The sequence below is a fragment of the Streptomyces sp. NPDC059443 genome (assembly GCF_042750105.1).
In the GTDB taxonomy this organism is placed as follows: domain Bacteria; phylum Actinomycetota; class Actinomycetes; order Streptomycetales; family Streptomycetaceae; genus Streptomyces.
This window is the reverse complement of the sequence record NZ_JBHYVM010000017.1, coordinates 1-54,692: the sequence shown is the minus strand read 5'-3', so window position 1 is coordinate 54,692 and position 54,692 is coordinate 1. Positions and strand designations below refer to the sequence as shown.

General features: G+C 71.4%; 52 protein-coding genes and 1 riboswitch. Of the genes, 27 read left to right on the top strand and 25 right to left on the bottom strand.

Annotated elements, in window-relative coordinates:
• Positions 1 to 115: 115 nt before the first annotated feature.
• A complete protein-coding gene (locus ACFXDJ_RS18360) occupies positions 116 to 790 on the bottom strand; it encodes an HAD-IA family hydrolase (RefSeq protein WP_384660183.1) in 675 nt (224 codons plus the stop codon).
• A 133-nt stretch (positions 791 to 923) separates the two neighbouring features.
• Positions 924 to 1,757 (bottom strand): peptidoglycan-binding protein, encoded by an 834-nt coding sequence (locus tag ACFXDJ_RS18355; RefSeq protein WP_384849601.1) that lies wholly within the window; start codon positions 1,755 to 1,757, stop codon positions 924 to 926.
• A gap of 186 nt (positions 1,758 to 1,943) precedes the next feature.
• Here ACFXDJ_RS18355 and ACFXDJ_RS18350 point away from each other — a divergent pair, with 186 nt between their 5' ends.
• Positions 1,944 to 4,001, top strand: a complete 2,058-nt coding sequence (locus ACFXDJ_RS18350) for a DHA2 family efflux MFS transporter permease subunit (protein ID WP_384660188.1) — start codon at positions 1,944 to 1,946, stop codon at positions 3,999 to 4,001.
• Between the two features lie 67 nt (positions 4,002 to 4,068).
• Here ACFXDJ_RS18350 and ACFXDJ_RS18345 read toward each other — a convergent pair whose 3' ends face one another.
• The gene (locus tag ACFXDJ_RS18345; RefSeq protein ID WP_384660191.1) at positions 4,069 to 4,614 is read right to left on the bottom strand and encodes a GNAT family N-acetyltransferase; all 546 of its coding nucleotides are present in this window, start codon (positions 4,612 to 4,614) and stop codon (positions 4,069 to 4,071) included.
• Between the two features lie 106 nt (positions 4,615 to 4,720).
• Here ACFXDJ_RS18345 and ACFXDJ_RS18340 point away from each other — a divergent pair, with 106 nt between their 5' ends.
• Positions 4,721 to 5,116: a nuclear transport factor 2 family protein gene (locus ACFXDJ_RS18340; RefSeq protein ID WP_384660193.1), complete on the top strand. Its 396-nt coding sequence runs from the start codon at positions 4,721 to 4,723 to the stop codon at positions 5,114 to 5,116.
• Positions 5,117 to 5,233: 117 nt separating this feature from the next.
• Here the strand turns inward: ACFXDJ_RS18340 and ACFXDJ_RS18335 are convergent, their stop codons facing one another.
• On the bottom strand, positions 5,234 to 5,587 hold the full coding sequence (locus ACFXDJ_RS18335) for an antibiotic biosynthesis monooxygenase family protein (RefSeq protein WP_384660195.1): 354 nt from the start codon (positions 5,585 to 5,587) through the stop codon (positions 5,234 to 5,236).
• A 221-nt stretch (positions 5,588 to 5,808) separates the two neighbouring features.
• Between ACFXDJ_RS18335 and ACFXDJ_RS18330 the strand changes: the two genes are divergently transcribed.
• Positions 5,809 to 7,752 (top strand): bifunctional glycosyltransferase 87/phosphatase PAP2 family protein, encoded by a 1,944-nt coding sequence (locus ACFXDJ_RS18330; RefSeq protein WP_384849679.1) that lies wholly within the window; start codon positions 5,809 to 5,811, stop codon positions 7,750 to 7,752.
• Between the two features lie 268 nt (positions 7,753 to 8,020).
• On the opposite strand, the gene ACFXDJ_RS18325 is transcribed toward ACFXDJ_RS18330, so the two are convergent.
• The gene (locus tag ACFXDJ_RS18325) at positions 8,021 to 8,368 is read right to left on the bottom strand and encodes a DUF6193 family natural product biosynthesis protein (RefSeq protein ID WP_384658055.1); all 348 of its coding nucleotides are present in this window, start codon (positions 8,366 to 8,368) and stop codon (positions 8,021 to 8,023) included.
• Between the two features lie 147 nt (positions 8,369 to 8,515).
• Positions 8,516 to 9,760 (bottom strand): cytochrome P450, encoded by a 1,245-nt coding sequence (locus tag ACFXDJ_RS18320; RefSeq protein WP_384849598.1) that lies wholly within the window; start codon positions 9,758 to 9,760, stop codon positions 8,516 to 8,518.
• A 274-nt stretch (positions 9,761 to 10,034) separates the two neighbouring features.
• Here ACFXDJ_RS18320 and ACFXDJ_RS18315 point away from each other — a divergent pair, with 274 nt between their 5' ends.
• Positions 10,035 to 11,204 (top strand): steroid 3-ketoacyl-CoA thiolase, encoded by a 1,170-nt coding sequence (locus ACFXDJ_RS18315; RefSeq protein ID WP_384658060.1) that lies wholly within the window; start codon positions 10,035 to 10,037, stop codon positions 11,202 to 11,204.
• Between the two features lie 186 nt (positions 11,205 to 11,390).
• On the opposite strand, the gene ACFXDJ_RS18310 is transcribed toward ACFXDJ_RS18315, so the two are convergent.
• The 7 genes from ACFXDJ_RS18310 to ACFXDJ_RS18280 all read right to left on the bottom strand — a co-directional run bounded on the left by ACFXDJ_RS18310 (position 11,391) and on the right by ACFXDJ_RS18280 (position 19,505).
• On the bottom strand, positions 11,391 to 11,846 hold the full coding sequence (locus tag ACFXDJ_RS18310; protein WP_384849595.1) for a transglycosylase SLT domain-containing protein: 456 nt from the start codon (positions 11,844 to 11,846) through the stop codon (positions 11,391 to 11,393).
• A gap of 306 nt (positions 11,847 to 12,152) precedes the next feature.
• Positions 12,153 to 13,016 (bottom strand): ECF transporter S component, encoded by an 864-nt coding sequence (locus ACFXDJ_RS18305; protein ID WP_384664124.1) that lies wholly within the window; start codon positions 13,014 to 13,016, stop codon positions 12,153 to 12,155.
• The gene (locus ACFXDJ_RS18300) at positions 13,013 to 14,881 is read right to left on the bottom strand and encodes an ABC transporter ATP-binding protein (RefSeq protein WP_384849592.1); all 1,869 of its coding nucleotides are present in this window, start codon (positions 14,879 to 14,881) and stop codon (positions 13,013 to 13,015) included. The genes ACFXDJ_RS18305 and ACFXDJ_RS18300 overlap by 4 nt, the downstream gene beginning before the upstream one ends.
• Positions 14,878 to 15,993, bottom strand: coding sequence for an energy-coupling factor transporter transmembrane protein EcfT (locus ACFXDJ_RS18295; RefSeq protein WP_384664093.1), 1,116 nt, complete (start codon positions 15,991 to 15,993; stop codon positions 14,878 to 14,880). The genes ACFXDJ_RS18300 and ACFXDJ_RS18295 overlap by 4 nt, the downstream gene beginning before the upstream one ends.
• A 155-nt stretch (positions 15,994 to 16,148) precedes the next feature.
• On the bottom strand, positions 16,149 to 16,805 hold the full coding sequence (locus ACFXDJ_RS18290) for an SCO2322 family protein (RefSeq protein WP_384849589.1): 657 nt from the start codon (positions 16,803 to 16,805) through the stop codon (positions 16,149 to 16,151).
• Positions 16,805 to 18,070 (bottom strand): prenyltransferase/squalene oxidase repeat-containing protein, encoded by a 1,266-nt coding sequence (locus tag ACFXDJ_RS18285; RefSeq protein WP_384849586.1) that lies wholly within the window; start codon positions 18,068 to 18,070, stop codon positions 16,805 to 16,807. Before ACFXDJ_RS18285 ends, ACFXDJ_RS18290 begins: the two co-directional genes overlap by 1 nt.
• Before the next feature lie 139 nt (positions 18,071 to 18,209).
• Positions 18,210 to 18,290, bottom strand: a riboswitch (cobalamin riboswitch).
• Positions 18,291 to 18,440: 150 nt separating this feature from the next.
• Positions 18,441 to 19,505: an MBL fold metallo-hydrolase gene (locus ACFXDJ_RS18280; protein WP_384663729.1), complete on the bottom strand. Its 1,065-nt coding sequence runs from the start codon at positions 19,503 to 19,505 to the stop codon at positions 18,441 to 18,443.
• Positions 19,506 to 19,743: 238 nt separating this feature from the next.
• Here ACFXDJ_RS18280 and ACFXDJ_RS18275 point away from each other — a divergent pair, with 238 nt between their 5' ends.
• From ACFXDJ_RS18275 to ACFXDJ_RS18265, 3 genes are all read left to right on the top strand, one after another.
• Entirely contained in the window at positions 19,744 to 21,216 is a 1,473-nt protein-coding gene (locus tag ACFXDJ_RS18275) for an aldehyde dehydrogenase (RefSeq protein ID WP_384849583.1), read from the top strand.
• The gene (locus ACFXDJ_RS18270; RefSeq protein WP_371619638.1) at positions 21,216 to 21,449 is read left to right on the top strand and encodes a ferredoxin; all 234 of its coding nucleotides are present in this window, start codon (positions 21,216 to 21,218) and stop codon (positions 21,447 to 21,449) included. Before ACFXDJ_RS18275 ends, ACFXDJ_RS18270 begins: the two co-directional genes overlap by 1 nt.
• Positions 21,450 to 21,556: 107 nt before the next feature.
• Positions 21,557 to 22,198 (top strand): hypothetical protein, encoded by a 642-nt coding sequence (locus tag ACFXDJ_RS18265; protein WP_384849579.1) that lies wholly within the window; start codon positions 21,557 to 21,559, stop codon positions 22,196 to 22,198.
• Between the two features lie 937 nt (positions 22,199 to 23,135).
• On the opposite strand, the gene ACFXDJ_RS18260 is transcribed toward ACFXDJ_RS18265, so the two are convergent.
• Positions 23,136 to 23,603 carry a hypothetical protein gene (locus ACFXDJ_RS18260; protein WP_384849576.1) on the bottom strand — a complete coding sequence of 156 codons (468 nt, stop codon included), beginning with the start codon at positions 23,601 to 23,603 and terminating at the stop codon, positions 23,136 to 23,138.
• A gap of 734 nt (positions 23,604 to 24,337) precedes the next feature.
• Positions 24,338 to 25,009, bottom strand: coding sequence for a TetR family transcriptional regulator (locus ACFXDJ_RS18255; RefSeq protein WP_384849573.1), 672 nt, complete (start codon positions 25,007 to 25,009; stop codon positions 24,338 to 24,340).
• 229 nt (positions 25,010 to 25,238) lie between these two features.
• On the opposite strand from ACFXDJ_RS18255, the gene ACFXDJ_RS18250 reads away from it, so the two are divergent.
• The 5 genes from ACFXDJ_RS18250 to ACFXDJ_RS18230 all read left to right on the top strand — a co-directional run bounded on the left by ACFXDJ_RS18250 (position 25,239) and on the right by ACFXDJ_RS18230 (position 29,837).
• Positions 25,239 to 26,603: a glycosyltransferase family 4 protein gene (locus ACFXDJ_RS18250; RefSeq protein WP_384663482.1), complete on the top strand. Its 1,365-nt coding sequence runs from the start codon at positions 25,239 to 25,241 to the stop codon at positions 26,601 to 26,603.
• A 91-nt stretch (positions 26,604 to 26,694) separates the two neighbouring features.
• The gene (locus tag ACFXDJ_RS18245) at positions 26,695 to 27,453 is read left to right on the top strand and encodes a class I SAM-dependent methyltransferase (protein ID WP_384663484.1); all 759 of its coding nucleotides are present in this window, start codon (positions 26,695 to 26,697) and stop codon (positions 27,451 to 27,453) included.
• Positions 27,450 to 28,538 carry a prenyltransferase gene (locus ACFXDJ_RS18240; protein ID WP_384849570.1) on the top strand — a complete coding sequence of 363 codons (1,089 nt, stop codon included), beginning with the start codon at positions 27,450 to 27,452 and terminating at the stop codon, positions 28,536 to 28,538. The genes ACFXDJ_RS18245 and ACFXDJ_RS18240 overlap by 4 nt, the downstream gene beginning before the upstream one ends.
• Before the next feature lie 151 nt (positions 28,539 to 28,689).
• A complete protein-coding gene (locus tag ACFXDJ_RS18235; protein ID WP_384663488.1) occupies positions 28,690 to 29,349 on the top strand; it encodes a hypothetical protein in 660 nt (219 codons plus the stop codon).
• Between the two features lie 71 nt (positions 29,350 to 29,420).
• On the top strand, positions 29,421 to 29,837 hold the full coding sequence (locus ACFXDJ_RS18230; RefSeq protein ID WP_384849567.1) for a hypothetical protein: 417 nt from the start codon (positions 29,421 to 29,423) through the stop codon (positions 29,835 to 29,837).
• On the opposite strand, the gene ACFXDJ_RS18225 is transcribed toward ACFXDJ_RS18230, so the two are convergent.
• The 8 genes from ACFXDJ_RS18225 to ACFXDJ_RS18190 all read right to left on the bottom strand — a co-directional run bounded on the left by ACFXDJ_RS18225 (position 29,834) and on the right by ACFXDJ_RS18190 (position 36,616).
• Positions 29,834 to 30,844 carry an LLM class F420-dependent oxidoreductase gene (locus tag ACFXDJ_RS18225; RefSeq protein WP_384849564.1) on the bottom strand — a complete coding sequence of 337 codons (1,011 nt, stop codon included), beginning with the start codon at positions 30,842 to 30,844 and terminating at the stop codon, positions 29,834 to 29,836. The two genes, ACFXDJ_RS18230 and ACFXDJ_RS18225, sit on opposite strands and share 4 nt — an antisense overlap.
• A gap of 124 nt (positions 30,845 to 30,968) precedes the next feature.
• The gene (locus ACFXDJ_RS18220; RefSeq protein WP_384656419.1) at positions 30,969 to 31,805 is read right to left on the bottom strand and encodes a hypothetical protein; all 837 of its coding nucleotides are present in this window, start codon (positions 31,803 to 31,805) and stop codon (positions 30,969 to 30,971) included.
• A 147-nt stretch (positions 31,806 to 31,952) separates the two neighbouring features.
• Positions 31,953 to 32,933 carry an N-acetylmuramoyl-L-alanine amidase gene (locus ACFXDJ_RS18215; RefSeq protein ID WP_384656416.1) on the bottom strand — a complete coding sequence of 327 codons (981 nt, stop codon included), beginning with the start codon at positions 32,931 to 32,933 and terminating at the stop codon, positions 31,953 to 31,955.
• A 154-nt stretch (positions 32,934 to 33,087) separates the two neighbouring features.
• Positions 33,088 to 33,729, bottom strand: coding sequence for a class I SAM-dependent methyltransferase (locus tag ACFXDJ_RS18210; RefSeq protein ID WP_384656413.1), 642 nt, complete (start codon positions 33,727 to 33,729; stop codon positions 33,088 to 33,090).
• Positions 33,730 to 33,877: 148 nt separating this feature from the next.
• Entirely contained in the window at positions 33,878 to 34,126 is a 249-nt protein-coding gene (locus tag ACFXDJ_RS18205; RefSeq protein WP_384656411.1) for a hypothetical protein, read from the bottom strand.
• Between the two features lie 127 nt (positions 34,127 to 34,253).
• Positions 34,254 to 35,138 carry a LysR family transcriptional regulator gene (locus tag ACFXDJ_RS18200; protein WP_384849561.1) on the bottom strand — a complete coding sequence of 295 codons (885 nt, stop codon included), beginning with the start codon at positions 35,136 to 35,138 and terminating at the stop codon, positions 34,254 to 34,256.
• A 548-nt stretch (positions 35,139 to 35,686) separates the two neighbouring features.
• Entirely contained in the window at positions 35,687 to 36,034 is a 348-nt protein-coding gene (locus tag ACFXDJ_RS18195; protein ID WP_384656405.1) for a hypothetical protein, read from the bottom strand.
• 117 nt (positions 36,035 to 36,151) lie between these two features.
• Positions 36,152 to 36,616, bottom strand: coding sequence for a TnsA-like heteromeric transposase endonuclease subunit (locus ACFXDJ_RS18190; protein WP_384656421.1), 465 nt, complete (start codon positions 36,614 to 36,616; stop codon positions 36,152 to 36,154).
• Between the two features lie 265 nt (positions 36,617 to 36,881).
• Here ACFXDJ_RS18190 and ACFXDJ_RS18185 point away from each other — a divergent pair, with 265 nt between their 5' ends.
• From ACFXDJ_RS18185 to ACFXDJ_RS18160, 6 genes are all read left to right on the top strand, one after another.
• Positions 36,882 to 37,526 carry a hypothetical protein gene (locus tag ACFXDJ_RS18185; protein ID WP_384656402.1) on the top strand — a complete coding sequence of 215 codons (645 nt, stop codon included), beginning with the start codon at positions 36,882 to 36,884 and terminating at the stop codon, positions 37,524 to 37,526.
• A gap of 54 nt (positions 37,527 to 37,580) precedes the next feature.
• Positions 37,581 to 38,021 (top strand): hypothetical protein, encoded by a 441-nt coding sequence (locus tag ACFXDJ_RS18180; RefSeq protein ID WP_384656400.1) that lies wholly within the window; start codon positions 37,581 to 37,583, stop codon positions 38,019 to 38,021.
• 688 nt (positions 38,022 to 38,709) lie between these two features.
• Positions 38,710 to 41,169: a trypsin-like serine peptidase gene (locus tag ACFXDJ_RS18175; protein WP_384656397.1), complete on the top strand. Its 2,460-nt coding sequence runs from the start codon at positions 38,710 to 38,712 to the stop codon at positions 41,167 to 41,169.
• A 28-nt stretch (positions 41,170 to 41,197) separates the two neighbouring features.
• On the top strand, positions 41,198 to 41,524 hold the full coding sequence (locus tag ACFXDJ_RS18170) for a hypothetical protein (protein ID WP_384656394.1): 327 nt from the start codon (positions 41,198 to 41,200) through the stop codon (positions 41,522 to 41,524).
• Between the two features lie 109 nt (positions 41,525 to 41,633).
• Positions 41,634 to 42,077, top strand: a complete 444-nt coding sequence (locus ACFXDJ_RS18165; protein ID WP_384656390.1) for a hypothetical protein — start codon at positions 41,634 to 41,636, stop codon at positions 42,075 to 42,077.
• A gap of 424 nt (positions 42,078 to 42,501) precedes the next feature.
• Entirely contained in the window at positions 42,502 to 43,251 is a 750-nt protein-coding gene (locus ACFXDJ_RS18160) for a hypothetical protein (protein WP_384656388.1), read from the top strand.
• Here the strand turns inward: ACFXDJ_RS18160 and ACFXDJ_RS18155 are convergent.
• Positions 43,205 to 43,588: an ATP-binding protein gene (locus tag ACFXDJ_RS18155; RefSeq protein WP_384849557.1), complete on the bottom strand. Its 384-nt coding sequence runs from the start codon at positions 43,586 to 43,588 to the stop codon at positions 43,205 to 43,207. The two genes, ACFXDJ_RS18160 and ACFXDJ_RS18155, sit on opposite strands and share 47 nt — an antisense overlap.
• Before the next feature lie 171 nt (positions 43,589 to 43,759).
• Here ACFXDJ_RS18155 and ACFXDJ_RS18150 point away from each other — a divergent pair, with 171 nt between their 5' ends.
• Positions 43,760 to 44,608, top strand: coding sequence for a Scr1 family TA system antitoxin-like transcriptional regulator (locus ACFXDJ_RS18150; protein ID WP_384656382.1), 849 nt, complete (start codon positions 43,760 to 43,762; stop codon positions 44,606 to 44,608).
• The gene (locus tag ACFXDJ_RS18145) at positions 44,574 to 44,828 is read left to right on the top strand and encodes a DUF397 domain-containing protein (protein ID WP_384656379.1); all 255 of its coding nucleotides are present in this window, start codon (positions 44,574 to 44,576) and stop codon (positions 44,826 to 44,828) included. Before ACFXDJ_RS18150 ends, ACFXDJ_RS18145 begins: the two co-directional genes overlap by 35 nt.
• 11 nt (positions 44,829 to 44,839) lie before the next feature.
• Here ACFXDJ_RS18145 and ACFXDJ_RS18140 read toward each other — a convergent pair whose 3' ends face one another.
• Positions 44,840 to 45,313, bottom strand: coding sequence for a hypothetical protein (locus tag ACFXDJ_RS18140; protein ID WP_384656377.1), 474 nt, complete (start codon positions 45,311 to 45,313; stop codon positions 44,840 to 44,842).
• Between the two features lie 353 nt (positions 45,314 to 45,666).
• Here ACFXDJ_RS18140 and ACFXDJ_RS18135 point away from each other — a divergent pair, with 353 nt between their 5' ends.
• The 7 genes from ACFXDJ_RS18135 to ACFXDJ_RS18105 all read left to right on the top strand — a co-directional run bounded on the left by ACFXDJ_RS18135 (position 45,667) and on the right by ACFXDJ_RS18105 (position 54,450).
• Positions 45,667 to 46,128 carry a hypothetical protein gene (locus ACFXDJ_RS18135; protein WP_384656374.1) on the top strand — a complete coding sequence of 154 codons (462 nt, stop codon included), beginning with the start codon at positions 45,667 to 45,669 and terminating at the stop codon, positions 46,126 to 46,128.
• A gap of 7 nt (positions 46,129 to 46,135) precedes the next feature.
• A complete protein-coding gene (locus ACFXDJ_RS18130; protein ID WP_384656371.1) occupies positions 46,136 to 47,902 on the top strand; it encodes an alpha/beta hydrolase in 1,767 nt (588 codons plus the stop codon).
• 8 nt (positions 47,903 to 47,910) lie between these two features.
• On the top strand, positions 47,911 to 48,489 hold the full coding sequence (locus ACFXDJ_RS18125) for a hypothetical protein (protein ID WP_384656369.1): 579 nt from the start codon (positions 47,911 to 47,913) through the stop codon (positions 48,487 to 48,489).
• A gap of 124 nt (positions 48,490 to 48,613) precedes the next feature.
• Positions 48,614 to 50,596 (top strand): serine/threonine protein kinase, encoded by a 1,983-nt coding sequence (locus tag ACFXDJ_RS18120; RefSeq protein ID WP_384849554.1) that lies wholly within the window; start codon positions 48,614 to 48,616, stop codon positions 50,594 to 50,596.
• Positions 50,597 to 50,700: 104 nt separating this feature from the next.
• Positions 50,701 to 51,042 carry a DUF5713 family protein gene (locus ACFXDJ_RS18115; protein WP_384657426.1) on the top strand — a complete coding sequence of 114 codons (342 nt, stop codon included), beginning with the start codon at positions 50,701 to 50,703 and terminating at the stop codon, positions 51,040 to 51,042.
• 69 nt (positions 51,043 to 51,111) lie between these two features.
• A complete protein-coding gene (locus ACFXDJ_RS18110) occupies positions 51,112 to 53,241 on the top strand; it encodes an acyl-CoA dehydrogenase (protein WP_384657429.1) in 2,130 nt (709 codons plus the stop codon).
• 21 nt (positions 53,242 to 53,262) lie between these two features.
• On the top strand, positions 53,263 to 54,450 hold the full coding sequence (locus tag ACFXDJ_RS18105) for a lipid-transfer protein (protein WP_384849551.1): 1,188 nt from the start codon (positions 53,263 to 53,265) through the stop codon (positions 54,448 to 54,450).
• Positions 54,451 to 54,692 lie beyond the last annotated feature (242 nt).

The window sequence follows — 54,692 nt, the reverse complement described above, 5'->3', positions numbered from 1 at the left end:
GTGGCTCAGAGGCCTTGCGGCTCCGACGGCCGTGGCCCCGGGCGGCCCGCGAGTCGGGCGGTCCGTGGCTCGGGCTGTCCCTGTGGGTGGCGGCCCTGGGGCCCGGGGGTGGGGTTTAGGACGGGCGGAGGGTGAGGGTTATGGGGCCCGTCGGGGAGGTGGTGACTTCGATGGACGTCAGGTCGGGGACGTGGGCGGTGGGGGCGTGGGCGGCGGCGCGGGGGCCGACGCCGATGACGCGCATGCCCGCCGCCCGGCCGGCGGCGATGCCGGCGGCCGAGTCTTCGAAGACGATGCAGTCGGCCGGGTCGACGCCGAGGGCGGCGGCGCCCTTCAGGAAGCCCTCGGGGTGGGGCTTGCTGGCCCGGACGGACTCGGCGGTGATCCGGACCTCCGGCATGGGCAGGGCCGCCGCGGTCATCCGGGCCGCGGCCAGGGCCGCGTCGGCGGAGGTGACCAGGGCGTGGGGGAGGGCGCTGATGGCCGCCATGAACTCGGGGGCTCCGCCGACCGGGACCACGCCGTCGGTGTCGGCGGTCTCGCGGGCGAGCATCACCGTGTTCTCGGCGAAGTTCTCCTCCATCGGGCGGTCCGGGAGGAGGATCGCCATCGTGGCGTAGCCCTGGCGGCCGTGGACGACCTTGAGGGCCTCCCGCGGGTCCAGTCCGTGGGCGACGGCCCAGTCGTGCCAGCAGCGTTCGACCACCGCGTCGGAGTTGACGAGGGTGCCGTCCATGTCCAGGAGCAGGGCCTTGGCGGTCAGAACGGCGTTCGCGGTGGTGACCTGCATGGGTGGGGCTCCAGACGGGGCGGGAAAAGAGAACAAGTGGTTCCGTCCACCGGTCAGGGATTGAGGACGGAACCACTTTGTTCCTGAAGGATACAAAGTGGAGGGGGGTCCGCGCCACCCGAGGAGGTGTGTTCTATCCCTCCAAGGCGCGGCGCGTCTGCGGGCCGTAGACCCCGTACGGGTCGCCCTCGACGCCGTTCTCCCACTGGAACGTCGACACCGCCGACCGCGTCCGATCGCCGAATTTTCCGTCGAACTTGCCCCGGTAGTACCCCTGGGCCGACAGCAGGCGCTGGATCTTCTCCACCTCCGGGCCCGAGTCCCCGTACTGGAGCGTGGGCGCCTGCGACGGCGGGGGCGAGCTCGCCGGGCGGCTCGGGGTCGGGGAGGGGGTGACCGCCGGAGCCGACGAGCGGGTCGGGCTGGGGGTCGGTGTCGGGGACGGGGAGGCCGAGGCGGAGCGGGAGGGGCTCGGGGAGCGGGAGAGGGACGGGCTCGGCTTGGCGCTCGCCGAAGTCTGCGCGGGGGCGGCCGACGGTAGGCCCGTCAGGGGAGAGGTGGGTTTCACGTCGAGGAGGACGGTCTCGGGATCGGGCTTGCCGGAGCCCGAGAAGGCCGTCACGGCAAGGGCCGCGGTGGCGATGACCGTCACGGCCGCGGCGATCGGCAGGGCACGTACGCGGCGGCGCGCGCGAGCCGCGCCGGGCGTGTGGCCGGGTGCCGGGACGGGGCGTAGCTGAATCGTTTCGTCAGGCCAGGACGCCGAGGTCGACGCCGTCGCCGCCACCGGGGTCCCGTACGCCGGGGTGTGGGCCTCCGCCGAAGCACCGGTCGCACCGGTTGCATGGGTCCCCGGCCGCACGTGCGGCACCGGCCGCGTGTGCGCCTCCGGGTGCGTACGGGCCTCCGGCGGCGGGGCGCCGGTCCGGCCGAGGTCGGGCAGCGAGACGTACGGGCGGATCCGCAAGGACTCGCATCGGCAGTCGTCTCTCACGGCGCCGCAATCTGGACAGCGCTCAGCGCTCACTGGTACCCCTCCCTGGCCACTGCCAGCGATTATGCAGACCCGCGGAGCCCCTCCCAACCGCCCGACAGGCCATAACCGGACACACCGCTCAGGATGGAGTAGTCGATCAGCCCTGAGGAGGAGCCGATGGTTCAGGACGTGGCCACGGAGCCCGGCCCGAGGAAGTCCGGCCCCGGCGCCGAACGCGCCTCGCGCGAGGTGCTCGTTTCCATCGGCGCACTGCTGCTGGGACTGCTGATCGCCGCACTCGACCAGACGATCGTGTCGACGGCCCTCCCCACGATCGTCAGCGATCTCGGCGGGATGGCCCATCTCTCGTGGGTCGTCACCGCCTACATGCTCGCCTCGACCGCCGCCACCCCGCTCTGGGGCAAGCTCGGGGACCAGTACGGGCGCAAGAAGCTCTTCCAGTACGCCATCGTGCTGTTCCTGATCGGGTCCGCCCTGTGCGGGCTCGGGCAGAACATGCCGCAGCTCATCGGGTTCCGCGCGCTGCAAGGCCTGGGCGGCGGCGGGCTGATGGTGCTGTCGATGGCGATCGTCGGCGACATCGTCCCGCCGCGCGAACGCGGCAAGTACCAGGGCCTCTTCGGCGCGGTCTTCGGAGCGACCAGCGTGCTCGGTCCGCTGCTGGGCGGGCTGTTCGTGGACCACCTGTCATGGCGCTGGGTCTTCTACATCAACCTCCCCATCGGTCTCGTCGCGCTCGTCGTCATCGCCGCGAGCCTGCACATCCCGGTGCGCTCCGAGAAGCACACCATCGACTACCTCGGCACCTTCCTCATCGCCTCCGTCGCGACCTGCCTCGTGCTCGTGGCCTCCCTCGGCGGGACCTGGGGCTGGAGCTCCCCGCAGATCATCGGACTGGCCGTACTGGGCGTCGTGCTGCTGATCGCCTTCGTCCTCGTCGAGCGGCGGGCCGTGGAGCCCGTGCTCCCGCTCAAGCTGTTCCGGATCCGGACCTTCACCCTCTGCTCGCTGATCAGCTTCGTCGTGGGCTTCGCGATGTTCGGCGCGATGGTCTACCTGCCGACCTTCCTCCAGGTCGTCCAGGGCGTCTCGCCGACCATGTCGGGCGTCCACATGCTGCCGATGGTGCTCGGCATGCTGATCACCTCCACCGGCTCCGGCCAGATCGTCAGCCGCACCGGACGCTGGAAGGTCTTCCCGATCGCGGGCACGGCCGTGACCGCCGTCGGGCTGCTGCTCCTGCACCAGTTGGAGCGCACCAGTTCCACCTGGGAGATGAGCACCTACTTCTTCGTCTTCGGCGCCGGCCTCGGACTGGTCATGCAGGTGCTCGTACTGGTGGTGCAGAACTCGGTCAGCTACGCCGACCTCGGAGTCGCCACCTCCGGTGCCACCTTCTTCCGCTCCATCGGCGCCTCCTTCGGCGTCGCCATCTTCGGCACGATCTTCACCAACCGGCTCGACGGCAAACTGGCCGCCGCACTGGCCGGACTCCCGCTGCCGCCCGGGGTGGACGCCTCGCGGCTGGAGGCCGACCCGCGGGCCATCGCGGCCCTCCCTCCCGCCCTGCGTCCGAGGGTGCTGGACGCCTACTCCACCTCCATCACCGACGTCTTCCTGTACGCCGCACCCGTGGTGTTGGTGGCCTTCGTCGTGGCCTGGTTCCTCAAGGAGGACAAGCTGCGCGGCTCGGTGACGGCGCCCGATGTCACCGAGACCCTCGCCTCGAACCCGGTCCACCGCTCCTCACGGGACGAGGTCGCCCGCGCCCTGTCGGTGCTCGGGACCCTCCAGGGTCGCAAGCACGTCTACGAGAAGATCACCGAGAAGGCCGGCTACGACCTGCTGCCCGCCTCCAGCTGGCTGCTGCTGCGGATCAACAAGTACGGCTCCGCCGAACCCGCCGTGCTCGCCGAGCGGACCATCGTGCCGTTGAAGGCCATCACGGACGCGGCCCGCCAGATCGAGGAGCGCGGGCTGGCCGTCCGCGACGGGCTGCCGCTGATCCTGACGGAGAAGGGCCGGGAGAGCGCGCTGAAGCTGTCCGCCGCCCGCCAGGACTCGCTCGCCGAACTGCTCGGCGACTGGTGGGGCCCGGACCGCCCGACCGACCTGTCGAAACTGGTCGCGGAGCTCAACACGGAGCTCTGCGGATCCGACTCCGAGGAGCCCTACGAGGCCCTGTCGCGCCGGGACCACTCCGCCACGCCCTGACCCCGCCCCGGCCAGCCGCCCCGGCCGCCCGAAGTCGCAGGCGGGCAGGCCGGGCGGGCAGGCCGGATCAGACCAGGTGCTTCTCGAACCAGTGCTGGGCGTACGGGCCGGAGCTGTACGCGGGTATCTCCGCGTACCCGTGACGCGCGTACAAGGCGCGGGCCTCCACCAGGTCCGACCGGGTGTCCAGCCGGACGCGCTCGGCGCCCAGCTCGCGGCCCGCCTCCTCCAGCGCCCGCAGGAGGGCCGCGCCGCCGCCGGTACCGCGGGCGCGCGGGTCCACGTACACCCTGGTGAGCTCGGCCGTGGCGGGGTCGAGGAGACGTATGCCTCCGCAGGCCAGGGGCCGGCCGTCCAGCCTGCCGACCACGAACCGCCCCGTCGGCGCCCTCAATTCGTCGTCCGGGAAGTCCAGGAGCCCCTGGTCGATCTCGGCCTCGGTGACGTCCCGCTCCCAGTACCGGCCCGCGACCTCCGCGTAGTACGCGCGGCGCAGCGCGGTGGCGTCCGGGGTGGTGAACGCCTCGGCGACGACCCGCCATGAGGCCGTGGCGGTCGCAGAGGCGGTGGGGGTGGCGATGGTGGTGGTCGGGGTCTTCTCGTTGCTGGTCATGGCGTCATTGTGGAGCCGGACGGAGCCGCCTCGCGTGGAATATCCACAGGCTCGGGCCGATGATAGGAAAAAGGGCAAACCGTGCGCACGAAGGGCGTGAAGCGTCATGTCGGAGCATCCTGACTGTGTCCTGGTCCGTCGCGGCTACGAGGCCTTCAACCAGGGCGACATGGAGAAGCTGGGCGCGATGATGACGGCCGACGTCATCCAGCACATGCCCGGCAGCAGCCCCATCTCCGGGCACCACAAGGGGCGGGAGGCGGTCCTCGACCTCTACCGCCGGCTGGGCGAGGAGACCAAGGGGACGCTCCAGGTCCATCTGGACAAAGTGCTCGCCGACGGCCGCGGTCACGCCATGAGTTTCCACACAACGCGCGCGGACCGCGGCGACCGCGGGATCGAGATCCACGAGGGGATCTTCTTCACGATCGTCGGCGGGAAGTACAGCGACCTCGACGTCTGCACCGAGAGCATCGAGGAGAGCGACGCCTTCTGGAGCTGAAGCAGCTGAAGCAGCTGAAGCAGCTGACGGAGCCGGAGGAGCCGAAGGAAGCGCCGACGTGAGAATCGGATGAGACGTGGAGGGGCCCGGAGCATCCGCTCCGGGCCCCTCCGTCGATCAGGCCTGCTTCGGCGCGGCCTGCTGCACGACCTCGAACGACCACACCGACGACCCCGTCGCAGCAGGCTTCGGGCGCTCGCCGCCACCCGCGCCGCCCGCTGCCCCGGCCGCCGCGCCGCCACCCTGGTGGGCCGCCTTCATCGGGCCCTCCATCCACGCCTGGAAGTCCTCCTCGGAGCGCCAGCGCGTGTACACCAGGTACTGGTCCGTGCCCTCGACGGGCCGCAGCAGCTCGAACCACTCGAACCCGTCCGAGCCCTCCACGGAGCCCGCTCGGGAGGCAAACCGCTGCTCCAGGACCTCTCGCTGTTCGGCCGGGACGGTGAGGGCGTTGATCTTCACGATGCTCATGCACGCCATCCTAGGTATCGCGCGGGGGATATCGTCGTCCGGGTAAATGAAGGACGCGGTATGAATCGCGGTATCAAACGCGGCAGCCAGGCAAAGTCAGGGTTGCGGTCAACAGGGCGGGAGGCCGGCGAGGCGTGGCTAACGCGGCGGAGCACAGTGGTGCGAACGGACATGCCGGGGTCATAGGCGGTAGCGGCGGCAGGCTCGGGGCGGCACGCCTCATGCTGTGGGCGCTGGCAGGGCTGCTCGCCGTCAGGCAGGCCGCCGTGGTGCTGCGCGTGCCACCGGGCGAGTGGCTCAGCGACTTCCACCTCCCCGGAACCGCGGGCAGCCTGCCGGGTCTGCTCTACGAGAACGGCCAGTTCACCGGGACCCCCTTCGCGGGGCTGGTCCTCAAGCCGCTCCTCGGCTTCGCCACGCCCTCCCTGGAGGTGGCCTGGACCTGCGTGACCCTGCTGTTCGTCGCCGCCATCGGGCTCGTCGCCGCGCGCGGCCTGCCCGACCCCGTGCCCCGGCGCACCGCGCTGCTGGCCGCGCCCGTGCTGGTCGCGCTGATGATGGTCTCGCTGCCCGTCCGCGAAGCCGCCTCGCCCGGCCAGACCGCCGTACTGCCCGTCCTGCTGGTGCTGCTGGCCGTGTTCCGGGTCCCGGGCGACCGCCCGTCCGGGTTCCTGATCGGGCTCGCCGCCGCCCTCCAGCCCGCGCTGCTGCTCTTCGCCCCGCTGCTGTGGCTGACCGGGCGCAAGCCCACCGCGCGCGCCGCCGCCGCGACCTTCGCCGGAGCCACCGCGCTGTCCTGGGCGGCCCTGCCGCACGACTCGTGGACGTACTGGGTCCGGCACCTGGCCGGCACCGGCCTCGGCGGCGCCCCCGACAGCCTCGCCAACCAGTCCGTGCACGGCGCGCTGCTGCGCCTCGGCCTGACCGGCCCCGGCGAGATCCTGCTCTACCTCGCCCTCGCGGCCGCCGTCGCCTGGTTCGGCCTGCGCCGCGCCGCCCGCTACGCCCGCGACGGGCAGCTGCTGCTCGCCGTCGCCATCACCGGCTGCGTGGCCGTCGCCGTGTCCCCGACCGGGTGGCGCCACCAGCTGCTCTGGGTGCTGCTCGCCGTCGCCGGCAAGGTCGGCAAGCGGGCCGCCGACCGGCCCGTGTGGCCGGTGGCGGTGGTCCTCGCCATGACCCTGCCGAGCGACGTACTGCTGCCCAACCTGGCCGCGCTGGCCCCCGTACGGGACAACGTGCTGCTGCTCGCGGCCGTCGCGGCGGCCTGCGCCGTGCCGTTCCTGCCGCGCTCGTCCCCGTACTGGCGCGAGCCCGTGCCGACGGCCTACGGGCGGCCCGCCCCCGCGCGGTGGGCGCGGATCCCGCTGCTGCCGTTCTGGCGGCGCGTGCTCTCGCGTCCGAACCTGCTGCTGGAGCTGCTGCTGATACGGGTCGGGTACTCGCTGTACTCGTACATCCGGGCCGCCGCGCCCACCGGCCGGAGCCTCGCCGAGGGCAACGGAAGCCAGATCCACGGCATCGAGAAGGCGCTCGGCATCGACATCGAGCACGCCGTGAACCACGCCGTCGCGAAGACGCCCTGGCTGGAGGCGTTCTTCAACTTCTACTACACCTCCTTCCACTTCGTGGTCCCGCTGACGATCCTGGCCGTCCTGTACTGGCGCCGCCCCAAGGACTACCGCTGGGCGCGGGCCTCCCTGGGCCTGGCCACCGTGCTCGCCCTCATAGGCTTCTGGCTGTACCCGCTCGCGCCGCCGCGCCTGATGCCCGACCTGGGCTTCATCGACACCGTGCACGGGGTGCAGGACCTGGCGAACCCGAGCTACGGGGCCATGACGGCGATCTCCAACCAGTACGCGGCGATGCCCTCGCTGCACTTCGGCTGGTCGCTGTGGTGCGGGGTCGTGATCGTCACGCTCGCGCCGAAGGGCTGGCAGAAGCTGCTGGGGGCGCTGCACCCGACGATCACCGTCTGCGCGATCGTCGCCACCGCCAACCACTGGGTGCTCGACGCGGTCGGCGGAGCGGTCGTCGTCGGGGCCGGTTTCGGGCTCGTCTACGTGCTCTCCGGTCCCCGGGGTGCCGCTGTTCCGGCCGGGGTGGCCGTGCCGCGGCCGCGGGTGCCGGAGCGGGTTGGTGCGGGGGAGCGCACGAACGCCTGAGGCGACGACGAAGGGGTGCCGGGGCGGTGTAGCAGCCCGTCCCGGCACCCCTTCGCGCTGGATCGCCGCGTTCTGCCATGGTCCGCCGGTTGCTTGGCTCCCGCCACTCGGGCGGGTGCGGCGCGGGTGCGGCGGAGCCGGGGCGGGCCCTGCGGGGCCGTCCCCTACCCGCCCTTCGCCCGTTCCCCGGGGCTGTGCCCCGGGACCCCGGCCGTGAGATTTGGGTGCGGGTTCGTTGTGGCTGGGTGCGCAGTTCCCCGCGCCCCTGTCAGGCTGTCGGGAGGTTTGCCACCACCAGGGCTATCGCCGCCGTCGCCGTGTCCGTTTCGCCGAGGACCGTGGTCTGGCGGGGGCCGCGTACGCGGAAGCGGCCGTCGGGCAGGGGCTCCACGGCCGGGGCGGTCACGGCGAAGGGGTGTCCGGCGGAGGCGCTGAACCACAGCGTGAAGTGGCTGGTGTACGGGTACAGGCGACGCAGTTCCGGCTCTTCGCGGGCGGCCTCGATGAGGGCCAGGACGCCCTGGCTCATGGGCTCGGACCCGTTCTCCTCGGCCATCCGCAGCCAGGTCGTCGGCAACCGCTGCCAGCGTCTGGCGCTGGGGTCCTCAAGGTTCATCCGGGCAGTCTGGGGGCCGGTCGGCGCCAAGGCAATGATCCGGATGGCGGCGAGACGGTAACGACTGACCGGTAACAGCAGCGCGGGACCGAGGGACGGCAGGGGCCGGGCGTGGGAGGTGGGGCCCCTGCCGTCCTGGATCACGGGTCAGCCGTGGCTGACCCGCAGCTCTTTGATGCCGTTCAGCCAGGCCGCGCGCAGCCGGCGCGGGCCGTCGCCGACGAGGCGCAGGTCGGGCAGGGTGTCGGCCAGCGCGTTGAACATCAGGTCGATCTCCATGATGGCCAGCGACTTGCCGAGGCAGAAGTGGGGACCGCCGCCGCCGAAGCCAAGGTGCGGGTTCGGGTCGCGGGTGATGTCGAAGCGGTCGGGGTCGGTGAAGACCTCGGGGTCGTGGTTGGCGGAGGAGTAGAACATGCCCACCCGGTCGCCCGCCTTGATCTTCTGGCCGCCCAGTTCGGTGTCCTGGGTGGCGGTGCGCTGGAAGGACACCACGGGCGTGGCCCAGCGCACGATCTCCTCGGCGGCCGTCGAGGGGCGGGTCGCCTTGTACAGCTCCCACTGATCGGGGTGGGTCAGGAAGGCGTGCATGCCGTGGCTGATGGCGTTGCGCGTGGTCTCGTTGCCCGCGACCGCGAGCAGCAGCACGAAGAAGCCGAACTCGTCGGAGCCCAGGTTGCCCTGGCCCTCGGCGGCGACCAGCTGCGTGACGATGTCCTGGGCCGGGCATTCCTTGCGCTCGGTGGAGAGGTTCATCGAGTAGCCGATGAGCTCCATGGCCGCGTTGCCGCCGACCTCCGCGGTGATCGCGTACTCCGGGTCGTCGTAGGCGATCATCTTGTTCGACCAGTCGAAGATCCGCGAGCGGTCCTCCTGCGGTACGCCGATCAGCTCGGCGATGGCCTGCAGCGGGAGTTCGCACGCCACCTGCGTGACGAAGTCGAAGCTGCCGTCGGCCGAGGCCGCCAGCGCCTCCGCGACGATCTTCCGGGCGCGGTCGCGCAGGGCCTCCTCCAGCCCGCGGATGGCCCGCGGGGTGAAGCCCCGCTGCACGATCTGGCGTACGCGGGTGTGTTCCGGCGGATCCATGTTCAGCATGATCAGGCGCTGGGCATCTATCGCTTCGCGCTGGATGTGCTCGTTGAAGCGGATGATCGCCGTGTTCGTCGTGGAGGAGAACAGCTCCGGGTGCGTGGAGACGTACTTGACGTCCGCGTGCCGGGTGACGGCCCAGTACCCCTCGTCGTCGAAGCCGGTGATGCCCCGCTCCTGCGGGCACCACCAGACGGGTGCGGTCTCCCGCAACTGTGCGAACTCGGGGTAGGGGACCCGGTCTTGGAGCAGGTCCGGGTCGGTGGCGTCGAAGCCTTCGGGCAGCGCGGGGCAGGGCATCGGGCGACTCCAAAGTCTGACGGCCCATCAGAAGTTGGCTCGAAGGTAGTAACGAGTTCTAGAAGTGACAAGGGGCCCCGCACCAACTGTTGCGTGTGGAATCCGTGTAAGCCACGTGCAAGACCCTTGCGTACCGGGTCTTCTGGTCATAAGACTGCGGGGAGAACTAGAACGCGTACTAGTTCGGGCGGGGCGCCGGGACGGCCCGCCCGCCAGCCGAGGCGCGCCACCTGAGCGCGCCGTGCGCTACGCAGGAGCAGGAAAGGACGAGCTCATGGCCGCGGAACCCGTCATCGTCGAAGCCGTACGCACCCCCATCGGCAAGCGCGGGGGCGCACTCGCCAACCTTCACCCCGCCTACCTTCTCGGCGAGACCTACCGCGAGCTCCTCGCCCGCACCGGTATCCAGCCCGACTGCGTCGAGCAGATCGTCGGCGGCACCGTCACCCACGCCGGCGAGCAGTCGATGAACCCCGCCCGCAACGCCTGGCTGGCCATGGGCCTCCCCTACGAGACGGCCGCGACCACCGTGGACTGTCAGTGCGGCAGCTCCCAGCAGGCCAACCACATGGTCGCCAACATGATCTCCGGCGGCGTCATGGACATCGGGATCGCCTGCGGGGTCGAGGCCATGAGCCGCGTCCCGCTCGGCTCCGGATCCAAGCACGGCCCGGGCAAGCCCTTCCCGGACGAGTGGAACGTCGACCTCCCGAACCAGTTCGAGGCCGCCGAGCGCATCGCCCGGAACCGCGGTCTGACCCGCGAGGACGTGGACAGGCTGGGCGTGCTCTCGCAGGAGCGGGCCGCGACCGCCTGGGCCGAGGAGCGGTTCAAGCGCGAGACCTTCGCCGTACAGGTGCCGACCACCGAGGCCGAGCAGGCCGCCGGCCAGGGCATGTGGCGGCTGGTCGACCGGGACGAGGGGCTGCGCGACACCTCCATGGAGGCGCTCGCCCGGCTCAAGCCGGTCATGCCGACCGCCGTGCACACCGCCGGGAACTCCTCGCAGATCTCCGACGGCGCCGCCGCCGTGATGTGGGCCTCGCGCAAGATGGCCCGCGCGCTCAAGCTGCGGCCGCGCGCCCGGATCGTCGCCCAGACGCTGGTCGGCGCCGACCCGCACTACCACCTGGACGGGCCGATCGACGCGACGCGGGCGGTGCTGGGCAAGGCCGGCATGTCGCTGAAGGACATCGACCTCGTCGAGATCAACGAGGCGTTCGCCTCCGTGGTCCTCAGCTGGGCCCAGGTCTTCGACCAGGACCTGGAGAAGGTCAACGTCAACGGCGGCGGCATCGCGCTGGGCCACCCCGTCGGCGCCACCGGCGCCCGGCTGATCACCACCGCGCTGCACGAGCTGGAGCGGCGCGACAAGGAATTCGCCCTGATCACCATGTGCGCGGGAGGCGCGCTGGCGACGGGCACCATCATCCAGCGCCTGTAGTACGGCGGCGTTGGCCTCGGACCCTGTGGGATGGGATAGCCGAAGGCCCCGGTGGCCGGACCTGGGGAGGTCGGCCGCCGGGGCCTTCGCACGTGCCTGCTGGTGCGTGGCGCTGCGCGGTGCGTGCTGCGCGGTGCGTGCTGCGTGCTGCGTGGTGCTGCTACGTCGTCCGTTGCCGCTGGTGGCTTAGTACCAGTGGTGGGTCTGCCAGAAGCTCCAGGCGCCGACGGGGCTGCCGTAGCGGGAGTTCATGTAGTCCAGGCCCCACTTGATCTGGGTGGCCGGGTTGGTCTTCCAGTCCGAGCCCGCCGAGGCCATCTTCGAGGCCGGCAGGGCCTGGACCAGGCCGTAGGCGCCCGAGGAGGAGTTCGTGGCGGTGTGGTCCCAGCCGCTCTCGCGGGAAACGATGTTGTTGAAGGCGGCGAACTGGGCCGGGTCCTTGATCATCTGCTGGGCGATCGCCTTGGCGCTCAGCGGGGCGGCCTGCGCGGGAACCGCGGCCAGCATGGAACCGGCGACGCCCAGGGCGAGGACGGTACCCGCGAGGGTCTTCTTGGAAGCGGCGATGCGGCGGATGACGGCGTTGGACACGGAGGGGCCTTCCGAAGGGGACAAGGACGGTCGCGGGCATGCCGAAGACATGCGTGAGCCACTCACGCGAAGGAGAGGGGTTCGTCGGCGGGAGCGGGAGACCGGGGGCGACCCCGGGGGGATCTCCGTCCGCCCTGCGACTCATCCAGTTCTACGGGGCATCCCCGGCCCTGGCAACGACCCCTCTTACTAGTGGTCCTCGCAGCCGGGGCGCAACGACCCCCCACCGGCCCGGCACCCATCAGGGCAGGTGAGAGCCGGTATCAGGGGGTTCATACGGGACGTTTAAGGACTACTATCCCGGTTCGTATGTGACCTAGGTCCTGTGGGGCGGGTCACCGCCGGACCCCCCGGATCTCACCCTCCGTGCCCACCCGTACCCCTTCCGGGGGAAGGTTTACCGCCGGACCCGACCCCCGGATCGAAGGCCACGGGCGCATCGAAGGCAGCTTTGCGCGTGGCCCGGCGCAGCGCCTTCAGCAGGGTCGTGCCGAGCGTGAGCGTGAGTACGACGGTCAGCGCGGCCCGCCCCAGGTCCCAGCCCACCGAGGTCGCCAGGCAGTACGCGAGGAAGCGCGCCAGATTCGCGGCCACCGGCTCACCGGGGTGGAAGGAGATGCCCTGGCCCATGCCCTGCAGGATCACCCAGCCCTGGAGGTTCATGACCGTGCCGTACACGAAGGAGCCGAGGAATCCGTACGCCGAGAGCAGCGCCAGCTCGGCCCGCCCCCGGATCCCGTCCGGGCCCGGCAGCAGCCCCGCGCCCAGCGAGAACCAGCCCATGGCCAGCATCTGGAACGGCATCCACGGTCCGACCCCGCCCGTGAGCAGGGCCGACGCGAACATCGTCACCGCTCCGAGGACGAACCCGAAGCCGGGGCCGAGGACGCGTCCGCTCAGCACCAGCAGGAAGAACATGGGCTCCAGACCGGCCGTGCCCGCGCCGAGGGGACGCAGCGCGGCCCCCACCGCGGCCAGTACGCCGAGCATGGCGACGGCCTTGGCGTCCATGCCGTCGTCGGCGATGGTCGCGACGACCACCCCGACGAGGAGGGGGAGCAGCGCGGCGAAGAGCCAGGGGGCGTCCTGGGAGTGCGCCAGGCCCGAGCGGGCGTCGGCGAGCAGGGGCCAGCCGAAGGCGGCGATGCCGATGAGGGTGACGAGGACCAGGGCGGCGGCGGCGCGGGGGCCGATGCGGATGGGGCGGGGGCGGATGCTCATGGCGTACCGCCGCCGTCGTGGGCGGAGGCCGGCGGGGCCTGGGGTTCCGTCTGGAGGGCGGCGGCCACCTGGGACACCGTGAGCCAGTGGCCCGGGGCCAGGATCTTGGCCACCTGCGGCGCGAAGGCGGGGGAGGAGACGACCACCTCGGCGGTCGGCCCGTCCGCGACGACCTCGCCGCCGGCCAGGATCACCACCCGGTGGGCCAGCTCGGCGGCGAGCTCCACGTCGTGGGTGGCCAGGACGATCGCGTGGCCTTCGCCGGCCAGGCCGCGCAGGATCTCGACCAGGCGGGCCTTGGCCGCGTAGTCCAGACCGCGGGTCGGCTCGTCGAGCAGGAGCAGCGCCGGGCGGCCGGTCAGTACGAGCGCCAGCGCTAGGGCCAGGCGCTGGCCCTCGGAGAGATCGCGCGGGTGGGTGTCGTCGGGGACGTCGGGGAGCAGCGAGGTGACGAGGGCCCGGCAGGTACCGGGTGCCGCGTGGGCGTCGTGGTCGGCGGCGGCGCACTCGGCGGCGACGGTGTCGGCGTAGAGGAGGTCGCGGGGCTCCTGCGGCACCAGGCCCACGCGGGTCACCATCTCGGGGGGAGGGGTGCGGTGGGGGGTGCGGCCGCTGACGGTCACCTGGCCGGTGGTGGGTTCGAGCGTACCGACGAGGGTGGCGAGGAGGGTGGACTTGCCGGCGCCGTTGCGGCCCATCAGGGCGACGATCTCGCCGGGCGCTACCGCGAGGTTGATGTCGCGGAGGACCTCTGCGCGGCCGCGGCGGAGGGAGACGGCCTTGACGGTGGCCGGGCCGGTGGCGGTGCCGGTTGCCGACGCCGACGGCGGGGGCGTCGTTCGGCCACGCCGGAGCAGGCGGGCGAGCGGGTGCGGGCCGGAGCGGGAGCCCTGCGGGCGGCCGTCCCCTACCCACCCTTCCACCGTTCCCCGGGGCTCCGCCCCGGGCAAAACCAGCCCCGCCGGCGTTTGAGGCGCGGGTCCGGGCAGAGCCCGGGAAGCGGCGCCGCGCGCTGGGTCGGACGGGTCCAGCTCGGCCACGCCGGACAGGCGGGACAGGCGGGACCGCAGCGGAGCGGACCGGCGGCGGGCGTCGCGGACGGACAGGGGAAGGGGGGACCAGTCGGCCAGCCGCCCCAGGGCGACCACCGGCGGGTGGACCGGGGAGACGGCCATGACCGAGGAAGGGGAGCCCAGGACGGGCGCCGCGCCCGGGGCGGGGAGGAGCAGGACCTGGTCGGCGTACTGGACCACCCGCTCCAGGCGGTGCTCCGCCATCAGCACGGTCGTGCCCAGGTCGTGGACCAGTCGCTGGAGGACCGCCAGGACCTCCTCCGCCGCCGCCGGGTCCAGCGCGGACGTCGGCTCGTCCAGGACGAGCACCCGCGGGTGCGGGGTCAGGACCGAGCCGATCGCGACCCGCTGCTGCTGGCCCCCGGACAGGGTGGCGATGGGGCGGTCGCGCAGCTCGCCGAGGCCGAGCAGGTCGAGGGTCTCCTCCACCCGGCGGCGCATGACGGCGGGGGGAAGGCCCAGGGACTCCATGCCGTAGGCGAGCTCGTCCTCGACCACGTCCGTCACGAAGTGGGCCAGCGGGTCTTGGCCCACCGTGCCGACCACGTCCGCCAGCTCGCGCGGCTTGTGCGTACGGGTGTCGCGGCCCGCGACCGTGACCCGGCCCTGGAGCCGGCCCCCGGTGAAGTGCGGGACCAGGCCGGAGACCGCCCCGAGGAGGGTGGATTTGCCGACGCCCGAGGGGCCGATCAGGAGCGTCAGCTCGCCCTCGGGGAGGACGAAGTCCGCGTTGCACAGAGAAGGGGACGGCGCGCCCTCGTACGTCACCGACACCTCGTCGAAACGGATCACAGCGACGCCTCCTTCGGCGGTACGGGTGCCACGAAGGCGGGAAGCAGGCCGATCAGGATCACCGCGGCGGGGTAGAAGGGGAGGACCGGCGCGACGAGGGGGACCACACCCGGGCGCAGCCCCTCCGGATCCAGGGACGCGGCCCGGATCAGCAGCGCCGCGACCGCCGCGCCCGACCCGGCGACGAGCCAGGACCGCAGGCCCCACCGGTCGGGCCGGTACCGGGTCCGGATCGACCGGCGGCCGCCGAGCCGCAGCCCCGCGAGGGCCAGGGCGAGGCCGATGAGGAGGATCGGCAGGCCGTACACGGCGCCCTCCGCCGCCAGCAGCCCGTACGTACCCGCGCACATGCCGAGCAGCCCGCCGAGGGTGAGGACGTTGGTGGTGTGCCGGACGGCGGCCGGGACCCGCGCGGTGCGGCCGTAGCCGCGGGCGTCCATGGACGCGGCGAGGGCGACGGAACGTTCCAGCGCGCCCTCCAGCACCGGCAGGCCGATCTGAAGGACCGCCTTGACCCCGCCCGTGGGCCGCCCGCGCAGGCGGCGGGCGGTACGCAGCCGGAGCACGTCCGCGACCATGTTCGGCGCGAAGGTCATCGCGACGACCACGGCGACGCCCACCTCGTACAGGGCCGCCGGCAGGGACTTCAGCAGCCGGGCCGGATTCGCGAGGGCGTTGGCGGCGCCGACGCAGATCAGCAGCGTGGCCAGCTTCGCACCGTCGTAGAAGGCGAAGACGAGCTGCTCGGCGGTGACCCGGCCACCGAACCGGATGCCCTGCGCCCAGGCAGGCAACGGGATCTCCGGGAGGGTGAACAAGGTGTGCGAGCCGGGGATGGGGGAGCCCAGGAGCATGGAGAAGAGGAGGCGCAGCCCGATGACGAAGAGGCCGAGCTTGACGAAGGCGCCGTAGGAACGGGCCCAGGGGGCGTCCGTACGGCGCGCTGCGACGACGTACCCGGCGACCCCGACGACGAGGCCGAGCAGCAGCGGATTGGTGGTGCGCGAGGCGGCGGTGGCGAGCCCGAGCGCCCAGAGCCACCAGGCCCCCGCGTGCAGGGCATTGCTCCGACTGGCCTCGGGGGCCTGCCATTTCTTTTTGTACGTCGGCACGCGCGGGGCGCCGGTTGCCCGGTCGGCGTCCCGCCCGGCCGGGGTGAGGACGTCGCGCGCCGCGCCGTGGGTGGTGCGGGTGGCCCTGGCGGGCGGCCGCCCGCCGTCGGCGCCCGCTCCGCCGGCGCGGGAGCCCGCGTCGGCGGGGTCCGGGGTCACCGGGTGCGGCGGCGGCGCGATTGCCAGAGGGCGGCCGCGGCCAGGGCCGCCACCGCCGCGATGCCCGCGAGGAGGCCCGCCGACGGGCCGCCGCTCTTGCCGGTGTCGGCGGAGGCATCGGCGGAGGGGTCGGCGGAGGCCTCCGCGACCGGCTCGCCGCAGCCCTGCTTCGGGTATCCCGAGACCGCGCACAGCAGCGCCGCGCTGTTGTAGCGCAGCGGCTTCGCCACCTCCGCCAGGGCCTCGGCGGCCGTGGCGTCCGGGCCGAGCTGCGCGCACGCCGTGCGCGGGGCGTCCTGAGGCGGGGCGTCGCCCGTCGGGGCGTCCGCCGGGCTGCCGAAGTCGATGACCACGGCGACCCGCTTCTTGCCGTCCACCGCCGGGGTGGCGGAGCAGACGGCCGCGAAGTCCGGGCCGGTGCGCGGCGGGGCGGCCTGGTCGGCGGCGTCCTTGCTGACCACGAAGTGGAAGCCCTGCACGGAGCCGTCCGCCGGCCGCGCCGAGGAGGGGCCCTGGGTGGCGTACTTCCACTGGCCGCCCGAGCCGTCCCAGAACGACCAGTAGCGGTACGTGGAGGCGAGGGCCGGGGACGCGGCGAGGAGCGTGAGGACGAGGCCGAGACCGACGAGCAGCGGGGTCAGACGGCGGCGCATCAGAGCTGGTTCTTCTTCCGGCGGCCGCTCAGCACGATGCCGATGCCCATACCGGCCGCGGCGCCCGCGCCGATCATCCACCAGACGTTCTTGCTGCCGGAGCCCTCGGACTTGTCGGAGCTCTTCTTGCCGGAGTCCTTCTCCTGGGCGCCCGTGGCCCGCTCGGGCGCCGGGCCCGTCTCGTTCAGCGCCGCCACCAGGTCCGTGCCGCCGAAGGCCTTCGGGTCGGTGCCGGTCGCGTGCGCGGCCAGGACCAGGGTGCCCAGGCCGGCCGGGTTGTCCTTGGACCACTCGGCGGAGTTGGCCTTCAGCCACTCCAGTGCGCCCGCCGCCGACTGCTTGTGTCCGGCCGCGGCCAGGGCGATCACCGCTTCGGCGGTGTTGCCGATGTCCGGGGTCGGCTGGTCGGAGCCCGGGGTCGCGGCGGTGAGGTGGCCGTCCTTCTTCAGGGCCTCGGCCAGGTATCCGGCCGCGCCCTGGGCGGCGGCCGCCGGGTCACCCGCGGTCGCCGGGCAGGCCAGCGCGGTCGCGGGGGTGTCCGACGCGGCGGGGGCGACGGCCTCGCCCTTGCCGAGGCCGGCCAGCGCGGCGGCGGACGTGGCGTGGGCGTTGGCGAGCAGCTTCCCGTCGGTCGGCTGGAACGCGAAGGCGCCCCGGTCGGCGGCCGGCTCCGCGGAGCAGCCCAGCTGGAAGGCGAGCAGCCCCTCGTACGCCGACTTGCCCGTCTTCGACTTGACCTCGGCGGGCTTCTCACCGGCCGCCGCCAGGGCGCTGATCACGATGCCGGTCGAGATGGCGTCCGTACCGCTGTCCATGGCGCCGCCGGGGTTGTTGCTCCAGCCGCCGTCCGCGTTCTGCGCGGACTTGAGCCAGTCGACGGCCTTCTTCACCGTCTCGTCGTGTCCGCCGAGCGCGGCGAGCGCCTGTACGGCGGCCGCGGTGGCGTTGGAGTCGATGAACGCCGAGGCGTCGCACGCCTTGGAGGTGTCCGCGCGGAAGGAGGGGAAGGAGCCGTTCGCGCACTGCTGGCCGGTCAGCCAGTCGATGGCCTTCCCGGCGGGCTCGACCCCGGCCGCGTGCTGGCCGAGCAGCGCGAACGACTGCCGCCACACCCCGTCGTACGTCGGGTCCTTCTTGCCGAAGAGGCCGGAGGGGACGGCGGGCGCCGGGGAGGGCGCGGCGGTGTCGGCGAGGGCTGCGGGGGCGGCACCCACGCAGAGCACGGCGGAGGCGGCGAGCGTGGCGGCGCTGCGGCGGACGTTCATGTGGGGCGGGTGCCTCTCCTGCTGGGGACCCGGAGGCAGGCGGCACAGCAGGGGGCTGGCACCGGGCTCCGGCTCCGTTTACCTCGACGGTGCCGGCCGCCGGGGGAACCGGCGGCTCGAGCCGCGCACCTCCGGTACGGGGCATTCCGGCTCCCCGCCCCGGCGGTGCCGAGGGAGGGTCACGGTTGCGGGTCAGCGCCGGAATTACACCGGCTTCCCCCCGTACGAAGGTGTTGACGACGCCCATACTCTACCGGCCCGTAGCCCGCGCACCTGGTGGCGCCGGACCCGGGTGCCCCTTACCGGACCCGCCGCCCGGTCGCCGCCCGGCTCGTCACGGGGCTCCTCGCAGGGCCTCTCACCGGGCCGTTCACAAGCCGCGGTACGTCACCGGGTCGCTGCCCGGTACCGCCTCCGCGCGGCCCTGTTTCACCAGCCGCCGCAGGTGGGCTTCCGCTTCCGAGACGGCGATGTTGCGGGAGCCGTACGGGATTTGCTCCCAGGGCCGGTTCCACTCCATCCGCTCGGCCAGCCCCCACGGGGTCAGCGGCTGCGCGACGAGCAGTTCCCACAGCCCGGTCAGCCGCTCCTCGTGGTGGTCCAGGAGCTCCCGTACGCGGCCAGGGGCGTCGGTGAACGCGTACTGGTGGGCCGGGAGCACCTCGGCGGGCTCCAGGCGGCCGATGCGTTCGAGGGAGTCGAGGTAGTCGCCGAGGGGGTCGGTGACCCGCTCCGAGGAGGGGTCCTCGTAGAGGCCGATGTGCGGGGAGATCCCGGGCAGCAGGTGGTCCCCGGAGAAGAGGCGGCCGTTGCCGGGCAGGTTCGCCGGATGCTGTTCCTCCAGGTGCAGGCAGACGTGGCCCGGGGTGTGCCCGGGGGTCCAGATGGCCCGCAGCCGGCGGCCGGCCAGGGGCAGCAGCTCGCCGGGGACGATCTCCCGGTCGGGAACCGCGGCCCGCAGCCCGGGCAGGGTCCGCATGCGGCCGCTCGCGCGGGCGGCGCGCAGCGGGGCGATGTGCTCTTCGGGGGCTCCGGCGGTGGCGAGCTTCTCGCTCATGTAGTCGAACCAGACGCCGGGCTCGGAGGACCGGGTCCGTACGACGATCTCGGTGTCGGCGGCGTGCATGGCGATCCAGGCGCCGGAGGCTTCGCGGACCTGGCCGGACAGGCCGTGGTGGTCGGGGTGGTGGTGGGTGATGACCACGCCGTGGACGTCGGCGACGGCGATGCCGAGGGCGCCGAGGCCGGCGGCGAGGGTGTCCCAGGACTCGGGGTCGTCCCAGCCGGTGTCGATGAGGACCGGGCCGCTGTCGGTGTCGAGGACGTGGACGAGGGTGTGGCCGAGCGGGTTGTCGGGGATGGGGACCTTGATGCCCCACACGCCTCCGCCGTGGTCGGTGACTTGAGGCGTCGCCGCTGAGGTGTCCTCTGTCATGAGGGGCTCCGTTCCAACGAGAACAACGAGAACAACGAGAACAACGAGAACAACGAGAACAACAAGAACGTGTTGCAATAGTCGCCCAAGTCGACCATCTTGCAGTCTTCCTGACTAGTCGTTACCACTCGTTGGATCTTCCGGCCCGCTCGCAGTCCCGGTTGTGTCAGGGGCGTGGACTCCTAGAACTAGAACTGGTATCAGTTCTGGAACGCCCAAGCCGCAGGAGGCATCAGCCATGACCGAGCTCGTCGAACACGGACAACTGCTCATCGGCGGGGAGTGGACGGATCCGCTGGGTTCCGACACGATCAAGATCGTCTCGCCCCACACCGAGCAGGTCATCGGCAGCGTCCCGCACGCCTCGAAGGCGGACGTGGACCGCGCCGTCGCCGTGGCCCGCACGGCCTTCGACGAGGGCCCCTGGCCGCGCATGACCCTCGACGAGCGGATCGCGGTCGTCAGCCGAATCAAGGACGCCATCGCCGTCCGCCACGAGGAGATCGCCCGCTCGATCAGCTCCCAGAACGGGTCCCCGTACTCCTGGAGCGTCCTCGCCCAGGCCCTCGGCCCGATGATGGTCTACGACGCCGCGATCACCGTCGCCCGCGCCTACCCCTACGAGGAGTACCGCCAGGGCGTACTCGGCCCGATCCTGGTCCGGCGCGAGCCGGTCGGCGTCGTCGCCGCCGTCATCCCGTGGAACGTCCCGCAGTTCGTCGCCGCCGCCAAGCTGGCGCCCGCGCTGCTCAGCGGCTGCACGGTGATCCTCAAGCCGTCCCCGGAGGCGGTCCTCGACTCCTACATCCTCGCCGACATAGCCCGCGAGGCCGGAGTGCCCGAAGGCGTCCTGTCGATCCTGCCCGCCGACCGAGAGGTCAGCGAGTACCTGGTCGGCCACCCGGGCGTGGACAAGGTTGCGTTCACCGGCTCCGTCGCGGCCGGCCGGCGCGTCATGGAGGTCGCCTCGCGCAACCTCACCCGAGTCACCCTCGAACTCGGCGGCAAGTCCGCCGCCGTCATCCTCCCCGACGCCGACCTCGACGCCGCCGTCGCCGGCATCGTCCCGGCGGCCTGGATGAACAACGGCCAGGCGTGCGTGGCGCAGACCCGCATCCTCGCCCCGCGCAGCCGCTACGAGGAGGTGGCCGAGGCCCTCGCCGCGGCGGCCGGCGCCCTGGTGGTCGGCGACCCGCTCGACCCGGCGACGCAGCTCGGCCCGCTGGTGGCCAAGCGGCAGCAGCAGCGTTCGCTCGACTTCATCCGGATCGGGCAGGAGGAGGGCGCGAAGGTCCTGTCGGGCGGCGGCGTCCCGGCCGGCCTCGACCAGGGCTGGTACGTGGAACCGACCCTCTTCGGGGACGTCGACAACTCGATGCGGATCGCCCGCGAGGAGATCTTCGGCCCGGTCGTCTGCCTGATCCCGTACGGGGACGAGGCGGAGGCGCTGCGCGTGGCCAACGACTCGGAGTTCGGGCTCAGCGGCAGCGTCTGGACCGGGGACGCGGAACACGGCGTGGACTTCGCGCGGCAGGTGCGGACCGGCACGTTCAACGTGAACACCTTCAGCCTGGACATGCTCGGCCCGTTCGGCGGCTACAAGAACAGCGGCGTCGGCCGGGAGTTCGGCCCGGAGGGCCTGAGCGAGTACCTGGAGCACAAGATGATCCACCTCCCGGCCGGCTACGAGCCCCCCGCGGCCGGTGCGTGATGGGCGACCGGTGGCTGGTCGAGGTGGACCGCGGGGTCTGCATCGGCTCGGGCATGTGCGTGAACCACGCCCCGGAGGGCTTCGCCCTCGACTCGGCGAGGCAGTCGCATCCGCGCGCGGCGGAAACGGACGCGAACGAGCCGGTGCTCACGGCGGCGGAGGGCTGCCCGGTGGAAGCGATCTCGATCGCGCTGGCGGGCAGCGGGGAGGCGGTGTTTCCGCCGGAGGAGTGAACCCTGGTCCGGCCCCCGGCCGTCCCGGTGTGCGCCGCGCCGTGTGAGACTCCTGCGACGACCGCCCGGCCTGCTTGGCCGGGCGGCACGGCAGGGGTGGGGGACGGATGCGCGGGATCGGTTGGACGGCAACTGCGGCGGCCGGAGCGGTGCTCGGGGCGCTGCTGGTGACGGGCTGCGGGCAGGACGGCCCGTCCGGGGGACAGGCGGGAGGGCCGACCGCGTCGGTGCAGTCGAAGGCGAAGCCGTCGACCGGGTCCGGGTCCGAGCCCGGCTCCGCCTCACCGGCCACCTCCGCCGGCGCCTTCGGTAAGAAGCAGGCCGCGGCGGATATCGCTGCCGCGACGGGTGTGGCCGGACTGAACCAGGCGATGGCGACCACCGAGGTCCCGTCCCGGGCGGACGCGGCCACGGAGGACGGAAAACGCCGCGCCGATAGGCTGGCCTGCGAGACCCCCTGGACGACGATGGAGCCGCTGCCAGACTCCCGGAAGGCGTACGAGGCCACGGTCGCGGCACTGGTGCAGCGCGGCTGGAAGCCCGGCGAGCGCCGGCAGGACGGGAAGCTCACCACGACGGCGCTGACCAAGCAGGGCTGGACGCTGCTCGCCCAGCGCTACGACTTCTCCACGGGCAAGGAGGCCGAGTTGGGCATGCCCGACGTGGTGTCCTTCACGGCCACGGAGCAGGCGTGCGAGGCTCCTTTCGCGGAGGCAGAAAAGGAAGCCGCTTCCAAGAAGGGCGAGTGACCCCCGTCCCCGGCTTGCATGAACGACCTGTCGGAGCGCGATGAGGAGCCGGAACGACCGGTGGAGGTCGACGGCACGGCGTACCGGAACTGTCGGTGGCGCCGGGCGCCTGGGCTGCGTTCGTGGGCGGGGTTATGGGCGCCTGAGCTGCGGGTGAGTCGGTGGCGTTGACGGGCCCTGGGGGCGTCCCTCCAGTCCAGTGTCCTTCCGTGCCGGGCCGGTCCGTCAAGGGCGCTCCCTTCGGTCGCGTCGCTACGCGATGGCCTGCGGCCACCCTTGACCGACCGACCCGTCCCGGAATGCCACAAGACTTCCGGGATCCCCCCGGGGGATGGCCGGGGGGATGAGCGGGGAGGGACGGCCGTGGTCGCAGCCCCCGGGCCCGGTCCCGCCGGTCAGCCGACGCCCGGACGATCGGGAGAGGCCCGCTGCCCCCGATTGGGGGCGCGGGGAGTCCGGACACCCACCCGACACCGATCGAGGACCCTTCCCGAGGCCATTGCCCGCCAACCCGCACCCAAGGACGATGACCAGCCCCTCCGGACCCCCGGACGCGTCAGATCGCTACGCACTGCCACTCGGCTTAGCGACTGCGGCCCGTCTGGGGCTGGACATAGGCCGCCAACCATTTCGGGGGCGGCTGAGGTCAGTTGGCGGCGATGAGGCCGGTGGGCGGGACGGACGCGGACGTCATCGCATTGACGGTGAACCACTGCGTGTTCACGGACAAGTTCACGGACAAGTTCACGGACAAGTTCACGGACAAGTTCGCGGACGGGTTCACGACGTCCGCGACGTCCGCGACGTCCGCGACGTCCGCGGTGTCCGCGGTGTCCGCGGTGTCCGCGGTGTCCGCGGTGTCCGCGGTATCCGCGGTATCCGCGGTATCCGCGGTATCCGCGGTATCCGCGGTATCTGGGGTGTCTGGGGTGTGGGGTTAGGAATTGGTGTTGAGGAAGCCGATGGTTACGGCGCCCCACCAGCAGACCTGGGAGATGACGGCGGTGGCGCCGCCCCACAGCAGGAGGTGGGGGGTGATGGTGGGTGTGGTGTTGAGGCGGCGGCCGAGTAGGCCGGCCTGTAGGCCGTTGAGGGTGAGGAGGGAGACGAGCGCGAGCTTCGCGAGGGTGAGGGGCGAGTCGAGATCGGGTTGCAGCATCATCCCGCTCACCACGAGACCGCCGAGTCCGGCCCAGATGGGTATGTGGAGCCGGGAGGTGGCACCGACCACCTCGGCGAGCGTGCAGCGGCCCGTGGCCCACAGCAGACCGTAGTAATCGGCGGACAGAACCGCGCCGAAGCCGACGACGAGAGAGGCGAGGTGCGCGAACAGCGCGGCCTTGTGCAATGTCGGGTCGGTGTTCACGTGCACGGACACCCACAGTCCGAGCGTCAGAGCGATCATCGCCCCGAGTCCTGCGGCTGTCACCGTCCACCACGAGTCGTACAGGCGGACAGGACGAGCAGGCAGGTCGGCGGCAGGGGACGACATGAGGGCGAGCTCCGAGGGCAGGGCAGAGTGTGGGCGGGGCAGGTGGGATGGGCGAAGTCGCCAACACGACTGAAATGGGGTGAGGTAAGGCTCACCTAAACTAACCCTAGTCGTCAAAGGCTGTCCAGAGCCCAAGACGACCGTCGGCCGCTAAGCCGGGAGCGACTGTGTAGCGATCTGATGCGCCTCAGGGCCTCGGCGGGTCATCTGGGCGTCCTCGCGTGCGGGTTGGCGGGCGACGGCCTCGGGAAGGGTCCTCGATCGGTGCCGGGTGGATGTCCCGAACTCCCCGCGCCCCCGGCCCCGACCAGGCGGCCTCTCCCGGCCGTCCGGGCGTCGGCTGACCGGCGGAACAGGGCGCGCACGTCTCTGACCACGGCCGTCCCTCCGCATCACACCCCCCGGCCATCCCCCGGGGGGATCCCGGAAGTCTTGTGGCATTCCGGGACGGGTCGGTCGGTCAAGGGTGGCCGCAGGCCATCGCGTAGCGACGCGACCGAAGGGAGCGCCCTTGAGGGACCGGCCCGGCACGGAAGGACACTGGACTGGAGGGACGCCCCCAGGGCCCGTCAACGCCACCGACCCACCCGCAGCCGAGCCCAACCCCGCAGCCCCCGCCCCGCCCCCGCAGCCCCCAACCGGCGGGATCAGGCCTTTTCCGGGGCACCCGCCCGGCCCGGCCCCGCGCCCGTGAGGTCGATCAGGCGGCAGACCGTTTCGATGTCGATCTTGACCTGGGCGATCGACGCCCGGCCCGACAGCCACGTGATCAGTGCCGAGTGCCAGGTGTGTTCGATGACCCGGACCGCCGACAGCTGCTCCGCCGTCGGGGGGCCGTCCAGGCCCATCGCGTCCAGGATGATCGCCGTCGTCAGCCGGGACACCGTGTCCACCTCGGGGCTCACGCTGCGGTCCGCGAAGGTGAGGGCGCGGACCATGGCGTCCGCCAGGTGCGGCTCCCGCTGGAGCGCGCGGAAGGCGCGCATCAGGGTCTCCGCGACCCGGGCCGCGGGGTCGTCCCCGGCCGGCGGGCGTTTGCGCAGGGTTCCGTGCATGTGCTGGAGCTGGTCCTGCATGGTGGCGACGAGCAGGTGCACCTTGGAGGGGAAGTAGCGGTAGAGGGTGCCCAGTGCGACGCTGGACAGTTCGGCCACTTCCCGCATCTGGACCGCGTCGAACCCGCCCCGGCTGGCCAGTTGGGCGCTGGCGTGCAGGATCCGCCGGCGGCGTGCTTCCTGGCGTTCCGTCAGGGGAGGGGGCGCCGGTGTGGTGGCGGCTGAGGTCACGGCTGAGGTCACGGCCTTCGCTTCCGCTGTCATCTCTCCCGTTTCCAAGGCGTTCCCCGTTGTTGCGGGCGGGGGGTGCGGGGCTGCTGCGCGCCCAGCATGTCAGGCGTCCGAGCCGTGGCGCGAATCACCTGCCACCCCTCTTACGGTGTGGTGTGCGGCCGGTAGATTCAATGGTCTTCAACGGATCAAGTCTGAAACTTGTTCTACATTATGCGAGCGGTTACGCTCCGGCGAAAGTGCAGGGAGAAGGGGGCCGAGAGTGACCGCTGAGGCCATGGTGACGAGCCCTTTCGTGGGTGCCGCCGCCGACGACAGCCGCCCGTTGCGGATCGCGCTCCTCACCTATAAGGGGAACCCGTTCTGCGGGGGACAGGGCGTCTACGTCCGCCACCTCGCGCGGGAGCTCGTCAAGCTCGGGCACTCCGTCGAGGTCATCGGCGCGCAGCCCTACCCGGTCCTCGACAGCGACGCCCTCACCGGCGCCGGTGCCACGCTCACCGAGCTCCCCAGCCTGGACCTCTACCGCAGCCCCGACCCGTTCCGCACTCCGAAGCGCGACGAGTACCGGGACTGGATCGACGCCGTCGAGGTCGCCACCATGTGGACCGGCGGTTTCCCCGAGCCGCTGACCTTCTCGCTGCGGGCGCGCAGGCATCTGGCCGCGCGCGCCGGTGAGTTCGACGTGATCCACGACAACCAGACCCTCGGGTACGGGCTGCTGGCCGAGCTCGGCGCGCCGCTGGTGACCACGATCCACCACCCCATCACCGTCGACCGCGAGCTGGACCTGGCCGCCGCCAAGAGCCGCAAGAAGCGCGCCTCCGTGCGGCGTTGGTACGGCTTCACCCGCATGCAGGGCCGGGTCGCGCGGCGGCTGCCGTCCGTGCTGACCGTCTCCGGCTCCTCGCGGCAGGAGATCGCCGAGCACCTGGGCGTGCGCGACGAGCGCATCCACGTCGTCCACATCGGAGCCGACACTGACCTGTGGTCGCCCGACCCGACCGTGGCCGAGGTGCCCGGACGGATCGTGACCACGTCCAGCGCCGACGTCCCGCTCAAGGGGCTCGTCCACCTCGTCGAGGCGCTCGCGAAGCTGCGTACCGAGCAACCCGACGCCCACCTCGTCGTCGTCGGCAAGCGCGCCGAGCGCGGCCCGGTCGCCCGCGCGATCGAGTCGTACGGGCTCCAGGACGCCGTCCGCTTCGTCAAGGGCATCACCGACGCCGAGCTGGTCGACCTGGTGCGCAGTGCCCAGATCGCCTGCGTGCCCTCCCTCTACGAGGGCTTCTCGCTCCCGGCGGCCGAGTCCATGGCCACCGGGACCCCGCTCGTCGCCACCACCGGCGGCGCGATCCCCGAGGTCGCGGGCCCCGACGGCGAGACCTGCCTGGCGGTGCCGCCCGGCGACGCGGGCGCGCTGGCCGCCGCCCTCGGCCGGCTGCTGGACGATCCGGAGCTGCGCGCCAGACTCGGGGCCGCCGGCCGCGAGCGGGTGCTGGAGCGTTTCACCTGGGCCAGGGCCGCCGAGGGCACGGTCGTGCACTACCGCGCCGCCATCGAGCGGGCCGCTCGGGACGGCCGTAGCGGCGCCCGCGGTGGCACTCGTAGCGGCAGTGCCCGGTAGTGCCCGGTAGCACCCGGCAGCACCCGGTGATCTTCACCTTCCGTCCGATGCAGTACCCCTCTCACCCCCGCGACTGCGAAGGCAGGACCACGTGCTGACCGTCGATTTCTCCCGGTTCCCGCTCGCCGCAGGCGACCGCGTACTCGACCTGGGCTGCGGCGCAGGCCGGCACGCCTTCGAGTGCTACCGGCGCGGCGCCCAGGTGGTCGCCGTCGACCGCAACGGCGACGAGATCCGCGAGGTCGCCAAGTGGTTCGCCGCCATGAAGGAGGCCGGTGAGGCCCCGGCCGGGGCCACCGCCACCGCCATGGAGGGCGACGCCCTCGCGCTGCCGTTCCCCGACGAGTCCTTCGACGTGGTCATCATCTCCGAGGTGATGGAGCACATCCCCGACGACAAGGGGGTGCTCGCCGAGATGGTCCGCGTCCTCAAGCCCGGCGGCCGCATCGCCATCACCGTGCCGCGCTACGGCCCCGAGAAGATCTGCTGGGCGCTCTCCGACGCCTACCACGAGGTCGAGGGCGGCCACATCCGCATCTACAAGGCAGACGAGCTGCTCGGCAAGATGGAGTCGGCGGGCCTCAAGCCCTACGGCACGCACCACGCGCACGGCCTGCACTCGCCGTACTGGTGGCTCAAGTGCGCCTTCGGCGTGGACAACGACCAGGCCCTGCCCGTGAAGGCGTACCACAAGCTCCTGGTCTGGGACATCATGAAGAAGCCGCTGGCCACGAGGCTCGCGGAGCAGGCCCTCAACCCGGTCATAGGCAAGAGCTTCGTCGCCTACGCGACCAAGCCGCACCTCCCGGTCGCCGCCGTGGCGACGGCCGCCGCAGGCGCCGAGAAGTGAGCTCGCCCGAGCGCACCGCACCCGAGCACCTGGTCCTGGACGGCGTGCTGACCGCCGAGCAGGCCGCGCAGACTGCCGCCGGGATCCTCGCCGCGCAGCGCGCGGACGGGGCCATCCCGTGGTTCCGCGGCCACCACCTCGACCCGTGGGACCACACCGAGGCCGCGATGGCGCTCGACGTGGCGGGCGAACACGAGGCGGCGGAGCGGGCGTACGACTGGCTGGCCCGCCACCAGAACGAGGACGGCTCCTGGTACGCGGCCTACGCCGACCGCGAGGACGGGGTCGACACCCGCGAGCCGCAGGACGCGAGCCGCGAGACCAACTTCGTCGCGTACCTCGCCGTCGGCGTCTGGCACCACCACCTGTCCACCGGGGACGACGCCTTCCTCGACCGCATGTGGCCGGCCGTGTACGCGGCCGTGGAGTTCGTCCTGCGGCTCCAGCAGCCGGGCGGCGAGATCGGCTGGAAGCGCGAGGCCTCCGGCGAGGCGGTCTGCGACGCCCTACTGACCGGCTCCTCGTCCATCCACCAGGCCCTGCGCTGCGCGCTGGCCATCGCCGCCCACCGCGAGGACCCGCAGCCGGACTGGGAGCTGGCGGCGGGCGCGCTCGGGCACGCGATACGCAGGCACCCGGAGCGGTTCCTCGACAAGTCCCACTACTCGATGGACTGGTACTACCCGGTCCTGGGCGGCGCCCTGACCGGCGCGGAGGCCAAGGCCCGCATCGAGGAGCGGTGGGAGGAGTTCGTCGTCCCCGGCCTGGGCGTGCGGTGCGTGCTGCCGAACCCGTGGGTGACGGGCGGGGAGTCCTGCGAGCTGGCGCTCGCGCTGTGGGCGATGGGGGAGTCGGACCGGGCGCTGGACATCCTGCGCTCGATCGGCCACCTGCGGGACGACAACGGCATGTACTGGACCGGGTACGTGTTCCAGGACGGGGCCGTCTGGCCCGTCGAGCAGACCACCTGGACGGCGGGCTCGCTGCTCCTCGCGGTGGCCGCGCTGGGCGGGGACGAGGCCACGGGCGTGGTGTTCGGCGGGCTGAGCCTGCCGGCCGGCCTGGAGCCGGACTGCTGCAACTGAGGTCCCGGCGCGGATAGCTGAGGTCCCGGCGCGGGTAGCCGAGGTCCCGGCTCGGCCGGGCCCGGGGGAGACCCGAACGGGTCCCCCGGGTGGCGCAGCCGTGGGACCCGGGTGAGGCTGCGGGGGACACCTCAGTCCCCGGAGGCAACTCGTGTCCCTTCCCACCCGAACCGTACGTTTCCGCCGTGCCCTGACGGCGGTGCTGTTGTCCTGCGCGCTGCTGGGCGGCGCCACCGCCTGCGGCTCGGGCGGCAACGACACCGCCGGCGGTCAGGCGGACGACATCTCGATCGCCATGGCCGCCTTCGCCGAGGCGGACGCGGCGGCCTCGGCCGACGAGGCGGAGGCCGCCGCCGCGGCCGCGTCGGCCTCGCCCTCGGCCGGCAGCAGCAAGGAAGAGAAGCAGAAGTTCGCCAAGACGCGCTTCGTGGCCAATGCGGGGCTCGCGGCCGGCGCCACCTACCAGTGGATCATCAAGCCGTACCGCGACGGCAAGTTCAAGAAGGGCGCCAAGGGGCGCAAGTTCGCGCTGGTCAAGGCGGGCCTGGCGGGAGCCTTCGCGTACAACCGGCTGAAGGCGGCGAGCGAGAACGCCAAGGGCGACCCGCTGCTGTCGAAGGCCGTGGGCCCGCTGGCGGCGGGCATCGACTCCCTCAAGGGGCTCGGTTCCAAGCTCCGCAAGGGCGACGCGGGCGATGCCGACATCGGCGCCTTCGAGAACATCATCAACAACGTCAAGGACGCCGGTAAGAGCGCGGGCGCCCCGGTGACCGACAAGGTCCCGAGCGTGGGCCAGCTGACCGGCGGCTGAGTGCCCGACTGCTGGGCGGGCCGGACGGGAGTGGCACCCGTCCGGCCCGCCCTGCTGTTTCAATGGGACACGTGATCGAGTTCGTAGTCGGCGCCCTCGGGGCGGCCGTAGCCGGGTGGCTCCTGCGCCGCAAGCACCTCCGCCGCGTGGCCGCCGGGCCCGCCGCCGGGATCCCCTGCATGGCGCGCCAGCCCGCCGGGCAGGGCCGCTGGCGCAGCGGCCGGGTGTACGCCGACCAGGGCGCGGCCCGCTGGGAACCCGGCCGGGGCGAGCCCGTGCTCCTGACCGGCGGCCGGGCCACTGGCGTGCGGGCGCCCTCGGTGAGGGAGGGCATCGCCATCAACCCCGGCTCGCGGATCGCGACCATCGCCTACGCGGGCGCCGAGGGCGAGGTCGAGGTCGGCATCGAGATCGCCGTGATGCCCCTGGACCTGCGCGAACTGCTTGCCCTCGTACCCCAGGCTGACGACCCGGAAGACCCGGCCTAGCTGTTCAGCTCCGCCAGCACCCGCAGCGTGTGCGGGTCCGGGGCGGTCAGGAGCAGGTCGGTGACCGGGCCCTTGCGCCACAGTTCGAGCCGTTCCGCGATCCGCTCCCGGGGGCCGATCAGAGAGATCTCGTCGGCGAAGGCGTCCGGGACGGCCATGACCGCCTCCTCCTTGCGCCCGGCCAGGAACAGCTCCTGGATCCGGTGCGCCTCCTCCTCGTAGCCCATGCGGCCCATGAGGTCGGCGTGGAAGTTGCGGGCCGCGTGGCCCATCCCGCCGATGTAGAAGCCGAGCATCGCCTTGACGGGCAGCAGCCCCTCGGCGACGTCCTCGCAGACCTTGGCCCGCGCCATCGGGGCGATCATGAACCCTTCGGGGAGCTCGGCCAGCGAGGCCCGGTAGACGTCGGTGCGCGTCGGGGACCAGTAGAGGGGGAGCCAGCCGTCCGCGATGCGGGTGGTCTGGGCGATGTTCTTGGGTCCCTCGGCGCCGAGCAGGACCGGCAGGTCCGCGCGCAGCGGATGGGTGATGGGCTTGAGCGGTTTGCCGATGCCGGTGCCGTCGGCGCCCCGGTACGGGTGGCTGTGGAAGCGGCCGTCGAGCTCGACGGGGGCCTCGCGGCGCAGCACCTGCCGGATGACGTCCACGTACTCGCGGGTCGCGGTGAGCGGGCTGGAGGGGAAGGGGCGCCCGTACCAGCCTTCGACCACCTGCGGTCCGGAGAGTCCGAGGCCGAGCATCATCCGGCCGCCGGACAGGTGGTCCAGGGTCAGGGCCTGCATGGCGGTGGCGGTGGGGGTGCGGGCGGCCATCTGCGCGATGGCGGTGCCCAGGCGGATGCGCGAGGTGTGCGCGGCGATCCAGGTGAGCGGGGTGAAGGCGTCCGATCCCCAGGCTTCGGCGGTCCACACCGAGTCGTAGCCGAGGTTCTCGGCCTCGGCGGCGAGGTCCAGGTGGTCCGGGTTGGGGCCGCGGCCCCAGTAGCCGAGTGCGAGTCCGAGGCGCATGTACGGTCCCCTCCGCGATGCCGGTTCAGGCTTATCTGACGATGCGTCAGGTGACTGTAGGGCAACGGCCCCCCGCCCGGAAGGGCGGGGGGCCGTTGTGCGGTTACGGGGCCTCGTGCGGGGGTCAGCCGCGCTGGATCCCCGAGGTGTCGTTCAGGACGCCGCGGCGGCCGTCCTGGGTCTGCGCGATCAGCGTGGCCGGACCGCGCTGCTCCACGGCCAGGTACCAGGTGCCGGGCGCGAGCTCCGCGATCGGAGCGGGGTTGCCGTCCTCCGCGAAGAGCGGCCGGGCCACCGGCACGGCGAACCAGAACGGCGTGAACTCGGCCGCCGGGGCCGGCGCGGGCGCGGCGTCCTGGTGGGCCGGGGCGGGAGCCGGGGCCGGTGCGGGCTCCGGGGAGCCGCCGTAGGGCGGGACCGGCTGCGGGGCGGCCCCGTACGGCTGCGGCTCCTGCTGGCCCGGGTACCCGTATCCGGCGCCCGGCTGCGGCTGGCCGCCGTACGGCGAGGGCGGGACGGCGCCGGCGGGCTTCGGCTCGGGCACCAGCTGGCCCGCGAGGGCCGGAATCTTGTCGCCGAACAGGGTCACGCCCGCCAGCGCCAGGGTGGCGAGGAAGGAGAGGACCGCACCGGCGCCCAGGTCGATCCGGCTCGGGCAGGTGATCAGGACCCACAGCGAGGACCACAGGGCGGCCACGGCCAGCACCGTGCCCCAGGCCTGGAGCGGCAGGCCGGCGACCTTGCGGGACTCGGGCTGGAAGCGGGTGGCGATCAGCAGTCCGGCCGCGATGAAGCCGACCAGGAAGACGGAGGGCAGGGCCAGTCCGCTGTAGTCGGTGTCCCACACGCTGGGCATGTTGACGTTGGTGCTGGAGTAGAAATCGAGGAAAGAGGCGATGAACAGCAGTACCGCTGCTCCGATCACCACGCCGTCGCCTCGAGTCAGGGAGCGGATGTTCACGTCTTGGGTGTCCTTCTCGGTCTCGTCGTCTCGTGGTGCCGTGGTCGCACGCCATGACGGAGTGGCGGGCGGCACCATGGTACGGAGGTCTACCGCGACCGGGAGGATCGGGGCGGCGGGCCGTCCCGTGGGACGGTCCCGTCGGACCTACCCGCCGAGGAAGCCGACGATGCCGTCCGCGATGCCCTGGGCCGCATTCTGCCGCCACTCCGGACTCGACAGCTGCGCCGCGTCCTTGGCGTCACGCATGTTGCCGCATTCGATGAACACCTTGGGGCGAGTCGAGAGGTTCAGTCCGCCCAGATCGTCGCGGACCACCAATCCGGTGCCGCCGCCGAGGTAGTTGGCGGGTGCGGAACCGGTGGTGCGGGCGAAGTTCCCGGCGATCCGCTCGCCGAGCCGGCGGGAGGGCTCGATGATCGGCGCGGTGTCCGCGCCGCCGCCCTTGACCTTGGCCGGGAGGATGACGTGGTAGCCGCGGTTGCCGGCCGAGACCCCGTCCGCGTGGACGGAGACGACGGCCTCGGCGCGGGCCTCGTTGCCGATCCGGGCGCGCTCGTCGATGCAGGGGCCGAAGGGGCGCTCCGTGGCGCCGGCCTCGTGGGTGAGGACCACCTTGAGGCCCTTGGCCTCCAGGATGGTGCGCAGCCGCCGCGAGACGTCCATGCTGAACTCGGCTTCCATGTAACCGGCGTTGGTGGTGGTGCCGGTGGTGTCGCACTCCTTGAGGTTGGTGCCGATGTCCACCTGGCGGTCGATCTCGGCGGTGTGCTTGAAGTTGCCGGTGTTGTGGCCGGGGTCGATGACCACGACGCGGCCGGCGAGGGGCTTGGCCGAGGAGGTGGCCGCGGCCGATCCGGAGGTGCCCGGGGCGGGGGTGGCGGCGGGGGCCGTCGTGGCCGCCGCCGGCGCCTCCTTGGGCGCCGCGAGCGGCATCACGATCCGGGGCGGGCGCGAGTCGTCGCCGGCGGATCCGCCGAGCACCTCGGTCAGCACCCACCCCGCCAGACAGGCGGGGGCGAGAGCGGCGACCGCGACGGCCAGAGTGAACCGGCGCGCGTACCAGCGCGGGTCCGGGCTGACCGAGGAGGCGGACTCGGGGGGCGGGGGGCTGTCGTCGTTGCGCACCCGGCGATGCTAGACCGGGGGTCGGTCGCACGTACGGACCATGGGCCATCCGGGGGCGCGGTGCGCTTATATGCCAGGACGGCAGGACCCCCGGTGCAAGCACCGGCTCCACTGGAGCGGCTGGCGCCGCGCCCACCACTGGGCGCCTGCCGGGTCAGATCCCTTCGCCGGTCCGCCGGAGCACGCGCAGGGAGTCGGTCACCGAGACCTCCTCGAAGGCGCCGGAGGCCAGGGCGCGCAGGTAGACGCGGTACGGGGCCTGGCCGCCGTCGGCCGGGTCGGGGAACACGTCGTGGATCACCAGCGTGCCGCCCACGGCCAGGTGCGGGGCCCAGCCCTCGTAGTCCCCGCTCGCGTGCTCGTCGGTGTGCCCGCCGTCGATGAAGACCAGCCCGAGCGGGCCGCCCCAGGCCGCGGCGACCTGCGGGGACCGGCCGACGATCGCGATGACGTGGTCCTCCAGGCCCGCCTTGTGCAGGGTCCGGCGGAAGGTGGGCAGGGTGTCCATCAGCCCGACCTCCGGGTCGACCACGCTCGGGTCGTGGTACTCCCAGCCCGGCTGCTGCTCCTCGCTGCCCCGGTGGTGGTCGACGGTCAGGGCGCTGACACCGGCCTCGCGGGCGGCGTCGGCGAGCAGGATCGTGGAGCGCCCGCAGTAGGTCCCGACCTCCAGCAGCGGCAGCCCGAGCCGCGCCGCCCCGGCGGCCGCCTCGTAGAGCGCGAGCCCTTCCCCTACGGGCATGAACCCCTTGGCGGCCTCGAAGGCGGCGAGGGTCTCCGGCTTGGGGCTGGCCATGGTGTTCCTCCTGAGGGGTGGGGTGCGTCGGCGGCCCATGCTGCCTTACCCGCTGGTAGGACGCCATGCCCGGGTCCCGCGCTCCGGCCGGCGGCCGCGAAGTCGCCGACCGGCGCCGTACGTCCGGCTTGCCCGGACGGTCACCCCACTAGCTCTGGCCTTGATCCATCATGCTGGAGCGACCGCCGTCCCCGGCGGGCTTGTTGAAGCCCTCGGGCGCGTCGATGACGAGGCCCAGGTCGTCTTCGAGCGGCAGAGCGTCCACACCGTCCTGACCCTCCACCTCGGGACCCGTGGTCGTCTCGACGGAGCTCCGGTACCGGAAATTCGGGTCGTTCTCGTCGATTTCCTGCCCGTCGATGCTGACCACGTGTTGGGGTTCGGGCGTGCGGCCCATGAGCGCCTCCTCGGGTGCTGAAAATCGCCCGGACCGGACGACCGGCACCAGCCTCACAGCCGCACGGGTGCAAAGCAGCTCATGATCGTCGTAGTCACCCGTTCGGCGGCCGGGATCGCGGCGAGGCCTAACTCCGGCCAGCGAGAAGGCCGATCAGCTGACGGGCCTGTTCCGTGGGGCCGGCGGGGTGCAGGAGCTCGGTGCGGTGGACCAGGCGCGGGGCCCGGACCGGGACGGCCGTGACGCCGGGGAGCGCGGTGGCCAGCGACAGCGGGAGCGAGGTGAGTCCGTGGCCGGCCGCGGCGAGTGCGGCGAGCCCGTGCGGATCGGTCCCGCGGTGGCGGATCCGGGGGTGGAACCCGTCCGTGTGGCAGACGGCGCGCAGCCGGTCGAGGGGAACGGCCGTCTCCGGGGCGTCGATCCACTGCGCCTGCGCGAGGTCGCCCAGCCGCACCGAGGTACGGCTGGCCAGGGGGTGGCCGTCGGGGAAGAGCACGGCCAGCGGCTCCTCGGACGCAGCGAGGGTGACGGTGGGACCCAGGTCCGGCAGCGGCAGGGGATCGCTGGGCGCGGCCACCCCGTCCACGAGGCCGAGGTCGGCGCGTGCGGTCAGTACCTCCTCGATCACCGACTCCCGCCCCAGGACGCGCACTTCGACGTCCACGGGCCCGTCGGCGCGCAGCCGGGCGAGGGCCTGCGCGACGGCCGGGCCGAGGGCGGCGGGGGAACAGGCCAGCGTCAGCCGGGCGTCGGGGGCCCGGTGCAGGCGCGCGATGTCGGCGCGGGCCGCGTCCAGGCGCAGCAGCAGCGCGGGGGCGTGTTCCATCAGCCGGGCGCCGGCCGCAGTGGGCGCCACGGGCCGGCGCTCGACCAGCCGGGCGCCCAGATCGGCTTCGAGCGCGGCGACGTGCTGCGAGACGGCCGACTGCGTGTAGCCGAGGGCCGAGGCGGCGGCGGAGAAGGAGCGGTGGTCGAGGACCGCGACGAAGGTGCGGAGGAGATGCGGATCCATGCGCATCAGTATCGCTAATGCGAGCACCGCGGATCATCGTTGGACCTGATGCCCGGACGCCTCGCAGGATGGCTCCCATGAATGACACGAACGCCACGAACCACGGCCACGTCGCACGCACCGCGCGCATCTGTCCCGTCTCATTCGCTCTTGTCCTATCGGCGGGGCTCTGACCAGGGGTGATGCAAGGGCAGGCGAGACGGGGATTTGACGGATTCTCACCTCGTGTTGTCCCGCAGGAGCGCGTTGCCAGTGACGTCTCAATTGAGGTTGTCGGTCAGGTGTCTTCGCCAGCTGCGCGCTGGCGAAAGGCAGCTTGCCGGCAGCGGTGCGAGCAGTAGAGGGCGTCGCGTCGTCGGTCATCACCGGGCGTCCAGGTGACGCCGCAGGATGGGCATTCCCTCCTCTCCAAGCGAGAGGAGGCCTCGCGGAGCTTTCGCTCTTGTTGATGCCGGTTCCAGTCGCGGGACCTGCATGCGGCCGAGCAGAACCGCATCCTCGGGTTTGAGGTCTTCAGCTGGTCGCCGCAGCTGGTGCAACGGCCCGGATTATCGGGTTCGGGTTGCCGGGTCGTACTCAGGCCGCGGCATCGCACCCGCCGAGGCGTCCGGCGGCAAGCCGGTGAGTACTTCGCTCATGTGCCGGTGCCACGACAGGGCCCGTTCGGCTTCGCGAGGCGGCAACCCGTCCAGCAGGCCGGACGGAAGTCGGCGGACTCCGCCCGAGCCGATCACCTCGAACCCCTGTGAGGTCATCAGCGTCGGCAGATGCATCGCACTGGACTGCCCGTGTTCGTCGGCCAGCCGCACCAGGACCCCGGAGAGACCGACCACGGTGTGGATCTTGCCGTCGAACCTCACCCGGCCGCCCGGGCTGACCACCAGTGGGGGCCTCATCGGGCCGTCACCGCCCGTCGGACCATGCTCCCCGGCCCCAACAGTCCAGTTTCAAGGTCGACTTCCAGAGTCTGGCGCCAGAGCAGGTGATAGAGGACGGGTAGCACTGCCAGGCGGTCACCGACCTGTTCGGCGCCCGCCAATCGCTCCCACTCTGCGAAAGACCCACCCGGCGATCTCGCAGGCCCGCGCCGTCGCCGCGAACGCCTCCGCATCGTCCGGCTCGATGTGCTCATCCGGACGGACGTCCACCACCAGGCCGCCGCCGTCGTGAAGCCGAGCGAAGAAGTCCGGGACGTGTCCACGACGGCCTCGCCGCCCCGGCCAGAACAGCCGGAACGGCTGGCTGGCCAGCCTCGTGACCTTCGGATCGAAGTCCATCAGCATCGCGTGGTGCTGTTCCAGATGGGACTCGCAGGACAGCTGCCCCGCCGTTGTAGCCGCCCGGTAGTCACGGGTCACGGACCGCTGCCCCTTATAGGACTTGACCGTACGGACTGGTGGCAGCCTCTCGAACCTCAGCGTCCAGCAAGCCGCCAGTGGCTCGCGACGGTGTACGCAGCCCTCATCGACGTACCTCACCTCGAACGCGGCCTGCCCCAGATCTCTGACATCCACACCGCCCACCCCCGGATCGACCACGCCGAACTGATCTGAGCAAATCCGTCCACAGGCTCCGACCGCCAGCAATACGGGCTCAAACCGCCCGAGAGAAGGAAGACCAAATGAGAACGACCTGTCGCAGCGAAGGCCGAGTACCTGACTGCATAGGTCCCAAGCAGGTTCTGGCATAGATTCCCTGGGGGTAATCACCAGCTGCTTGCGTACAGGGATATGGAAGGCATCGATGACACCGCTGGACCTGCTGGTCAAGCAGCACGTGGCCCCTGTGATGAAGGCAGCCGGCTTCAAAAGGTCCGGTCGGACCTTCCGCCTCACCGCCAGTAACGGCGATCAAGCCATTCTCGGGTTCGCCCGTCACTACGTAGACCCTGCTGCGGCCGTCTTCGAGGTCGACTACCGCATCGTGCCGGCGCCGTACTGGGAGTGGATCACCCGGTACTCGGCAAGCGGTGAGGCACCGGCCCCCATGGCGTTCGGCTCCGCGGTAGTAGCAGGCAGGGTGATACCGCCGGCTCACGCAGCACATGCTCCGGACTCCAAGATGTCGTTTCGCGCGCGCTGGGCCCTGCGCGAGGACAACGGCCTCAGCTGCGGTGAGGCACTGGCGACGGTCCTGCATGAAGAATCCCTGCCGCAGATCGTCCACCTTCTCGACCGAAGAAATCTCCTGGATGAGTGCAGGCACCCAGCCATGTCCGTTGTGCGACTCGTGCCGCTCACGAGAGTGGAGATCTTCCTTCGCGTAGACGAGGCCCCGAAAGAGGAGGTCGAATCCCTTCTGGCCGATGTCCAGTTGGTGAGCCCGCACGACGACTTCATCACCTGGACGCGCCAACGGCTGACGGCACGGGACAGCACAGCTGATTGAGTCGGAGCCAGCCGACATGGTTGACCCGTTCTTGATTGGAGAGGAAGACGAACCGTGGCGCTCTGCTTCGAGCTCGTAGTGAACCTCGGCGACAGCATCAGGGCGGCATGGGACGCCGCCCTCACCGAACCCAGGTCACGGGTGCTTCATGCGGGCGCCCAGCGGATTCCCCTCCACCGGCCGATGCTGAGAACCACAGGCCCACACGTCGAGCTCTCCGTCCTCCCGGTAGCTGTTGGCTGGGGCGTCGGCCTCGATGGCAGCCTCCTCAGATTTCCCCTCTCCGCAGCTGAGTTCACCGCGCTGGGACACCAGCTGTATGAGCTGCTTGCCAAGTTCGACGGGTATCTCATCGCGCGGGTCGTCTGGGATCCGGAGTCGCTGCTAGACCCCGCTGAACTCAAGGCTGAGGGTGACGATCGACCGACACCTATGGCGAATACGCGACTCCTGAACATGCGCGCCTACCAGTCCCAAGGCCGGGCTACCGGCTAGACACATTGGATGAACCCCGGCGTGGCCTGTGTCACCCGTGCCGGCCCGGACGTGCGGTCCTCGGCGTCTTTCGGTCATATGTACGCCCCCTCATCCTTCACGGCTTTCCGGTATACGGGTTTAGGTGCAGGTCCGGTAAACGGCGTTCGCCGCACCCTATTTGTGGCCAGTGTTTACCGGCCAGGCTCTCCATGCCCTCACAGTTTCGGCGTGTAAGGATCAAGGCTTCCTGACGGAAAAGGGATTGCATTTCGGCCGATGGGTCACGGATTGGCTGATTCCTTTCCGTCTGCCAAGTGGGGGGATTTGCATGTTTTTGAAAAGGCTGCTGCCGTGTGTGGCGGCGGTGATCGCCGTATCGATACCCGTCGCGGCGTTCGCGGCGCCATCGCCGCCCGCACCACCCGGCACCCCGTCACCGGGCCTGGCTGTCCCCGACCTCGCCTCCGTCATGGCCGCGTCAGGGCTGCCTTCACCCACCGGGGAGCCGTCCCCATCAGGCACGCAGAAGGTGAAGCCCGGACTGGCCGAGGCCGAGGACAAGTTTTGGACGCCTGAGCGGATAGCTCAGGCGAAGCCCGTTGACGAGCAGTTGGCACGTGCTGCGAAACAGAACACCTCCACCGCTCCATCTGCGTCCGGGGCCCCGGGCATCGCGGCGGTTCCCGGAAAGCGGGACCAGGTGGGCTTGTTCTTCTTCGCGTCGGGCGACAGCTACCGTTTCTGTGCCGGTACCGTGGTCCCGGCACAGGGCAAGAACATGGTGGCCACGGCCGCGCACTGCTTCGACGGAACAACCCCGGCCAAGCATGTCGTGTTCATCCCCGGCCATGGGGAGAAGACGCCCCGCCCGTTCGGCGTGTTCCCCATTACCGTCTCCAAGATCCGGATGGCCCCCGCCTACAAGGCCACGGGCGGATTCCACACCGCTACCGACCTCGACTTCGCGTTCGCCGTAGCCGCGCCTCGCACCGACGGGAAGAACGTGGAGGAGATCGTCGGGTCGATCCCCCTCGCGTTCAGTACCGGCTTCGACCACGCGGACACGAAGGTCATCGGTGTCGAGCCGGGCAAGGCGCCGACCGAGTGCACTGCCCCGATGAAGCGTCTGTCCACGGACACGGTGGGAGAGTGGGCCGGGGGCGTCTTCTCCCAGGCCGACTGCGCCACCTCGTTCCCCGGCGCATCCGGGGCCCCCTTCCTCGCCAACGTGGACGGCCACCCGGCATTGGTCGGTGTCGTCGGTGGCTGGAAAACCGGCGGCGACTTCCCTGGCACCGTCTACAGCTCGTACTTCGATGACGATGCCAAGGATCTCTACCGGGCCGCTACAACCCCCACAGGCCCCAGACCCGCCCCCATACCCCCTTCGCCGTCCACGGGCACCCCGGGGCCCACACAGAACCCGCAGCCGCCCACACCGGCCCCCATCCCGAGCGCCCCGGCCTCGCTGGCCGCGGACATGGAAGCGTTCTGGACCCCCGAGCGCATGGCACAGGCAAAGCCGGACCCCGCGCAGGAGGCCCGCGAAAAGCTCCTGACACCCGAAGCCCGCCGCACCCTGGCCTCCCCGTCGCACGAGTTCGAGGGCATCAAGGAAGTCGGCACGTTCTACTACGCAGACCGAGCCGACTACCGGTTCTGCGCGGGCACCGTGGTCCCCTCCCCGGGGAAGAACATGATCGTCACCGCCGCACACTGCTTCGACGCGAACGACAGGATCTCGAAGCTGGTATTCGTCCCGAAGCAGAACACGACGACACCGCGCCCCTACGGCATGTTCCCGATCCAAGTCGGCCAGATTTACATGGACAAGGTCTACACGCCGGACACCGAGAAGTCTGCGACCGACCTGGACTTCGCGTTCGTCAGGGCCGAGCCGCGTTCGGACGGAAAACTCCTCGAAGACGTGGTCGGTGCTATTCCCCTCGCCCTGAACGAGGGCTTCGACCACCCGGACACGCAGGTCATCGGCTACCCCTACCTGTACGGCGACGACAAGTACAAGCCGATCCAGAACCCGCTGACGTGCACCACGCCCACGAAGAAGTTCACCACCGCCAGTTCCGGCGGCTGGCGCGGCGGCACGTTCCTCCAAGTCGACTGCCAGGGCTACGTGTCCGGAACCTCCGGCGGCCCGTTCCTGATCAAAATGGGCACCGGCCGCGGGGTGGCCGGCGTCACCGGAGGCTGGCAGACCGGGGGCCACTCCCCGGACACCTCCTACAGCTCCTACTTCGGAGATGACGTCAAGCGGGTCTTCGACGCCGCCGTGGCGGGGCGACAGCCCGACTCCAGGCCCGGGTCCGCTCTCCCCAGCGGGGAAACCTGGCGGGACTACGCCCGGGGTATCGCCTCCGGCTACTTCGTCGGCGGCGGCAACAACAGCCGCGACCGCATGGACATGCTCGTCTGGTGGAAGGACGGCGAAGTCAGCCTCTACCGGGGTGCGAATCCGGAGAATGGCTACTTCGACCAGGAGTTCCAAGTCCAGCCGCCGAACGCCACCTGGCGTGACTATGCGGTCGAGATCACGGCCGGGGACTTCACCGGAGATGGCGGATCTGATGTCGTTGTCCGGTGGAAGGACGGCGAGGTGACGCTGTACCCGTCCGTGAACGAGTACGGATTCCACGGCGAGATACAACTCCTCGCGCCGAACGACGACTGGAAGAACTACGCGCAGCAGATGACCACCGGCCGGTTCTCCGGCAACAGCCGCCAGGACGACCTGGTGATGCGCTGGTCAGATGGCGAGGTATCCCAGTACACGGACGTATCCGAACGCGGCATGGGAACCGAGGTCATGGCACTGCCCCCCACCGACCAGTGGAGGAAGGCCGCGGAACTCGCCTCCGGCGACTACACCGGAAACGACAACTGGGACCTCATCGTCCGCTGGGACGACGGGACGGTCACCAACTACCAGGACCTGAACGGGAACCTGTCAGCCTGCAAGGTGAACCAGGTCGTCGGCGCCAACAGCACGTGGACACACGCCACGATCCTCTCCGGCGGCGACTACTCGGACAACACGTGGGCCGACGACACGATCGTCCACTGGAGTGACGGGGAGATGACCCTCTACACGGACGGCAACGCGAACACGATCGGCTCGGAACACAAGCTGGTCAGCGCAGGCCTGTAACCCACCAGAGCTCTTCGAAGGAGACCAGGTGAACCGTAAGAAGATAGCCTCGCTCGTCGCCGCCTGCGCCCTGCCCATAGCTGTCCTGCAAACCGCCGGGACCGCGACCGCCGCACCGGTAGGGGAGGGGAGCTGCGGTACGTGGATCAGCGGGCCCGGCCAGACGGGCAACGTCACCTGCCCTGCGGGCGGAGTGCGGCAGTTCCGTGCCAAGGTCACCTGCATAACCAACGGGGGAAGCACCTTCGTGGTGTACGGGCTGTGGGAGTACCAGGGCGTATCGGAGGGGACCTGCTCGATGAACGGGACGGCAGGCGTGTCGTACATCGACTGGGACCGCCGTATGAAGGGCTGACCCCTCCCCGGCCGGCGGTCGTGGCACCGGTCACGGCGGCAGGCCGGGGAACCTGTAGGCGGTCCACCACGTCTACTCGCACAGGACACCAGATGAGGGGCGGAAACGCATGAACCGCACCAACCAGACCAGGCCGGAACCTCGTACCGGCCGCCGTCTGATCGGTTTCGCCGTGGCAGCCGCGCTCGTCCTCGCCCCCACGACAGCGGCCTGCACCGGCAGCGACGACCAGGACCCGGTGGCCACCGCGTCCCCTACTGGCAACCCGACCACGGTTGCGTTCCTCGAATACCTTGCACGGGACAAAAAGAACAAGGACCTCCTTGCCCTCCATGTCGATGTGATAGTCAACCCGGATGGCGAGTCTACGTATTTTCATATCCTGACTAGTCTCAACCGTGACAAGCGCGAGAACGACGTGAAAAAGGAACAGGCGCAGGCGGAGAGGATTGCCGCCGCGTTCGTCGCCCTGCACAGGGACGAACTCAAAGACCACGGGTCCGTTAGAGTCGGCGGCATGATGGGCAAGGCGCTGGTAAGGGACAAATGGTGAACATGTGAACCCGAAGGGCCCCCAACCGACCGGATGCTGTTGGTTAATTCGGGCCTATGCGTGACGTCGGTTCCCGAGACTTGGTTGCGGTCTTGGGAGCCGACGTTGTCGTTTGGGGAGGGTGTCGATGTCGATGCAGCCGAAGGGGCCGGGGGAGATCCCGGGGAGACCGGGCGGGTGACCCACTCGGCAGGCAACGTCACGTGAGCCCGGCGGCGTACCTCAACGTGGCAGCGGCAACGTCACCTGAGATCAGTGGACAATCCACCAAGGTCACCTGAGACGACGAGAACATCTCGCGAGACGGGACAGTGGTCGAGGACCGCGACGAAGGTGCGGAGGAGATGCGGATCCATGTGCATCAGTATCGCTAATGCGAGCACCGCGGATCATCGTTGGACCTGATGCCCGGACGCCTCGCAGGATGGCTCCCATGAACGACACGAACGCTACGAACGCCACGAACCACCGCACCGCACGCATCGCCCTGATCGCGGACCGCTCCGAAGCCGTCCGCTCCCACGCCCGCATCCCCGGTCTACTGGAGGCGCTGCGCGTGCGCGAAGGGCTGGACCTGGACGCCTACTGGATCCCCACCGAGGAGGCCGGCGAGGGCATGGACGGCTTCGACGCCGTCTGGGTGCTGCCCGGCAGCCCCTACCGCAGCGAGGGCGGGGTCCTGACCGCGATCCAGGACGCCCGCGAGAACGGCATCCCCTTCCTCGGCACGTGCGGCGGCTTCCAGCACGCCCTGCTGGAGTTCGCCCGCACCGTCTGCGGCCTGGACCGGGCCGGCCACGCCGAGAACGACCCCGGGACGGCGGCCGAGGACGCGGTGGTCGTCCCGCTGGCCTGCTCGCTCGTAGGGCACGAGGGCACCGTACGGGTCACCCCCGGCTCCCGCGCCGCCCGGCTGCTCGGCGCCGACCGGACCGTGGCGCGCTACCACTGCAACTACGGCCCGAACCCGCACCACCTGGACCTCCTGCGGGCCCACGGCATGACCTTCACCGGCGCCGACGAATCCGGCGACATCCGCATCGCCGAACTGGCCGCCCACCCCTTCTTCCTGGCCACCCTCTTCCAGCCCGAACTCGACGGCGACGGCACCCGCGCCCACCCGCTGATCACGGGCCTGGCGGCTGCCGCCGTCGAGCACGCCCGGACCCGCTAGCCGCCGGGGGAGGGGCGTCGCACTCGAACCACACCGTCTTGCCGGTGGAGTTCGGGTCCGTGCCCCAGCGGTCCGCGACCGCTTCGACGAGGAGCAGGCCCCGGCCGCCCTCGGGGAGGTTCTCGTTGCTTTCGTTCGTCACGCGTGGGGGTGCGGGGCAGCCGTCCGACACCTCTACGCGGAGGCCGTCCGGCCGGCGGAGGATGAGGACTACGCAGCTGCGGCCGGGGACGTGGCGTACGACGTTGGCGACGAGCTCGGTGAGGGCGAGTTCCGCGGCGTCGGAGAGTCCGGCGAGGTCCCACTGGGTGAGGAACATCCGCAGGATGCGACGCATGTGGCGGGCGGAATGGCTACCGACGGTGAAGCCCATGCGGTAACTGCCTGCAACTTCGCCTGGTGCGAGCCCGGTTGTGAGATTCATGGCACCAGGCTGGAGCGGACTGGTTACGCTCGGCTATGGACCGAAACGAACGCCGCACGGTGTGCACTTGGGGGTGACCGCTCCATGGTCAACATCCGCGATCTCGATCCCAGCGCGTCTCCGCTGGACTACTACGGCTCCGAACTGCGCCGCCTGAGGGAGGACGCGGGCCTGAAGCAGGGCCAGCTGGGCGCCATCGTCTTCTGCACGCCATCCTTGATCGGGCAGATTGAGACAGCGCGGAAGGTGCCGACCCGGGACTTCTCGGAACGGGTCGACGCGGCGCTCGGTACGGGAGGCTTCTTTTCCCGGCTGGTAGGGCTAGTGCTGCGGAGTCAGTTGCCTACTTGGTTCCAGGAGTACGCAGAGATGGAGGCGAAGGCCACGTACATCTCCACCTACCAGTCGCAGCTGGTGTACGGACTTCTTCAGACGGAGGAGTATGCGCGGGCCGTGCTGGCAACCGGCTTGCCAGACAACTTGGACGAGCTGGTTGGGGCCCGGCTGGAACGGCATCGGCTCCTGCAGCGGGAGCGCCCGCCCATGATTTGGGTGGTGCTGGATGAGGCTGCGCTGCACCGGCCGATTGGTGGCCGACAGGTGATGCGAGACCAACTCGGGCACCTGTTGGGTCTCCGCGACAGGCGCTGGGTGAGGGTGCAAGTGCTGCCCTTTGCCGCCGGTGAACATGCAAGCCTGATCGGATCGTTCAACACGCTGCGCTTCGATAACGACCCGGATCTCGTCTACACGGAAGACCTCATCTCGGGGCACATGACTGCCGACCCTGACACGGTTAAGGAAGCCGCGCTTCGTTACGCTCACTTGCAGGCCGCTGCACTCTCCGTGGAAGACTCGGCGGCGTTGATCATGCGCGTGATGGAGGAACGTTATGGATATGAGCCAGTACCTGATCCATGCGCGGTGGCGTAAGTCCAGCTACTCCGGAAACACCGGCGGCGACTGCGTCGAGTGCGCCCCCCTCGGCGCCGCCGCCTGGCGCAAGGCCTCGTACAGCGGTGACACCGGCGGCGACTGCGTAGAGGTGGCCCCCCAGCCCTGCCGGATCGCCGTCCGGGACTCCAAGAACCCCGGCGGCCCCGCCTTCACCGTCGCGCCCGCCGCCTTCGCGGAGTTCGTCCGCAGCCTCTGACGGACCGGTGCTCAGGAAGGGTCGGTCAGCCCGGTGATGACCTGGCTGGCGACCCCTACCGTGAACCAGACGTCGCTCGTCGTCCCGTCGTCCCAGGTGTAGGTCGTGACGACCTTGGCGTTGCCGTCCGCCTGGCCCGTCTCCACCCGGTCGAAGGCCTTGGGCTGCGCCTCCCGGCGGAAGATCGGGTTCTTCTGGTGCTCGGAGCCCCAGCCGGTGAGGGCCTCGTCGAGCTCCTTGGAGAGGTACTTCTCCCGGACCTGCTCGGGACTGAGGCCCTCGCTTTGGGTCCCGTTGACGGCGTAGATGTACTCCTGGACGAACGAGTCGATGGTCCGCTCCGACGACGTCGACCTCTGGGCGGCGGCCGCCGGAGCCGACAGGCTCTCGGCCTGCGCGGGAAGCGAGAGCAGGCCGGAGCCGGCGAGGAGCGCCGCGGTGCACGCGCCGATCAACGCGGTGCGGAGGCGGGGGCGGTAAGGCATGCGGACTCCCTGGGAACGGCGTGAATGAAGCACGCGCACTCAAGCAACATCCAGGGCGTGGGCATAGCGCCCATTAGGGGCTCCTCCGCGTCGGATCCGCGCGCGGTGGACGGCCTTGCCCGGGCCCCCCTTGAGGCGAAAGGTTTCGGGGGGTGTGGGTTCCGGGGCGGCCGGGGATCGGCGGGTGTACTCGTACGGCCGGTGGTACGGGGCCCACGGGTGCGGGCCGGGGTCACCGTGGCGGTTTCCACGACGCGACGGGCCCCGGCTAGGCTGACCGCCGCGCCGGAGCGGCGTGCGGCGGCGCGAGGGCGTCGGGGCCGGTCGACGGGGGACAGGGGACGTAGCGAGCCATGGCATTGAGTGCGAAGTGGGAAGAGATCTTCGGCGCCGACCCGGGAGCGGTGCCGGCGCAGGGCGGCGACGGCGTCCGCATGACGCTGGCCAGTACGGCGGCCGCCGGTGACGGCGGGGGGCCGGGGATCGAGTTCAGCAAGCAGCCCTGGACCGCCGCCTCGGGAGTGGCGGGTGAACTGCGGACCAGCGCCAACAGCGCCCTCACCGACCTCGGCCACGACGGCAAGGAAGGCTCCGCGGGCGCCACCGGCTTCGACGCCACCGCCGCCCTCACCGAGATAGCGGGCTCCTGGACGGACCGGCTGACGGCCGTGCGGGGGGAGTGCGACCGCCTCGCCGGCGCGCTGTCCACCGTGGGCAAGTCCTTCGGCGAGACCGACGACCAGGTCGGCGCCAACCTGAAGGCCGCCACCCCGCAGGCCGCCCCGCAGTCCTCCCCGTCCCCGCAGGCCCGGTGACGCCGCCGTGCCCACCTGGCAGCAGCTGCGCGATCTGAAGCTCTCCGACTACACCACGGCCGCCGACGGTTACGGCAAGGTCAGCAGCCGGGCCGACGCCTCCAAGGGCCGGGTCGACAACGAGATGCTGAGCAAGCTCCACGAGACCCAGACGAGCGACACGTCGAAGGCGGCCGTCGGCGACCTGTCCCGGCTCAGCCGCAACTACCAGTACCTGCACTCCGAGTGCGGGCTCATCCGTACCGCCCTGAACGGGCTGGCCACCGAGCTCGCGGGACCGCAGAAGAAGCTCAACCAGGCCCTGGAAGACGCCGCGAACCTCAAGTTCACGGTGAACGCGGACGGCTCCGTGAGCTATCCCCCGCCGATCCCGCTCGTCGCGGCCCCGGCCACGGCCGAGAGCCCGAAGCCTCCGTTGCTGGCCAACCCCAATGCCACCAACCCCAACGAGGTCAAGGCCAAGGACATCGCCGACCGCATCGCGAGCGCGGTCGGCGACGCGAACGAGATCGACGGCCGGTACGCGGGCACCCTGCGCAAGCTCAAGGCCGCCCCCGGCCTGGACGTCACCGACGAGATGCTCCTGGACGCGGCCCAGGACACCAAGGACGTCCAGAAGGCGGCCGGGAAGTTCCTCCCCGAGTCGGACATCCCCAAGGACAAGTCGGCGGCCGACAACCGCAAGTGGTGGGACGGGCTCACCCAGGAGCAGCGGGACGAGTACTCCACCCTCTACCCGGAGCGGGTCGGCGCCCTCGACGGCCTGCCGTCGCCCGTCCGCGACGACGCCAACCGGATGGTCCTCGCGGAGGCCCACGCGCAGGCCGACGTGGACCTGAAGAACCTGGGGCCGGAGCCGTCGAAGGTGATCGCGAACCCGTCCGGTTCGTACCCGGCGGCCATCACCAACCCGGCCTGGCAGACGTGGAACGACTCGAAGAACCGCCTCAACGCCCAGCTCAAGGGCATGGACGCCATCCAGAAGCGGTTCGACAGCACGGGCGAGGACGGTCTCCCGCAGGCCTACCTCCTCGGCTTCGACACCAAGGGGAACGGGCACGCGATCGTGGCCAATGGCAACCCGGACACCGCCAAGAACACCGCGGTGTACGTCCCCGGCACCACCTCCCGGCTGGAGGGCATCGGCGGAGACGTCAACCGCATGACCACCCTTTGGCACGACGCCCAGGGATTTCCCGGCTCTCCCAGCACCTCCACCATCACCTGGCTCGGCTACGACGCACCGCAGTCGATCGTGCCGGAGGCGATGGAGAAGCATTTCGCGCACGAGGGGGCTCCCAAGCTCGACCGGTTCATGGACGGTCTGCAGACCGCGCAGGGCGGCCCGGACGCGAGCCACACCACCGTGATCGGCCACAGCTACGGCTCGACCGTCGTCGGCGACGCGACCCTGAAGGGCCATCTGGGCGCCGACGACATCGTGGTCGCGGGCAGCCCCGGCATGCTGGTCGGGGACGCGAGCGACCTCGGCATCGGCAAGGACCACGTCTTCGCCGAGGCCGCGGGCGACGACCCGGTCCCGCTGGGCGGCAAGGTCGCCGGTCTGGGCGGCCGCAAGTGGGGCGTCCAGACCTGGCACGGAATTCCGTACGACGCCGGCTACATCGAGACGGTGCCCTCGGACGAGGCGTTCGGGGCGCACCGGATGAAAACCGACACCAGCGGTCACAGTGACTACTGGAAGCCGGGCTCCCAGAGCCTGCACAACCAGGCCGCGGTCGTCGTCGGCCGTTACGACCAGGTCAAGGAGTGACCCCCCGCATGCCCCGCACCCTCGGCCGGGCCGCCACGGCCCTCGCCCTCGCGCTCACCTTCACCACGCTCATGACGGGATGCTCGAACACCGTGGACAAAGCCAACGCCGGTCTCGCTTACACGCCGACCGTCCTGTCCGTCCAGGACGCCAAGACGAAGACCAAGGCCGTCTCCAGCCAGATCTTCGACCTGATCGGCATCAAGAACGCCAAGACGACGCCGGGCGGCGCGAGCATCTCGCTCAACGAGAAGGACCCGTCCCACCTCTTCATGGTCCGCCACCCGTGGTCGGTCTACGGGACCTCGGACGAGGAGCTGACGCAGGGCTTCCTCCGCCTCAAGGAGGCCCTGCCGCAGCACGGCTGGAAGATCAAGGAATACGGCCGGAACTCGACCCCCGCGAAGGACCTCGAACTGACGGCGGACTCGCAGGACGGGCCCTTTTCCGTCAACGTCGTCCTCGCCACCGCCGTGGATCCGGCCAAGAACGCGCCTTCGGCGAACAATGAGTCCGGAATCATGGTCCACGTGGTCTCGGCCTACTTCAGGGCGCCCGAGGGGACGGACCTCAACGGGGTGTACTGACGTCGGCCACCCTTGCCTTCATCCTGCATCGAACTGCCTCTACCCTGAGGCGTGTTCGACCGGCGGCCAGGCCGGTCCGGACGTCCACAGGGGAGCACCGGGGGCGGGCAGCATGGGCAGTGCAGTGAGTGACGACGACAACATCGACGGCGGCATAAAGCCGCTCAAGGCCGGGGACCCGACCCGGATCGGGCCGTACCTGTTGCTCGGGCGGCTCGGTGCCGGGGGCATGGGGCGGGTGTTCCTGGCCCGCTCCGAGGGCGGGCGTACGGTCGCCGTGAAGGTGGTGCACGAGGAGCACGTCTCGAACGCGCAGTTCCGTGCCCGCTTCCGCCACGAGATCGACGCCGCCCGGCGCGTCGGCGAGCGGTACACGGCCCCCGTCATCGACGCGGACCCCGACGCCGACCGGCCTTGGGTGGCCACGGGCTACGTCCCCGGGCTCTCGCTGGAGCAGATCGTCCGGCGGCACGGCCCCCTGCCCGTGGACTCCGTACACGCCCTCGCCGACGGACTGTTGCGCGCGCTGGGGGACATCCACTCGGCCGGGATCGTCCACCGCGACCTCAAGCCGTCGAACGTGATGCTGACCGTCGAGGGCACCCGGGTCATCGACTTCGGGATCTCGCGCGCCCTGGAGACCTCCGTCGAATCGCTGCTCACCAGCACCGGCATGGTCGTCGGCTCGCCCGGGTTCATGTCGCCCGAGCAGGTCCGCGGGCGGCGCGCCGGGGCGAAGAGCGATGTGTTCACCCTCGGCTGCGTGCTGGTGTACGCGGCCACCGGCGAGCTGCCGTTCGGGCACGGGGCCAGCAACCAGCACGCGGTGATGTTCCAGATCGTGGAGGGCGAGCCGGCCCTGGAGAAGGTCGGGGACGAGGCGCTGCGCGCGCTCATCGGCCGCTGCCTGACCAAGGACGTCGACGAACGGCCCGGCGTGGAGGAGCTGCTGGATGACCCCGAGCGGGTCCGCCCGAAGAAGCTCGGCGGGGCGTGGCTGCCCCCCAAGGTGGTGGCGCGCCTCGCCCAGCAGGCGGCGCAGCTGCTCGACGCGGAGGCGGAGCCCGAGCGGGAGGGGGCGGCGGAGGGCGGTTCCGGGGCTACGGACCGGGCGACGGTCGGCCTGCGGCCGGAAGGCGGGTCCGCCGGGGTTGTGGCGGGAGCGGTGATCGGAGCGGGCGGCGAACCCGTGGCCGATCCGGCCACCGGTCCGGTGGTCGGGCCGGTGGCCGGGGGCGCCACCGCCGGGAACGAGCGCCGGGGCCGCAGGCGTTGGACCCTCGCCGTGCCGGCCGTCCTCGTGTTCACGGTCGGAGGCGGCACGGTGGCCCTGATCCAGCCGTTCGGAGGCGATGGCGGCGGCGGTTCGCATGCGGCGCCCCCGGCGGCCGGTGCCCCCGTGACGCCCGGCACCGGCGGCTCCCCCTCCGGGGCGGGCGGTTCGGCGTCCCCGGGCGCGCCCAGCCCCCAGAGCCCCACCGCCCCCGCGCCGGACGGCCAGGTCGGCGGCGCTTCGAGCCCGGGCGGCGCCGCCGCGCAGGGCGCCCAGGGGGGTGCGGGGACACCCGGCGGCGGCTCGGGCACCCCGGGCGGAGCGGGCGGCGGCGGTACGGGAAACAGCGCCACCAAGGGTGGCGGAGGCGGCGGGGGCGCCGTCGCCGGAGGCGGGGGCGGCGCAGCCCCCGGCGGCTCCGGGACCGGAACCACGAACCCCGGCGGCTCCGGTTCACCGAGCGGCGGCGGTTCGCCGAGTGGCGGCGGTTCGTCCGGCGGTGACGCGGTCCCCTCGTACTTCGCGGGCACCTGGACCTACAAAGCCCAGTTCAACATCGGTCAGCCGGGGGAGGTGACCATCACCCGGTCCGGGTCCGTCCGGTTGATCAGCGACTCCAACATGGGCCACTGCGAGAACATCGCCAAGGTGGTGTCGGTGGCCAACGGCGGGGCCCGGATCAACGTCGGTGCGGCCGCGGTGGACCAGAGCAAATCCAACAGCCAGTTCTGCGGGACGCTGGACCCGTCTTTCTTCACCAGGAGCGATCCGGCCGGCATCCAGCACAACGTCGGACCCGCGCACGGCGACGGCTACTACTACGAGAAGTCCTGACCCCAGGTCCCCGTCCGGGCAGGTCACGACCGCCGACCCGGCGTTGTCAGTGGTGTGGTGCACCATCGGGAGGGTCGGCTCTTCGAAGGGGATGGGGAATCACCGTGGCGATCACGAACCAGCGGGTGACGGAGCGAGCGTTCCTCCGGCAGCTCTACGCGGACGACTACTACCCCGACCCCGTCCTCGACAAGGGCCGGGCGATCCTGCTGCGGCTCTGCGAGCGGATCGAGGCGGACCGGCCCGCGGATCTGGTGGCGCTGTACGCGCTGACGGCGGCGGCTACGGAGGAGTTCAACCTCCTGGAGGCGGAGTTCGAGGCGGCGGGGAGCGAGATCGAGACCGTGGCGCGCGAGGAGATAGCCGAGGACTTCTGGTTCGTGGCCTCGGCGTACGGGTTCGCCGACGCGGACGTGGAGGAGCTGATCGCCGTCCGGGACTGGTGAGCGGCGATAGGGGAACACGTTTCAGTTCTGACCTTCCGTCAGAATGAAACGTGTTCTACTCTGCCGCGCATGGGCATCGGAATCACACAGGAACAGCGGGAGTTGGCCGAAGCCGTGCGCGGATGGGTGGCGCGGGCGGTGCCGCCCGAGGAGGTGCGCAAGCTCCTCGACACCCCGCCGCAGACCGGCGCGCGCCCCGCGTACTGGGACGGGCTCGTCGCCTCCGGGCTGCTGGAGCCGCATCTGGACGGCGGGACCCTGCTCGACCTGGCCGTCGCCGTCGAGGAGGCCGCCCGGGCGGCGCTGCCCGGGGCGTACCTGCCGAGCGCGCTGGCCTCCGTACTCCTGGACCGGGCCGGGGCCGAGCCGCTCGGCGGGCGGGTCGGGGCCGTCGCGCTCGGGCCCGGGGACCTGACCGCCGTGGCAGTGGAGGGCGGGTACCTGCTCGACGGGACCGCGCCGCCGGTGCTCGGCGCGGGCGAGGCCGACCTCGTGCTGCTCGCCGCCGAGACCGCGCACGGGACGCGCTGGTTCGCCGTCGACTCCGCCGCGCTGGACATCCGCACCCACGAGAGCGCCGACCCGACCCGCCCCACCGCCGAGGTCCAGGCCCGCGGGGTCACCGCCGGGCCCGGCAGGCTGCTGGAGCTCGATGCCGCGCTCGTGCGGGACCTCGCCTGCGTGCTCTTCGCCGCCGACGCCTGCGGCACCGCCGCCTGGGCGCTGCACACCGCCGCCGAGTACGCGAAGGTCCGCGAGCAGTTCGGGCGGCCCATCGGCCAGTTCCAGGGGATCAAGCACCTGTGCGCCGACATGCTGGTGCGCCTGGAGCAGGCGCGGGCGCTGGCCTGGGACGCGGCGCAGGCGGCGGAGGAGCCGGCCGAGGTGCGCTCGCTCGTCGCCGCGCTGGCCGCCGGAACCGCGCTGGACGCCGCCTACTCCTGCGCCAAGGACTGCATCCAGGTGCTCGGCGGGATCGGCTTCACCTGGGAACACGACGCCCACATCTACCTGCGGCGCTCGCTCGTCGCCCGCCAGCTGCTCGGCTCCGGGGACGGCCACCGGGTACGGGCCGTGCGGCTCGCGGCGGCCGGCGCGCGGCGCGAGCTGCGCCTGGAGCTGCCCGCGCGGGCTGAGGAGCACCGCGCGAAGGCCCGTACCGTCATCGAGGACGCGCGGGGCCTCGACCCGGCCGCCGCCCGCCGGATCCTGGCGCCCACCGGGTACGCGGCCCCATACCTGCCGCCCCCGTACGGACTCGGCGCCGGGCCCGTCGAACAGCTCGTCGTGCAGCAGGAGCTGAAGGCCGCCGGGGTCAAGGTCGCCGACCTCGGGATCGCCACCTGGGTCGTGCCCTCCCTGCTGGCCTACGGGACCCCCGAGCAGCGGGAGCGCCACCTCCTGCCGACGCTGCGCGGGGACGTCACCTGGTGCCAGCTCTTCTCCGAGCCGGGGGCGGGCTCCGACCTCGCCTCGCTGCGCACGAAGGCGGAGCGGTCGGCTTCGGACGGCGGCTGGATCGTCAACGGGCAGAAGGTGTGGACGAGTTCCGCGCAGAGCGCCGACTACGGGATCCTGCTCGCCCGGACCGACCCGGACGCGCCCAAGCACAAGGGGCTCGGCTACTTCATCGTGGACATGAAGACCCCCGGCATCGACATCCGGCCGCTCAAGGAGATCACCGGCGAGGCCCTCTTCAACGAGGTCTACTTCGACGACGTGCCGCTCCCCGCCGACGCGCTGGTCGGGGCCGCCGACGGCGGCTGGAAGGTCGCGCGCAACACCCTCGGCAACGAACGCGTCCACATGGCCGACCAGATGACCTTCGACACCGGCCTGGAGGCACTGCTCGCACGCTCCAACGACCTTGACGGCGGGTACCGGGTCCGGATCGGGGCGCTGGCCGCAGAGGCGCACGCGCTGGCCTGCATCGGGCTGCGCACCACCCTCCAGCAGGTCTCCGGACTGGAGCCGGGCGCGGGCGCGTCCGTGCGCAAGCTCGTCCAGACCCCGCACCAGCAGCGGACCGCCGAGCTCACGCTGGAACTGCTGGGCCCGGCGGGAGCGGTGAGCGAGGCGGTGGGCAAGCGGGCGGTCCACGGGATGCTCATGTCCCGCTGCCTGACCATCGCCGGGGGCACCACACAGGTCCAGCTCAATGTCGTCGCCGAGCGCATTCTCGGCCTTCCCAGGGACTGACCGAAGGGGCTTTTGATCCAGATGAAGTCGTACATCGTGGGCGTCGGCATGACGAAGTTCGAGAAGCCGGAGTCGAGGGACTGGCAGTACTGGGACATGGCGAAGGAAGCGGGGTCGGCCGCGCTCGCCGACGCGGGCGTGGAGTACGGCCTGGTGGAGCAGGTGCCGGTGGGCTACTGCTTCCAGGCCTCCACGGCCGGCCAGCGGGCCGCGTACGAACTGGGCCTGAGCGGGGTGCCCGTCTACAACGTCAACAACAACTGCGCGACCGGCTCCACGGCGCTGATGATGGCGCGCCAGTTCGTGGAGGGCGGCCTGAACGACTGCGTGCTCGCGCTCGGCTTCGAGAAGATGAAGAAGGGCGCCCTGGGCGGCGGCTCGGACGGCGGGGACTTCAAGACCTCGCCGGTCGCCCGGCACTACGGGATCATGGCGGCCGGGCACGGCTTCGAGATGTCCCCGCCGACCGCGCAGATCTTCGGCAACGCGGCGCGCGAACACATGAAGCTGTACGGGACCACGGCCGCGCAGCTGGCGGCGGTCGGCGCGAAGAACCACCGCCACTCGGCGAACAACCCGAACGCGCAGTTCCAGGACGTGTACACGGTCGAGGAGATCCTGGCCGCGAAGACGATCCACGAACCGCTGACCAAGCTCCAGTGCTCGCCGACCTCGGACGGGGCGGCGGCGGCGCTCGTGGTCTCGGAACGGTTCGTGGAGCGGCACGGGCTCGGGGACAAGGCCGTGGAGATCGTCGCGCAGTCGATGACCACGGACACCGAAGCCTCGTTCTCCTCGGGCACCTGCATCGACGCGGTCGGCAAGCCGATGACGGCGGCGGCGGCCCGCCAGGTGTTCGCCGCGGCGGGGGTGGGCATCGAGGACGTGGACGTGATCGAGCTGCACGACTGCTTCTCGATCAACGAGCTGCTGACGTACGAGGCGCTGGGCATGTGCGAGGACGGTGGGGCCGGGGCGCTGGTGGAGTCGGGCGCGACCACGTACGGCGGCCGCTGGGTGGTCAACCCCTCCGGGGGGCTGATCTCCAAGGGCCACCCGCTGGGCGCGACGGGGCTGGCGCAGGCGGCGGAACTGGTCTGGCAGCTGCGTGGCCAGGCCGGAGCCCGGCAGGTCGACGGGGCCCGGGTTGCGCTGGCGCACAACATCGGGCTGGGCGGCGCGGCGGTGGTGACGCTGCTCCGGAAGTAGCCCGCGCGGGCCGCCTGCTGGGGCTCCGCCCCAGACCCCGCGCCTCAAACGCCGGCGAGGCTGGATTTGGCCGGCGTCAGCCCACACGTGAACGTCGGCGGGCTGACGCTGGCAGGGCTGGATTTGCCGGGCGTCAGCCTGCACGTGAACGTCGGCGGGCTGGATTGCCCGGAGGGCAATTCCAGCCTCGCCGGCGGTTGAGGCGCGGGTCTGGGCGGAGCCCAGGGAACGGTGGAAGGGTG

What these genes read in the sequence shown, in the direction of transcription:
- ACFXDJ_RS18290 (WP_384849589.1), bottom strand. Translation starts at nt 16,805, where the DNA reads ATGCGCCGCCGTCTGACCCCGCTGCTCGTCGGTCTCGGCCTCGTCCTC.
- ACFXDJ_RS18110 (WP_384657429.1), top strand. Translation starts at nt 51,112, where the DNA reads ATGGGCATCGGAATCACACAGGAACAGCGGGAGTTGGCCGAAGCCGTG.
- ACFXDJ_RS18345 (WP_384660191.1), bottom strand. Translation starts at nt 4,614, where the DNA reads ATGACCAGCAACGAGAAGACCCCGACCACCACCATCGCCACCCCCACC.
- ACFXDJ_RS18320 (WP_384849598.1), bottom strand. Translation starts at nt 9,760, where the DNA reads ATGCCCTGCCCCGCGCTGCCCGAAGGCTTCGACGCCACCGACCCGGAC.
- ACFXDJ_RS18315 (WP_384658060.1), top strand. Translation starts at nt 10,035, where the DNA reads ATGGCCGCGGAACCCGTCATCGTCGAAGCCGTACGCACCCCCATCGGC.
- ACFXDJ_RS18255 (WP_384849573.1), bottom strand. Translation starts at nt 25,009, where the DNA reads ATGACAGCGGAAGCGAAGGCCGTGACCTCAGCCGTGACCTCAGCCGCC.
- ACFXDJ_RS18185 (WP_384656402.1), top strand. Translation starts at nt 36,882, where the DNA reads ATGACACCGCTGGACCTGCTGGTCAAGCAGCACGTGGCCCCTGTGATG.
- ACFXDJ_RS18135 (WP_384656374.1), top strand. Translation starts at nt 45,667, where the DNA reads ATGGCATTGAGTGCGAAGTGGGAAGAGATCTTCGGCGCCGACCCGGGA.
- ACFXDJ_RS18265 (WP_384849579.1), top strand. Translation starts at nt 21,557, where the DNA reads ATGCGCGGGATCGGTTGGACGGCAACTGCGGCGGCCGGAGCGGTGCTC.
- ACFXDJ_RS18125 (WP_384656369.1), top strand. Translation starts at nt 47,911, where the DNA reads ATGCCCCGCACCCTCGGCCGGGCCGCCACGGCCCTCGCCCTCGCGCTC.
- ACFXDJ_RS18195 (WP_384656405.1), bottom strand. Translation starts at nt 36,034, where the DNA reads ATGAGGCCCCCACTGGTGGTCAGCCCGGGCGGCCGGGTGAGGTTCGAC.
- ACFXDJ_RS18360 (WP_384660183.1), bottom strand. Translation starts at nt 790, where the DNA reads ATGCAGGTCACCACCGCGAACGCCGTTCTGACCGCCAAGGCCCTGCTC.
- ACFXDJ_RS18165 (WP_384656390.1), top strand. Translation starts at nt 41,634, where the DNA reads ATGAACCGCACCAACCAGACCAGGCCGGAACCTCGTACCGGCCGCCGT.
- ACFXDJ_RS18200 (WP_384849561.1), bottom strand. Translation starts at nt 35,138, where the DNA reads ATGGATCCGCATCTCCTCCGCACCTTCGTCGCGGTCCTCGACCACCGC.
- ACFXDJ_RS18160 (WP_384656388.1), top strand. Translation starts at nt 42,502, where the DNA reads ATGGCTCCCATGAACGACACGAACGCTACGAACGCCACGAACCACCGC.
- ACFXDJ_RS18105 (WP_384849551.1), top strand. Translation starts at nt 53,263, where the DNA reads ATGAAGTCGTACATCGTGGGCGTCGGCATGACGAAGTTCGAGAAGCCG.
- ACFXDJ_RS18285 (WP_384849586.1), bottom strand. Translation starts at nt 18,070, where the DNA reads ATGAACGTCCGCCGCAGCGCCGCCACGCTCGCCGCCTCCGCCGTGCTC.
- ACFXDJ_RS18330 (WP_384849679.1), top strand. Translation starts at nt 5,809, where the DNA reads ATGCTGTGGGCGCTGGCAGGGCTGCTCGCCGTCAGGCAGGCCGCCGTG.
- ACFXDJ_RS18340 (WP_384660193.1), top strand. Translation starts at nt 4,721, where the DNA reads ATGTCGGAGCATCCTGACTGTGTCCTGGTCCGTCGCGGCTACGAGGCC.
- ACFXDJ_RS18205 (WP_384656411.1), bottom strand. Translation starts at nt 34,126, where the DNA reads ATGGGCCGCACGCCCGAACCCCAACACGTGGTCAGCATCGACGGGCAG.
- ACFXDJ_RS18270 (WP_371619638.1), top strand. Translation starts at nt 21,216, where the DNA reads ATGGGCGACCGGTGGCTGGTCGAGGTGGACCGCGGGGTCTGCATCGGC.
- ACFXDJ_RS18305 (WP_384664124.1), bottom strand. Translation starts at nt 13,016, where the DNA reads ATGAGCATCCGCCCCCGCCCCATCCGCATCGGCCCCCGCGCCGCCGCC.
- ACFXDJ_RS18225 (WP_384849564.1), bottom strand. Translation starts at nt 30,844, where the DNA reads ATGCGCCTCGGACTCGCACTCGGCTACTGGGGCCGCGGCCCCAACCCG.
- ACFXDJ_RS18310 (WP_384849595.1), bottom strand. Translation starts at nt 11,846, where the DNA reads ATGTCTTCGGCATGCCCGCGACCGTCCTTGTCCCCTTCGGAAGGCCCC.
- ACFXDJ_RS18260 (WP_384849576.1), bottom strand. Translation starts at nt 23,603, where the DNA reads ATGATCGCTCTGACGCTCGGACTGTGGGTGTCCGTGCACGTGAACACC.
- ACFXDJ_RS18210 (WP_384656413.1), bottom strand. Translation starts at nt 33,729, where the DNA reads ATGGCCAGCCCCAAGCCGGAGACCCTCGCCGCCTTCGAGGCCGCCAAG.
- ACFXDJ_RS18140 (WP_384656377.1), bottom strand. Translation starts at nt 45,313, where the DNA reads ATGCCTTACCGCCCCCGCCTCCGCACCGCGTTGATCGGCGCGTGCACC.
- ACFXDJ_RS18325 (WP_384658055.1), bottom strand. Translation starts at nt 8,368, where the DNA reads ATGAACCTTGAGGACCCCAGCGCCAGACGCTGGCAGCGGTTGCCGACG.
- ACFXDJ_RS18280 (WP_384663729.1), bottom strand. Translation starts at nt 19,505, where the DNA reads ATGACAGAGGACACCTCAGCGGCGACGCCTCAAGTCACCGACCACGGC.
- ACFXDJ_RS18350 (WP_384660188.1), top strand. Translation starts at nt 1,944, where the DNA reads ATGGTTCAGGACGTGGCCACGGAGCCCGGCCCGAGGAAGTCCGGCCCC.
- ACFXDJ_RS18275 (WP_384849583.1), top strand. Translation starts at nt 19,744, where the DNA reads ATGACCGAGCTCGTCGAACACGGACAACTGCTCATCGGCGGGGAGTGG.
- ACFXDJ_RS18335 (WP_384660195.1), bottom strand. Translation starts at nt 5,587, where the DNA reads ATGAGCATCGTGAAGATCAACGCCCTCACCGTCCCGGCCGAACAGCGA.
- ACFXDJ_RS18155 (WP_384849557.1), bottom strand. Translation starts at nt 43,588, where the DNA reads ATGCGTCGCATCCTGCGGATGTTCCTCACCCAGTGGGACCTCGCCGGA.
- ACFXDJ_RS18150 (WP_384656382.1), top strand. Translation starts at nt 43,760, where the DNA reads ATGGTCAACATCCGCGATCTCGATCCCAGCGCGTCTCCGCTGGACTAC.
- ACFXDJ_RS18145 (WP_384656379.1), top strand. Translation starts at nt 44,574, where the DNA reads ATGAGCCAGTACCTGATCCATGCGCGGTGGCGTAAGTCCAGCTACTCC.